Genomic DNA, 52,473 nt, shown 5'->3' with positions numbered 1-52,473 from the left:
TCGACGATGTAGGTGTCGTCGCCGCCACCGCCATAGAGCGTGTCGGCCCCGCCAGCACCGTTGAGCGTGTTCGCAGCGCTATTGCCGTGAATGACATTGGCGCCGGCATTGCCGGTGCCGTCGATCGCCAGACCGCCGGTCAGGGTCAGATTCTCGACATTGGCGCCCAAAGTATAGCTGATCGAGGCCTCGACCGTGTCGGTGCCCTCATTGGCGTTCTCGATCACCTGGTCGCCACCATTGTCGACGACATAGGTATCGTTGCCAATGCCCCCGGTCATCTGGTCGACGCCCTGGCCGCCAACCAGCCGGTCGTCGCCGGCATAGCCGAACAGGCTGTCATTGCCGGTGCCGCCGGTCAGGACGTTCACGCCGGCATTGCCCTGGATCAGGTGCGACCAGGCATTGCCGGTCAGGTTGAGCGCGGTCGTCGCGTTGGAGTCCGATGCCGCCAGCCGCTCGACATACCCGTTCAGGTCAGCAAGCGTATAGCTCACAGTTGCCAGCACCGTGTCAGCCGCGCCCTCGCCAGCACCTTCAACGATCAAATCGAGGGCGCTGCGCACGTAATAAACGTCGTTGCCCGCACCGCCGGCCAGCAGATCGCCACCGCCAGCGCCGTCAAGTATATCGGAGCCGTCACCGCCATTAAGGTAGTCGCTTCCAATGCCTCCGATCAGACGATCGTTGCCCGCGCCACCGAAAACGGTTGTGGACGTGCCCAAGCTCGTGGCCGTAATGACGTCATCGAAGTTCGAGCCGAAGATCGTGCCGATCTGCTCGATATTCTTGATCGTGCCGCCCGCGAACGTAACCGTCCCGCCGCTGATGATCGAGGCTGTGTTCAGCGTTACGCCTGCCGTCGCGCCGAGAAGCGAGATTGACAAAATGTCGGTGCCGGTGCCGCCGTCGGCATCGTCGCCATAGCCGATCGAGAGTTGGTCGTCGCCGGCGTCGCCAAATAGCTGATCGTGCTCAAGGCCAGTGTCGCGGACACCTACGTACGAGCCGTCAGCCTCCGCATTTCCCGACCAGATAACGTCGTTGCCAAGATCACCATGAATGACATCTGCGCCGTCCCCGCCGAACAGATAATCATCGTTCGACGACGGGCTGAGCGCGTTGCCAGATCCGATCAGGCTATAATCACCGTAGAGCGTGTCGTTGCCGCTGCCGCCGTAAATGTTGTCGGCATCGCCGGCCCCGTAGAGCGTGTCGTTACCATCGCCGCCGTATAGGCTATCGCCGAACGACCCCCCGTCGATCGTGTCGTTGCCCTCGTCGCCCCAGAGATAGTCATACCCGTAATTACCGTCGATGATGTCGTCGCCGGTGCCGCCATGCATCGTTTCATAGCTGCTTCCACCGAGCAGCGTGTCGTTGCCGGCATCGCCGTACAGGCTTGGGCTATATTGCGAACCGGTCGCGTCGATCACGTCATCGCCGTCGCCGCCATATAGGCCGGAGCCACCCCATCCGGAGTAATAATCCCCAATGATATGGTCATTGCCACCGCGCCCGTAAACGTTCGCGCCGGTTGGGTAGTAAGTATCTATCGGTGCAAGAAGGTCATCATAATTGCTGCCTTCCAGATAGCCCACGGTCTGAATATTGGTGATCACGCCACCGCCGATCGTTATCGATGGCTGGGTGTGAAGCAACCGGAAGTCGGCGACGACCCCGCTGGTTGCGCCTTGGAAGCTGATATAAAGGCGATTGCCATAGAGGCCCTGAGCACCGCCATCGACATTGTCGCCATACCCGGCCAGAATATAATCGTCACCGTTACCGCCGATCAGCGTGTCGACCTCGGTTCCGAAATCGGTCGAAATTCCTCGATAGCTGGTGAAGGTGAAAGCATTCGGGTCAGGATCTTGCGAGGACAGGATATCGTCGCCATCGCCGCCGTTGATCGCATCGCCGCCGCCGCCGCCCGATAGCACGTCGTTACCGCCATTGCCGTTGATCGTGTCCGAGGCATCGCCACCCGTATAGGTGTCCGCGCCGGCAGTACCGTCGTAATTTGCCATGAAGCCCCCTCTCGCGGGGCATGTACGCACCCCAGCGCGTATTTAACCAGTACACCCTAACGGGCCAAGATCATTTATCAGGCTATTCCAGCCGGTCCGGTTGGATTTGGCCGCCGCCTTTTTTTATTCGTAGACTTGGGCTTAGTCTCCAGTCTACCTGGTCAATATAGCACTACCTTACCGCATGAACTGCGATCCGCGTTCGCGAGATGGCGCGCATGACGTCACGGCGCCCACGCGACACATCGCGTGAACGCAACTAGCGTTCTGCGCTCTCCGACTCGACGAGAATTCCTTCGCCGCTCGATACACGCCAGCGCGGGTTGCGGATGCCCCGCGCCCGCTCTCAATGCTTGAACAGCGTCTTCGCCATATGCATCACCGGCGCCGCCTCGCCCCACCCTCGGTCGCCGCCACTTCGGCATCGCGCGCGGCTTGGTCGCGTTCGGCGGGGAGCTGTTTGATCAGTGCCTCGCGTTCGCCCTCGAGCCTGGTGTCGACCGGCGCTTCGATGCCGTGCGCCTTGGCCGCCTTGGTCACCGCCGTATCGAGCTCGCGCTGTGTCGTCAGGCCGAGCGTCACCGGATCCTTCGGCGCGATATTGGCGACGTTCCAATGCGTGCGGTCGTGGATCGCCGCGATCCTCGTGCGCGTGGTGCCGATTAAATTGGAGATAATGTCGCCCCTCAACCGGCCGACCGACCCAAATCTGCGTCAACACGATCGCAACTTGCCTCCGCGCGCCGCACTTCCCATCTCTCCCCGGTCGCGAGGCGCTTGCCTGACGCGAACAAATCTGGAACAAATACCTACATGCTGACTCACATTCAGGTGCGCGGCGCGCGCGAGCACAATCTCAAGGGCGTCGATATCGACATCCCGCGCGACACGCTGACGGTGATCACCGGGCTGTCGGGATCGGGCAAGTCGAGCCTCGCCTTCGACACCATCTATGCCGAGGGGCAGCGGCGGTACGTCGAGAGCCTGTCGGCTTATGCACGCCAGTTCCTCGAGCTGATGCAGAAGCCCGATGTCGATCATATCGAAGGGCTCAGCCCGGCGATCTCGATCGAGCAGAAGACCACCAGCCGCAATCCGCGCTCGACCGTCGCGACGGTGACCGAGATCTACGATTATATGCGCCTGTTATGGGCGCGCGTCGGCGTGCCTTATTCGCCCGCCACCGGCCTGCCGATCGCGGCGCAGACGGTCAGCCAGATGGTCGACCGCGTGATGGCGCTGCCCGAGGGCACGCGGCTCTATTTGCTCGCGCCGGTCGTGCGCGGGCGCAAGGGCGAGTATCGCAAGGAACTCGCCGAATGGCAGAAAGCGGGCTTCACCCGCGTCCGCATCGACGGCGAATTGTACGAGATCGACGAGGCGCCGGCGCTCGACAAGAAGTACAAGCACGACATCGAGGTGGTGGTCGACCGGCTGGTGGTCGGGCCCGACATGGCGACGCGGCTGGCCGACAGTTTCGAGACCGCGCTGAAGCTGGCCGAGGGGCTGGCTTATGTGGATTTGGTGGATACGACTGTCGCGGAGATCAACGCGGCCGCTACGTCGAATCGCGTGAAGGAAGTGTCAGCCACTTTCGTCGCCCCGGCGCAGGCCGGGGCCGCCGGCGAAGGCGCGATACGGCCAGCGGCCAGTGACGGGTTGGGCATGCCCCGCATGCCCAAGGATCGTCCGGGGGACGATCCGACCCGTCACTCCTCCGCCGGGGCGACGGATGGCGGCGCGATGAAGGGCGCGGGTGTCCCCGACAACCGCATCGTGTTCAGCGAGAAATTCGCCTGCCCGGTGTCCGGCTTCACCATCGCCGAGATCGAACCCCGCCTGTTCTCGTTCAACGCCCCGCAGGGCGCCTGCCCGGCGTGCGATGGCCTCGGCGAGAAGCTGATCTTCGACGAGGATCTGGTCGTCCCCAATCACGACCTCAGCCTGAAGAAGGGCGCGGTGGTGCCCTGGGCCAAGTCCAATCCGCCCAGCCCCTATTACATGCAGGTGCTGGGCAGCCTGGCGCGCGAATTCGGGTTCAGCCTGGAGACGCCGTGGAAGGACCTGCCCGGCGAGGTCCGGCTGGTCATCCTCTACGGCACCGCGGGCAAGCCGGTGACCTTGACCTTCGTCGACGGCAAGAAATCGTACGACGTGCGCAAGCCGTTCGAGGGCGTGATCGGCAACCTCAACCGCCGCATGCTCCAGACCGAGAGCGCGTGGATGCGCGAGGAGCTGAGCAAGTACCAGTCATCGCAACCGTGCGAGACGTGCCACGGTGCGCGCCTCAAGCCCGAGGCACTGGCGGTCAAGGTCGCGATGCAGGACATCAGCTACGCGACGCATCTGTCGGTGGTCGACGCGCTCGCCTGGTTCCAGGACCTGCCGCGCCACCTCAACGGCCAGCAGAAGGAAATCGCCGAGCGCATCCTCAAGGAGATCGTCGAGCGGCTCGGCTTCCTCAACAATGTCGGGCTCGATTACCTCAACCTCGACCGCACCAGCGGCACCCTGTCGGGCGGCGAGAGCCAGCGCATCCGCCTCGCCAGCCAGATCGGCAGCGGGCTGTCGGGCGTGCTCTACGTGCTCGACGAGCCGTCGATCGGGCTGCACCAGCGCGACAACGAGATGCTGCTGGTGACGCTCCGCCGGCTGCGCGATCTCGGCAACACCGTGCTGGTGGTCGAGCATGACGAGGACGCGATCCGCTCGGCCGATTATATCGTCGACATGGGCCCCGGCGCCGGCGTGCATGGCGGCGAGATCGTCGCCAAGGGGACGCTGCCCGAGGTGCTCGCGCATACCGATTCGATCACCGCCGATTACCTCAACGGCACGCGCGCGGTGCCGGTGCCGCTGATCCGCCGCTCGGGCACCGGCAAGCAGCTCACCGTGCACAATGCCACCGCCAACAATCTGCGCGGGGTGACCGCGTCGATCCCGATCGGTACGTTCACCTGCATCACCGGCGTGTCGGGATCGGGCAAGTCGAGCTTCACGATCGACACGCTCTATGCCGCCGCCGCGCGTCAGCTCAACGGCGCGCGCCTGCTCGCGGGCAAGCACGACAACATCACCGGGCTGCAATATCTCGACAAGGTCATCGACATCGACCAGTCGCCGATCGGCCGCACGCCGCGGTCCAACCCGGCGACCTATACCGGCGCCTTCACCCAGATCCGCGACTGGTTCGCCGGCCTGCCCGAAAGCCAGGCGCGCGGCTACAAGCCCGGACGGTTCAGCTTCAACGTCAAGGGCGGCCGGTGCGAGGCATGCCAGGGCGACGGCGTGCTCAAGATCGAGATGCACTTCCTGCCCGACGTCTATGTGACGTGCGACGTGTGCCACGGCGCGCGCTACAATCGCGAGACGCTGGAAGTGAAGTTCAAGGGGCATTCGATCGCCGACGTGCTCGACATGACGGTCGAGGACGCCGCCGAATTCTTCAAAGCGGTGCCGCCGATCCGCGACAAGATGGAAATGCTGGTCGAGGTCGGGCTTGGCTATATCAAGGTCGGGCAGCAGGCGACGACCCTGTCGGGCGGCGAGGCGCAGCGCGTGAAGCTGTCGAAGGAACTGTCCCGCCGCGCGACCGGCAACACGCTCTACATCCTGGACGAGCCGACCACCGGCCTGCATTTCGAGGACGTGCGCAAACTGCTCGAGGTGCTCCATGCCTTGGTCGAGCAAGGCAATACGGTGGTGGTGATCGAGCACAATCTCGACGTCATCAAGACCGCGGACTGGATCATCGACCTGGGACCCGAAGGCGGCGTCAAGGGCGGGGAGATCGTTGCCGAGGGCACGCCCGAGGATGTGGTGAAGGTCGAGCGGAGCTTTACCGGGCAGTATCTCGCGCCGTTGCTGCGGGGGAGGGACGGGAAGGTTTCGGGCAAGCGGGAGGCTGTGGCGGCGGAGTGAGCCTCTATCGCCCCGAGTTCGAGGCGGCACTGCGCCTGCTCGCGCGCATCAGCGAGGCAATGGCCGCGCGAGGATTGCCGCGACCGGTGCTGGTCGGCGGTGCCGCCGTGGAATATTATTCGGGCAGCGCCATCGCGACCGGCGATTTCGACCTCTGCTCGCTGGCGCAGGACGAATTGCACGAGGAGATGCGCCGCCACGGCTTCGTCAAGCCATCGGGCCCGGGCAAGTCGACGCGTGGCTGGGTTCATCCCGATTTTCGGCTCGGCTTCGAAATCGTCGGCGATATGCCGATGGATGGCAGCGTCGACGAGATCATATCCTGCTCGTCGAGGATGTCGCGCCCGGCCTGTCGTTCGCCATCATCTCGGTCGAGGATCTGATTGCCGACCGGATGGGGCAATATGCCTCGGGCACCGCGCGCGACCGGATCGACCAGGCGCGGCTGTTGCTGCGACTTCACCCGGAAACCGATCCGGAGTATCTGATCGTCGCATTCGCGAGGAAAGTTCCGGCGACCATGGCATCGACGACATCAAAGATTGACGGCAAGAAAGGCTGGGCCGGCCCGCGCGTCACGCATGCCGAAGCCGCCGCGCGCCTTGCCGCGCGGCGAGCCGAACTGGGCGAGCCCGATCTCCCCCGCAACGCCGGCAAGAACCGCACCCCCAGCAAACGCTCGCTGCTCAAAGCGATCGAGGATGTTGGGGGGAAGTGGTAGCAAGGCGCGGGGCATAAGGCGAAGCGGGAGGCCGTGGCGGCGGAGTGAGCCCCGCTCGACGCGAATGCGAAACCCCACTCCCGTTGCTCGCGCGGGTCAGCGAGGCCGATGCATTTTCGTCGAAGACTTGATTGCTGACCCGCATGGGCATGCGCGTGCGTGATGGGTTTGCTATGCGGGGTGTGATTTCCATTCTCGCGCCGCTGTAAGCGACTGATATCCCTACGGGTTTTTGGTCGAAAGGCGGTATCCGCTCGTTTCGCGCGAAACCCATCAAGGCGATCTTTTTTCAGGAAAAGCGCTGACTTTTCAGTGCGATAATCTTCATTTGGCAGCGTCGCGTGGTGCGCAAAAGATGCCACTTTTGCGCGCGACGCCCTGGTGCGATCGCTGGGGGACCTCAGTGCACCGCGACCCCGGCGCCGTCGCCCACCGGTGCACGAGATTCGCGCAGCGCGTCGCTCCACCCGGCGACACCTTTCCTTGACGTCCACTTACCCTCTCCTGCGCAAGGGAGCATTGTGGTTGGGGTGGTGAGCAGCTGCGCGACAGGCGATCCTGAACGTTCAAGGGGGTTGGCACCGTAACTCCCCTTGCGGGCTGCTTGCCAACCTTTCGGCCCACCTTCATTGTTATAGCGAAAAAGGGGAGGGGAATTCGTGCGTCCTATATTGACATTGGGGGCGGTGCTGCTGGTCTGCTTGACAGCTGCCAGCTTCTTCCTCTGGCCAGCCATTGCGACCCCACAGGCGGGGGCTGACGATGAAATACTGGTCGATTTCGTCCTGCCGAGGGCAATGGAAACCGGGGTCAGGTTTCAATGTCGATACCGGCTCGGCGAAATGATCAGAAAGGAGCCGGCTTATGCGGGAATGGAAGACAAACTGCCCGGCATTCTCGACCGCATGGCCGTAGCCGCCAGTAAATATTGCGACGACCATGTCGAACCGCTGCTCGCCGGAGATCGGCTTTATATCAGGGCGCAAATACCGGGCGTCTTTAATCCATCGGAAAGGGCCCGACTGGTCACATTCGTCAGGCCGTTCATCACGGACTTGCGCGCCTATCGGTTCGACTTTCGCGACGAGAGCATCGACTCCGCGCTTGCCCGACTGAAAGCAGACGAACCGGCATGGAGCGTTGACCTTACCCGTGCCGAGGCGAGGCTGCGCGCAGAGCCCGGCGGCGCTGCATTGGGCCGAAAGCTCGACGCCTTTCGAAGGCAGATCGAGACACGGATGATCGACGAGCAACGCCACGTTGTTCGAGACGGCGCCGTCGCCGCCGCAACAGACGCCGCCAATCACATGGCGAAAGAAAAAGGCTTACCCCTTCCGTTCCCTCCTGTGCCCGATATCTGAACTTATCTGATTCTAGGGGGAAACATGGAATTACGGTGACTGCTCGAGGTGCTGCATGCCTTGGTCGAGCAGGGCAATACGGTGGTGGTGATCGAGCACAATCTCGACGTCATCAAGACCGCGGCCTGGATCATCGACCTGGGGCCGGAGGGCGGCGTCAAGGGCGGAGAGATCGTGGCCGAGGGCACGCCCGAGGATGTGGCGAAGGTCGAGCGGAGCTTTACGGGCGAGTACCTCGCGCCGTTGCTGCGGGGGCGGGACGGGAAGGTTGCCGGGAAGCGGGAGGCTGTGGCGGCGGAGTGAAGCGCCAATGCATATCTAGGAGAGTATATCCAGCTTATTTCGTTCATTGACTCGGCGCTCTACGATCGGTCTCAGTCGAAAAATCGCGCCCCTAAGTCGGGGCACCATCTTGGTAATCTCTGTTTCGAGCAACCACTCCTTTACGCCGGGTTCAGATAGTCTTATTTCCCAGACATTGATCTTATATTGGCTCATCGAGCGTCGGTCTCTATTTGCACGCTCCATCTGGAGTCTCTCCTCCGATAATTGCTGCTTGAACATAGGTGGAGCCTTGTCGCTTTTCTCGACGTAATCTCTGAACGAGTGGTAGCCTTCGGGGTACATACGCACCCCATTAAAGTTCCAATTAAGAGAAGGAAATTCATCTTCCCCATATATGCTTGAGAGTGCCGACGCTTTGGCAGCAGTCACCTGCGCCTCCCCACGGACCGCTCCTGTCAATTTCCCGTTGCTATCTTGAACTTGGACTATTGAGACCATGGCCTTCAGAGCATCAAAGGGTGACGTCGATTCGTCGAGTTCTGCTACCAAATCATTGAGTGCTGGCAAAACCCACACGCGCTCGACGAGCTGACGATTTAAATCGAACAGCAGCGGCGGCAGTTTTGACGCCAACATATCCGACATCAACCGATCAAAAACCTCGAATTCGCTAGGCCCGCGATAATTAGACAAAAAACTCGCCGCAAAGAACTCTTGGAACGATCTATGAATAAAATGAAATTTTCCTCCATCCCTTTGCAAGAGACACACACTTTCTAATAGATCCCTAATCAAATCATCGATATCTACCGAAATCTCCTCTAACTCAGCCGATCTTCTTAGGTGACTATTTAACTCTATATTATCAAAGGATATAAGGTGTTCAGCCAGCGTACGGTAGCAGAATAAACTGAAAATCTTTTTAAATTCATCTTTCTGTAGTCCACTTCGATGAATTCTTCGGAATGGCCCTTTCGAGGTATCATGTCGGCTATAAAGAGTGTCAAATGCTTGTTCATAAAATAGCGCCGCCCTAACAGGTATTTCTCCCGCATCGGCATATGTCATAAACATGAGCAGACACAAAAGAGGTATCTCTAGAAAAGTAGAGCTCTCTTCAAACTCACCTTCCTTAAGTTTCGATATAAAGGATGCCTTCTTTTCTTCGTCGTGGAATTCTGTTTTCTCTATTATTTCCACCGCTTGCTCCCTTGAAAGCTTCTCCATTCTGAGTTCTGTAAATACCGAGAAGCTTGAAGTCTCCGTTTCCGGACGAGACGATATGGTCACGCGGGTTTTGGGGAAATCTACAGGAAATCGGTGCATCTGCTGAAAAATTTCTGCTTGATAGGCCGGATTTATTTCGTCAAGGCCATCGAAGAAAAACGAAAATAGTCCAGCGTGAAGGGCAGCGTTAAATAATCCATAGTTCGCGCCACGATCCGGCGTACAGAGTTCATATATAGACCTTATAAAGCTCTTCTCGCGGGGAGAGGCTAGCTCTCTCAGATTGATGAAAATCGGTATCCGCTCGCTGTTCCCGAATGTTTCTAGCGCGAGATACTTCATCAGCATGGTTTTCCCGGCGCCCGCAGTTCCTTTTATCACTAATCGCGCGATTGCCCCTTCTCGAGTGGCTAGTGTGTAATCTTTATACAGCCTACCACTCGATAAAAGATCAAGATTTACATAAATTTCTCTTAGATTTATGGGTTTTTCATCTGAAGCTATAGTCTTTACTATAGAACACATCTCCATAGTCATTCTGATGTGATCGCCGAATACGCTTGCTATTCTCACGGTTACGTCGGCTACTGGCTGAGACAGTGCAGAGGCAATTCTGTTGAGAACTGAGGTTGGGACCTTCCCCACAGCGCCGATAATTGCCGCGTGATCCATCATCGCCCTCTCCTGAAACGAAATTATGCAATATTGGAGTTACAGTGATTACCGTACCACTTTGCTGGACGCTCCAAAATTCCCTAGTTGGCGTGCCAGTTTACTAGATGCACCAAACTCCAATTATTGGGGCTGCCTTCCGAAGGCAGTGAGAATATTGTTTGTAACGCCAATCGTTCGAACACGATCGCGCTCCAGGTTTCCGCCTGTGGCCCGATCTATCAGCGCAACAGCATCCTGAAATAGCTTATCTGCCTTTGCAGAATCCCAGAGAACGGACGAAAGCGCATCGGCTCTACGAGCCATCTCCCGCGAGTTCATCTGCGCGGGACGCTCAGGATCAACAAGAAGCCGCAGCGCGAGCAGGATATGATAGCGCGCTGGCTTGTATTCCACCGGAGTGCTTTTCGCCCTAAATCGGCTTTCTAGCAGATAATATGCATACGATGCGGCATAGTACGGTTCTGGCCGATGTTCTTTTCCGTAGATGTCAGCCCCAACGCGTTCGCGTAAATTTGCGTAGCCGCGCGTGGTTTGCTGCGGCAGTTCAAGATACATGGCCGCGAATGCTCGAATAACGTTGGTCTGCGAGATCACCCGCGTCTTTTTTTCCTCGCCTCGATCATATTGGCCATCTCGGCGCTCGAAATAGATCCTCTGCTCTTCGGGAATCGCGTCGAAAAATCGTTCTAGCTGTCTCGTGAACTCCATGCGAGCAAAATACTGCTCGGGCTTCACGCTTGTCTGGCTGTTAGTCGCCTCGATGATATCGTTCATTACGTCCTGATCACGTGTTTCAATCAGGCGAAGCGGGACGTAAACACTATCATCAATCACGTCGCGCTGGTCAAAGAGCACGTTGCTTGTCTGGCAACCGTTCACGATCTGATAATCCGAGATCGTAAACCTAGATTGGACCGGCTTCACAGAGCGCGCGATGATTGTTACACCATTGTTCATAAACACAAATCGCCCCCTGCTTGGGGAATTTAACGTCTCTCTCATACTGTCGTTGACGAGATTGTACTCCTGCCAATCACGTACGTTATCGTAAAATATACTGCCAAGTATCTCAGCGCCACTTTCGTCGCTAATTAGCTTACGGAACTCGCTAAAGGGCACATATCCGATGAAAGCCTGGTTGATCCCTTCGGCGTTAGGGAGGTCGTTGCGCTCCTTGAACTCAAATGTTCGCGTAATAGCGTTCTTTGTCTGTTGATAAGCATTATGGAGTTCTTCAGCCCCAACGCAGTTCAGCTTGACGACGCCAAACAGGTTCAGTTCAGTTAAATCGCCAATCGCCGCGTCCCGTCGCGCGACTAGATCGGGATCGCTGGTCCAACGTCCGGTGGTAACGTAGTAGAGGGTGCAGGTCGGCCGCCGAGTCAGGATTGCCGAATAAGTATAAAGATGGTCGGCAATCTCGGCTGCAGCCTGTACTCGCTCGTTACGAACGATCTTAGGCGAAGTCTCAAAAAAGTCCTTCACACCAAAAGAAAAGTCGCCAATCTTAGAGCCATCGAATCCCGCTCCGCGATCAGCCTGCACAAAGATAAACGATGCGTCGATCTGGCCATTGGTTTCCGCCAGTTCATCAATTGTATCGGTGTCCGTGACGAGCACATTGTTCACGACGATCGCCACCGCGTCTATCGACGTATCGCCGCTGCCGCCGACAATGATGTCATCTATATCGAAGGTCCGACTATAATGCCGGCGCATCATCGCAAACGCAGCAAAGCGTTCGAACTGATCCTGCTCCGAAAGGTCTGCAAGATCGTATTCGTCCACGAAGCTCTTGAGTAGATTTGTGGTAATTCGATCCACGGTACTTTCCCCGCCCCGAGTCAAAAAACGCTGAGCCACGTATATCGAAAGGTCGGGGCGGGCGCACGTCGATTAGAACTTGAGTAACGATTTACTCAATGCACTAAACGGCCCTCAGCCTAGCGGCGCCACGTCCCATCTGGCCCTCAACTCGGCATCCCCTCAAACTGCGGCAAATCCAGCGGCGCCACCCACTTCAGCCGCCGCTTGACGAACATCTCCAGCTTCGGCTCGATCTTCCCAGGATTGTCGAGACTCCCAAGCGTCACGAAGACCGCGCCGGGGAAGCTTTCCAGGTTGCTCGAGAACACGCGCGCGCCGCACTCCGGACAGTAGTTGCGGTCCAGGCCTTTGCCGGATTCGGCGACATAGTGGAACGGCACGGGCGATCCGCTGGTCAGCGTGAAATCGTCCTGGGGCACGCCGAAGAACGTCGCCGCCTCGCCGCCCGATGCTTTCTTGCAGTCCAGGCAATGGCACACCGCGACGAAACTGGGGTCGGTATCGAACTCGAACTTGACGCTGCCGCACGCGCATTGCGCCGTGTATTTCTTCGCCATGGTGCCGGTCTCCTCCGTCGTCTGCTGTCCTTTGAGTGGCTGCGGTGACAGTCTACCGAATAGAGCGGCCCGCTCCAACTGTGCGTCGGGCCCAAATCGGCTAAAGATTCCCGTGACCTACCGGCCGCGATCGTGATATCGGGCTCGTAAAGGGAGAAGTCGCTTGCGTCTGATCATCGCATTATTGCTGCCGTGGTTGCTGTTCTTCACGATCGGACGGCCCCTCGCCGGGATCGTCTGTCTCGCGCTGCAGGTTACGCTGGTCGGTTGGCTGCCGGCGGCGATCTGGGCGGTCTATTCGCTCAGCCAGTACAAGACCGACCAGAAGATCGACGCCTTCCGCCGCGAGCAGCTCCGCTGATCGCCGGGTAGAACGCGCGATCGGCGCCCGGCCGCCGCGGGCCGGGCGCGCCCGCACCCCTAGAAATTCTTCGCGATCAGCTTCTCGCACATAGCAACGCTCGGGAAATCCATCAGCAGCGTGCCGTAGCGCGCCAGCTTCGGGTTCTTCGCCGCATTGTCCAGCCAGGTCTCCACGCGCGGGTTGACGTCGTTCGCGACCCCGCGCGGCGGCACGCCGAGCGCGGCGCTGGAGAAATTGAGGTACCAGGAATCGGGCATCACCCCGTTCGCCGCATCGTCGAGCACGCCGATCACGATGTTGGCCTTGATCGGCGCAATCTCGTTATACTTGTCCTGCAGCCGGAACGACACGCCCTGGAGCGTGCGGTAATCGACATTGCCCTTGCCGGGATCGACCCATTCGAATTCGTTGGTGCCGAATTCGGACACCCATGCGGGCGTGCCCCAATATTTCTCGAACACGTCGAGCGAGACGAAATATTTGACCGGCGTGCCCCCGCCCTGATGCGGCCTGCCCTCGAGCCGGCGCAGCACGACCAGCCGGCCCTTCAGGTCGTTCATGACCGGGGCATATTGCCCGATCGGATCGAGATAGGGTTGCTTGGCGGCCCCGGCAAAGGCCTGATTGACGCAGGCGATGATCGCATTGGCCCAGGCCAGATCATCGGGACCGTCATCGACCTTGAGCTGGACGACGATCGTCTCGTCGGTCGCATTGACGTTGAGCGAGCCGTCGAGGAATTTGCGAAAGGTCGTCGCCACCTCCGCCAGCGTGTAATAAGTGGCATAGCCGGCATGCACCACTTGCAGCGCCGCCGACTTGGTGCTGACGCGAATGTCGAAATAGCGCACGCCGACATAGAGTTGCTCGAGGATCGTCATGTCCTGGCAGCAATTATACGCACCCATGCCGAACGTGCCGCTGTCATGCGTGCCGGGCATGGTGACCTGATGGAGCTGGAGGGTACCGGCGAGCTTGCCGGTCCAGGGCGCGAAGACATGGTCGATCGTCACCGTCAGCGTGTCGCCATCGAGCGAGACGCGCGTGCCCGCCATCGTATCGGTGCCGCGCGCCGACGTGTCGCCGTTCAGCCTGACGCCGTAGTCGCGGAGCTTGCCCAACGTTCCCGTCAGGAAGATTTCCATGTCCGAGACATGCGCGTTGACCGTGCGCAGCGCGAAAAAGGCGAACCACGGGCCCCCGGCAACCGCTTGGCCGATCCGGACCGGCTTGCCATCGTTCGCAACCACGATTGGCGGGACACCGGGAGCGACGATCGCTCCCTGACTGTTGTTGACCAGATAGATGGTGATGATCGTTCCCATGTCCGACGACTCCCAAGCCCGTTGGTTTCGTACGCGTCATGATGGCGGGTTGATAGGTTCTGGCAGGCGCGTAACCGGATAAATTACGGCCAAATTGGATGAGTTAGCGCGTGCGGGATGACAATGTGGCGCGCCCCAACTGCCGGGTCAGGCTAGTGTGGTGGATTTGAAATTCGCCACATTAAGCGGCTAGGTACGGAGCGAATTTCAAATCCTTAAACCACACTAGAATCAATGGTTTCTAGTGACCCTCTTGGATCTGAAGTTCGCACCCACCTAGCCAAATCGTTGAGCGAACTTCAGATTCGGGTCACTGGCGCTCACGGCTATCGAAGGCGAACACCCGCGCATAAGCGACGTCGTCGGCATCAGCGAGGCCCTCTCGCGGCCGCACGGAAGCACACCGCCGAGATCAGCCACAACCCCGAAAACACGCCGCTGAACATCAGCGCCCTGAACGGGCCATCCGGCACGCTCGCGGTCACCGGCGCGGTGGCGACGGCGATGCCGAGCAATGCCTGCATCACCGCCACGCCAAGCATCGCCCGCGCCATGCCCGCGGGCCGGAACCAGGCGGCGAACGCGCCCACTGCTGCCGTTACGGCCAGCAGCAGGAAGCCGATGCCGTTGCCGTCGTCGCGGACGATCGTCGTCCATACCGTCAGGAACGACGTCACCAGCGCGATGGCGACGCCCGCGCGATAGGCGCGGCTGCCGCTCGCCTTTTCGGCGAGTTCGTAGAGCAGCCCGACCCCGCCGATCATGACGCCGGCAACGACGAAGCTGCCGATGCCCCAATGCCAGTCGCTGCTGACCCGCATCATCACCGCCGGGACGAGCAGCAACACCAGGGCCGCGGTCCAGCGGGCGATCCGCCAAGGAGTCCACAGACGCGCCGCTCGTTCGATCGATCCAGCCATGTGTTCGTCTCCGGTTCTTAGACAGACCCTCACCCTTCCGGCGCTTTCGCGCCTCCCTCCCTCTCCCGCATGCGGGAGAGGGAAGGGGCCCGCCGCCGAAGGCGGTGGGAAGGGTGAGGGTCTGTTCACCTCCATTGCGGCCTTCTCATCGCACATGCGGCGATAAGCGGCATGAGCGGGAGGTGAGAAAACGCTGAATAACGATCCCGGGCCGCGGCCGGCCGGCGGCGCGGGAACGCCGTCGCTCGCTGTCCGTTGACCTCGCATCGTTTCACTTCGGGAGAGGAAACATGCCAAACAGCAAGCAAGCCCGCGACAGCCATGGCCGCTTCAAGACCGACAACCGCTCGCGCAACCGCTCGATCGCGGCGGGCGCGGTGCTGGCGGTCGGCGCGGGCCTGGCCGCCGCCCTGTGGCGCGGATGGGTGAAGATGCCGCGCGCGCCATGGATGGACGATGCCGAGGGGCAAGAGGCGCCCGACCTCGCGCTCGACGCCGCCAAGCCCGACACCGACCGCGCCCCCGAGGATTTCCGGCCCGATCCGGAAGCGATCCCGAGCGAGGCCGAGCGCGAGGCGTTGAAGCCGGCGTCGGTGCACTAAGAGTCGCGGACTCCCCTCCCTGAAAGTGCGTCGGGTGAACAGCGCCCCGCGCTGTTCAGGTCATGCCGGGGGCATGACCGACCCGACGCAGGGCCGGGGGTGGGTGCGCGCGTCTGCGCGCCCAAAAGACTCATCAACCGACCGCAAGGACAGCGTCGAACGAGGCATCGAGCCTCGTCCGACGCTCAACCCACCCCTTAATCCCCTCCCTGCAAGCAGGGAGGGGAGATATATTGGACACATTCCCCACTATTCTTACGCCTCCGCAACTATTCGCGCCGCGACGCATTGATACGCTAGTGCGGGGCTACAGGAGGAGAGTAGAATGCGTATCCTAACCCTTGCGTTGATTGCCGCCACCGCGGCGACGACCGCCGGCTGCGCCGAGACCTATGACTCGCCCGGCTATGCGAGCGACTATCGGTCCTATCGCCAATACGATTATAACCGGCCCGATCCGCGCTATAACGGCTATTATGCCGACCAATATTATGTCGACAATCCGCGTTATCGCGAACGCCGGCTGAGCCGCAACGACCGCGTCTATGTCGGCCGCGACGGCCGCTATTATTGCCGCCGCTCGGACGGCACGACCGGACTGATCGTCGGCGGAATCGCCGGCGGCGCGCTGGGCGCGGCGGTGACGTCGGGCCGCTCGGAGCCGTTGGGCATCATCCTGGGCGCGGCGGCGGGTGCTGTTGCCGGCCAAGCGATCGACAAGGACAATGTCCGCTGCCGGTGAGGTGACGCGGATGGCAAAAAACCATGTGCTCCTGCGAAAGCAGGAGCCCAGGGCACCAGGCGAGGGACAGAGTAACCCTGGGTTCCTGCTTTCGCAGGAACACGGGAACTAGGTCGATGCGGGCGGTTGTTTCTTCGGGAACAGCCGCCTGAAGGCGTGGCGAAGCACGAGCAGCATCGCGACCGCCGCGGCCAGCACCAGCACCGCGATCACCACCGCCGCCCAGGGGCTGGCGATCGCCGCCACGAGCAAACCAGTCGTCGCGACATCCTCGCCGGCCGACACCGCGATATTGCTGAACGGCTCGGGACTGGCGTTGACGGCCGCGCGTGTCCCGGCCTTGGCACCATGCGTCAGCAACGCCGCGCCGCCGCCGAGCAGCAAGGCGATCACCTGCCATTTGGCGTCGTGCGGATCGACGATCGCCAGCGCGAGCAACGCGCCGCCGATCGGACGGACCAAGGTGTGGACCGCGTCCCAGGCGCTATCGACCCACATCACCTTGTCGGCGAAGAATTCGGCCAGCGCGCCAACGCCCGCGGCGCCGATCACCCACCAATTGGCCAGCACGTCGAGGCTGTGGAGTTGGTGCGGCAGCGCGATCCAGCCGAAATGCATCGCGAGCCCGGTGGCGAACACGCAGAGATACAACCGCCATCCACTCAACAGGCTGATGCTGGCTGCGAGCCCGATAATGCCCACCGCGTCCATGGCAGCGACGCTATCAGCAAGCCGCGCTCACGTCACGCGAGAGCAGGGATCAGGCCTTCACCCCCATCTTGACCAACGCGGTACGTGCCTTGGTGAACCCGGGATCGGCTTTCAGCGCGCGGCGCAGCAGCGCAATGATCGCGTCGCGATCGGTGGTCAGCGTTGACGCGTTGAAACAAGCATCCGCCAGGCCAGCGGCGCAGGCCCGATCGTACAGTGCGTTCGCCTCCACCGTGCTTCGCGTGACCCCCTCGCCATTCTGATAGATGATGCCGAGATTATAGCAGCTGTGCATCTCGCCATTATTGCAGGCCTTGACGAACAGGTCGGCCGCTCTTTTCCAGTCGATCGCGACACCCAGACCTTTCGCATAGGCTACGCCGAGATTGTAGCAGCCCAGCGTCACGCCGCCGTCACAGGCGCGCGTATACAGCGTCGCGGCGCGGGCCGGATCGCGCGGGACCGTGGTGCCCGCGGCATAGAAAACGGCCTGGTTCACGCATCCCTGAAGCTCGCCGCCGTCGCATGCCTTGGCATAGAGAGCGAGGGCGCGCGACTTGTCCTGGGGAACGCCCTGGCCCATCGAATATAAACGCCCGAGAAGGACACAGCCATAAGCGGCGCTGGTGTCACAGGCCTTGGTGCCCAATTCCACCGCGCGAGCATAATCGCGGGGGAGTCCGCTACCGTCGGCATAGGCCTTGCCGAGATTGGCGCAGGCGGTCTGCTCGCCCAGATCGCAAGCCTTGCGGAACAGATCGACGGCGCGCGCCTGGTCGTGGGCCAGACCGTTACCCTCGGCGTTGAGCACACCGAGATCGGAACAAGCCATGGCAAGGCCGCCATCGCACGCCTTGGTGTAGAATTGGGCGGCCAAGGCGTCATCGCGAATGACGCCGAGGCCCCGGCCATAAAGCTGGCCGATCGCGTAACAGCCCGCGAATTGCCCGCTGTCACAGGCCTGCACATAAAGGGTCTTAGCCTTTACGATATCAGACGGCACGTCCTTACCGATGACGAGCAGGCCGGCGAGGGGGAGACACCCCATCTTGGGGTCGTGCGCGCAAGTCTTGTCATAGAGCTTGGCGGCGCGTTTCTGATCCTGCGACACGCCGCGCCCGTCCATATAGAGACCGGCAAGATTGTAGCAGCCCTGCATTTCATTGGCATCGCACGCCTTGGTGTAGAGGTCCGATGCGCGGGTTTCGTCCTTCGCGGTTCCTACGCCGCTCTCGTTCGCCCAGCCGGCATTGGTGCAGCCGAGCGCCAGGCCGAGATCACATGCCTTGCTGAACAGCGTGGCGGAACGTGTGTCGTCCTTCTGGACGCCGCTGCCGTCATGATAGAGTACTCCGAGCTCTCCACAGGCGGCGGCCGACCCCATGTCGCAGCCCTTTTCGAGCAGAGGCGCCGCCTTGGCATAATCCTTGGCCTGCAACGCGTCCGCCGCGCGTAGTAATACATTGTCCCTGCCGCCATGTCCTTCCGCGACCGCCGGCATTGTCGTCAGCGCGGCCAGAGCGAAAAGTGCGGCCAGTCCTCTGCGAATCAACCCCATACCATCCCCCCAATGGACCCGAGCAGCATAGCGGGTCGGGTGGCGCGGCCAATAGGTAGGAATTGCACCCGACTATATCGTGGGGAGCGGCAGGAAGATGATTTCGTGATAGCGCTGCGCCCGACACGCGCCGGGTCGACTTCGCTCATGTGGCCCCGCTTACGATGGAAACGGCTCAAAGCCATCATGCGAAGGGGACCCTGCCGGTGCGTCGGCGGGCCCCCTCCACCATCGCTTCGCGATGCCCCCGAGGCAAGCTGGGGGAGATTTAGCTAGGCCTACTCCGCTGCCTGCTGCTCCAACGCCGGGTAATCGATATATCCCTCCGGCCCCGGCGTGTACCAGGTCTTGAAGTCGTCGGCGTTGAGTTCCGCGCCGCGGCGGAAGCGGTCGACCAGGTCAGGGTTGGCGATGAACTTGCGCCCGAACGAGATGCCGTCGGCGAGACCCGAGGCGACATCGGCCTGCGCACCCTCGACCGTATAATCCTGGTTGAGGATCAGCGGCCGCGCGAACACCTCGCGGATCTTCGGGCTCAGCTTGGGCACTTCCGACGCGCCGAACGTCCCCGCCGGCGACAGCTCGCGCAGTTCGAGGAAGGCGATGCCGAGGTCGTTGAGCACTTTCGCCGCCGGCACGAACACCGCTTCCGGATTGCTGTCGTCGGCGCCCTGCGTCTCGCCATTGGGCGACAGGCGGATCGCGGTGCGACCGGCGCCGACTTCGGCGATCACCGCCTGGACCGCTTCCTTCATGAAGCGGATGCGGTTTTCCGGGCTGCCGCCATAATCGTCGTCGCGGAAGTTGGTGTTGTCGCGCAGGAACTGGTCGATCAGATAGCCGTTCGCGCCGTGCAGCTGGACCCCGTCGAACCCGGCGGCGATCGCGTTGCGCGCCGCGGTGGCATATTCGTCCTGGGCGCGCTTGATGTCGTCGAGCGTCGCGGCGCGCGCTTCCTGATAGGGGTTGTCCTCCTTGTGATAGGGCGCGCGCGTCACCGAGGACGACAACGGCTGCAGGCCCGTCACGTCGGGCCGCGCGAGCCGGCCCATATGCCAGATCTGCGCGACGATCTTGCCGCCCGCCTCATGCACTGCGGCGGTCACCGGCTTCCACGCCTCGACCTGCGCATCAGTCCACAAGCCTGGCGCGTTGGGCCAGCCCAGGCCGAGCCGGCTGACGCCGGTGCCTTCGGTGATGATCACGCCGGCGCCGGCGCGCTGGCGATAATAGTCGATCATGATGTCGGTCGGCACATGCTCGGCGGTCGAGCGGCCGCGCGTCAGCGGCGACATCAGGATGCGGTTGCTGGCGGCGATATCGCCAAGCTGGATAGGATCGAACAACGTCGGCATATGCGGATAACCTCCCGAAAGGACTTCTTTGCGGACGCGGCGCAGATAGGTGTTATGGGGCCGCATGCACCGGGAAAGCGCAACAAGAAAAGCTTCGGACGGCAAAAGCGTCGCTGCCCATCCTTTTGCTTTCGCGGCACTGATCCTCGCCAATATCCTGTTGAGCGTCGGCCCGGTTTTCGTGCGGATGAGCGATGTCGGGCCGGTCGCCGCCGCGTTCTGGCGTATCGCGCTGGCGGCGCCAGTGTTGCTCGGGGCGGCGTTCGCTACCGGCTGGCGGCCGACCGGGATCAGCCGCGGCGTGTGGTGGGCGATCGGGGCCGGCGGACTGTGCTTTGCCGGCGACCTCGCGGCCTGGCATGTCGGCATCCTCAAGACCCAACTCGCCAATGCGACCCTGTTCGGCAATTCGACGACTCTGTTCTATCCGGTCTATGGCTTCCTGATCGCCCGCGCCTGGCCGTCCAGGACGCAGGGGTTCGCGCTGCTTCTCGCGCTGGCTGGGGCGGGGCTGCTGATGGGGCGGTCGATGCAGATCGCGCCAACGCATCTGGCCGGCGACCTGCTCTGCCTGCTCGCGGGGATTCTCTACACGATCTATTTCGCGATCATGGCGAAGGTGCGCGACACGATGGCGCCGATCCCCGCGCTCACCTTGTCGACCCTGGCCAGCCTGTTGCCGCTGCTGGTCTTCGCCAATCTGCTCGGCGAGCAAGTGATGCCGCACAATTGGACGCCGCTGGTGCTGATGGCGCTGTCGAGCCAGATCATCGGCCAGGGGCTGATGATCTTCGCGCTCGGCCAGATGTCGCCGATGGTGATCGGCATCGCCTTGCTGACGCAGCCGGTGATGGCGGCGACGATCGGCTGGATCGGCTATGGCGAGCGGCTCGACGGGGTCGACATGATCGGCGCGGTCGCCGTCGCGGTGGCGCTGGTGCTGGTCCGCGGCGAGCGCAAGGACGCCGCCGAGCTTGCCCCCGAGGGTACGGCAGGAGCATAAGCGCGCCATGACCCTTTCTGCAGATCCGACGCTCGACGAAATCCGCGAGGCGCTCGCCCCGCTCGTCGCCGACAATGCCGCGTTCGACGGCTGGAAAGCGGCGGCGCGCGACATGGCGGCCGACCAGCTCAGCGTCGATCGCGACGTGGCGCTACTGGCGCTGCCCGATGCCACCGCGATGATCGACGCCTGGTTCGCGAGTATCGACCGGGGAATGGTCGAGACGCTGCCGCCCGAAACGTTGGCCAAGATGAAAGTGCGCGAGAAGATCGCCGCGCTGGTCGAGGCGCGGCTCGATTTGCTCGCCGCGCATCGCGAGACGTTGCGCCGCGCGCTCGCGATCCTGGCGATGCCGACCAATGTCGCGCATGGCGCGAAGCTCGGCTGGCGCGCCGCCGACCTGATGTGGCGCGCCGCCGGCGACACCGCGACCGATTACAATCACTATACCAAGCGCGCGATGCTGGGCGGCGTCTATGCCGCGACGATCACCGTGTTCCTCGACGACGAGAGCGAAGGCCAGGCCGATACGCGCGCTTTCCTGGCGCGGCGGATCGAGGGAATCATGCGGTTCGAGAAAGCCAAGGCGCAGTTCCTCGGGCGGATCGAGCATCGGCCCAGTCTCTCGCGCTTCCTCGGGCGGCTGCGGTATCCGGCGGTTTGATTGATTCACGCGGAGGCGCGGAGGCGCGAAGAGCGATTGAATGTGGTTCGCGCAGAGGCGCTAAGGACGCGAAAATTCCTTCTCCCCTTGTGGGCGCATCAGGTCGGTCATGCCCCCGGCATGACCTAAACAGCGCGGGGCGCTGTTTACCTGATGCGGGAGGGAGGCGCGAAGCGCCGGAAGGATGAGGGGGAGTCACGAGCGATATCGCCTGTGAGTCCCCCTCACCCTTCCCACGCGCTGCGCGCGCGGGCCCCTTCCCTCTCCCACAAGGGGAGAGGGAATCCAGCGCAATACGTAAAGAACGTTATTGATAATCACTCGCAGTACCTCTAGGTGAGTCGCCATGGCGACGATTCCGCTCAGCCTTGAACAACTTCCCCAGCGCCAGCGCGCCACCGTCGCGGGTATTGCCTGGGATCGGCTGACCGCGCCCGAGGGCCGGCGGCTGCGCGAACTCGGCTTCGATGAAGGCGTCGGGATCGAAGTGCTGCACCGCGCGCGGATCGGCGGCGGGCCGATCGCGTGCCGGATCGGACGCATGACCGTGGCGCTGCGCCGCCGCGTCGCCGGCGCAATCCACGTCGATCCGCTGACCAGCTAGCCACCAGGATGAACCCCGCGCCGCTGGTCGCGTTGGTCGGCAACCCCAATGCCGGCAAGAGCGCGCTGTTCAACGCGCTGACCGGCGCGCGGCAAAAGGTCGGCAATTATCCCGGCGTGACCGTCGAGCGCCACGCCGGCCGGATGGCGCTGCCCGATGGCCGTCCGGTCGAATTGCTCGATTTGCCCGGCACCTACAGCCTCGAACCGTCGAGCCCCGACGAGCGCGTCACCCGCGACGTCGTCACCGGCACGCAGGCGGGCGAGCGGTTGCCCGATGCGATCATCGTGGTGGTCGATGCTTCCAACCTCGACAACCATCTGCGCTTCACGCTCCAGTTGATCGCGCTCGGCTTGCCGGTGGTGGTCGCGCTCAACATGTTCGACCTCGCCGAGCGCGACGGCCTCAAGCTCGATCCGCAAGCGCTGGCGCGCGAGCTCGGCGTTCCCGTCATTCCCACGGTCGCGGTGCGCAAGCGCGGGATCGACGAGCTCAAGGAAGCGCTGGCCGATCTCGCCACGCCGGGGGCGACGGCATTGCGCCCGAGCGACCCGGTGCTCCATGCCGACATCGCCACCTTGCAGCGCCGCGCGCGTCAGATCGCGATGGCGGCGACGATCTCGGAAACCCCGGTGCGGCGCTGGACGCACATGCTCGATTCGGTCGCGCTGCATCCGGTGTTCGGCGTGCTGCTGTTGTTCGTCGTGCTGTTCGTGATGTTCCAGGCGGTGTTCTTCGCCGGCGCGGCACCGGCCGAAGCGATCGCCAGCGGATTCGACTGGCTCGCCGGGCTGGTCAAGCAAGTCATGCCCGATTCGATCCTGCGGTCGCTGATCACCGATGGCGCGATCGCGGGCGTGGGCGCCGTCATCAAGTTCCTGCCCCAGATCCTGATCATGTTCTTCTTCATCCTGGTGCTGGAAGCGAGCGGCTATATGGTCCGCGCCGCGTTCCTGATGGACCGGATCATGGCGAGCGTCGGGCTGTCGGGGCGCGCCTTCATTCCCCTCCTCTCCAGCTTCGCCTGTGCCGTCCCCGGGATCATGTCGACGCGCACGATCGAGGACGAGAAGGACCGCCTGACCACGATCCTGATCGCGCCGCTGATGACCTGTTCGGCGCGGCTGCCGGTCTATACGTTGGTGATCGGGGCGATGATCCCCAATGTCCGCGTGCTGCCGTTCGTCGGGCTGCAGGGGCTGGTCATGCTCGGCCTGTACATCATGGGGGTAGCCGGCGCGTTCGTCGTCGCTTTGGTCCTGCGCCGCACGGTGACCAAGGGCGCCTCGTCGGGCTTCATGATGGAGATGCCCAAATACCAGTTGCCGAGCGTGCGCGACCTCGCGATCGGGCTATGGAGCCGCGCCGAGATCTTCCTCAAGCGCGCCGGCACGACGATCGCCTTCACCACGATCGTGCTGTGGGCGATGCTGTCCTTCCCGCAAGTGCCCAAGGACAGCCAAGTCAGCCAGGTCAATTATTCGGTCGCCGGCCGCATCGCCAATGCGATCGAGCCGGCGTTCCGCCCGATCGGCTTCAATCGCGACATCGTGCTGGCGCTGATACCGGCCATGGCGGCGCGCGAAGTATCGGTCGCCGCGCTGGGCACCGTTTATGCCATCGACACGTCGGGCGGCGACGATGAAACCAAAATGGCGCAGACTCTCCACAAGCGCTGGAGCCTGGCCACCGCCCTCGCGTTCCTCATGTGGTTCGTGTTCGCGCCGCAATGCATCTCGACCATCGCGGTCACCAGACGAGAGACAAACGGGTGGCGATGGCCCGCTTTCATGGTTGGCTATTTGTTCCTGCTTGCCTACATCATGGCCGGAATCACATACTGGCTGGCGACACTCGCCGGCCTCTAGGCTAGGGCGAATTTCATGGCGGGCAGCGTCAACAAGGTCATTCTCGTCGGCAATCTCGGGCGCGATCCCGAGAGCCGTACTTTCCAGAACGGCGGCAAGGTCGTCGAGCTGCGCATCGCGACGTCGGAACAGTGGAAGGACCGCAATTCGGGCGAGCGCAAGGAGCGCACCGAATGGCATACGGTCAAGGTCTTCAGCGAAGGCCTGGCCAATGTCGCCGAGCGCTATCTGCGCAAGGGCTCGAAAGTCTATATCGAGGGCGCGCTGCAGACCCGCAAATGGCAGGACCAGGACGGTAAGGACCGTTATTCGACCGAGATCGTGCTGCAGGGCTTCAATAGTGTCCTGACGATGCTCGACGGCGCGCCGGGCGGCGGCGGTGGTTCCGGTGGCAGTGGCGGCGGTGGCTTCTCGAGCGGCCGCGACGAATTCGCCGACGCGCCGAGCGGTGGCGGTAGCGCCTTCGGCGGCGGCGGCGGCAGCAGCGGCGCTCGTGGCGGCTTCTCGGACGATCTTGACGACGACGTACCGTTCTAGGATCGGAACGCATCGATATTCGTGCTTCTGCGCGAGCAGGAGCACGGGTTCGATCCGGCAACCGCCGCTACCTTTTCAGCAAGAACACCGCATGCTCGGCGAGCAGGTTCGCCATCGTGGCACTCGTGCGCTGATCGCCTGACAGGAACCACGCGCCCTCGACGGTGATGCCGCGCTCATTCAATAGCGCGCGGAAATCGTCGATCGTGACGTGGTGGATGTTGGGCGTCGCGTACCAGGCGACCGGCAGCAGCCGCGTCACCGGCATCCGTCCGCCCCAAAGGAGCGACGCGCGTACCCGCCAATGCGCGAAATTGGGGAAGGACACGAAAGCGTGCCGCCCGATCCGCAGTAGATGTTCGAGCACGACATCGGGCGCGCGCGTCGTCTGCAGGGTCTGGCTGAGGATGGCGTAATCGAAACTGTCGTCGGGATAATCGGCAAGGTCGGTATCGGCATCGCCCTGCACTACCGACAGCCCGCGCGCGACCGCGCCCGCCACATCGCCGGCGTCGAGTTCGAGCCCGCGCGCATCGACCTGCTTCTCGTCGCGCAACGCCGCCATCAGTTCGCCGTCGCCGCAGCCGATATCGAGCACGCGGCTGCCCGGCGCGACATTGGCGGCGATCACCGCGAGGTCGGGACGCAAGCTCATTCGGGCGTCGCCCGCAACGCGTCGGCAAACCCCGGCGCCAGCCGCTCCATATAGCGGCCCGGCCGTATCAAGGCGTGGAAGCCCAGCGCCTCGTACACGCCATGCGCATCGGCGGTGACGAGCGCCATCCGCCGGATACCGGCAAAGTCGGGATGATCGACGAACCACTTGACCATCGCGCGCGCCACACCCTGCCCGCGCGCGCGCTCATCGACCCAGACATCGGCCAGCCAGGCGAAAGTCGCGTGGTCGGTGATCATCCGCGCATAGCCGACCTGCTCGCCCTGGCTGTAGGCGCCGAGGCAATGCGACCCGGCGATCGCGCGTTCGACCAGCGCGCGCTCAATCCCGGGCGACCAATAGCTCGAGGCGAGCCATGCATGCACCCGCGCCACATCGAGCCGCGCCTTGTCGTCGGAAAGTTCGATCACAGTGCCGCCCTCAGGAAGCCGTCGACCACGCGGTTGAGTTCGGGCGCGTCGAGCAAAAAGGCGTCGTGCCCGAACGGACTGCTCAACTCGACGAAGCTCACCGCCGCGCCGGCCGCGTTGAGGGCGTGGACGATCGCGCGCGATTCGGGAGTCGGATAGAGCCAGTCGGTGTCGAAGCTGACCAAGGCGAACCGCGTCCGGCTCCCCTTGAAGGCATTCGCCAGCAGACCGCCATGCTCCTCGGCCAGGTCGAAATAATCCATCGCCCGGGTGATATAGAGATAGGAATTGGCGTCGAACCGGTCGGTGAAGCTCAGCCCCTGGTGGCGCAGATAGCTTTCGACCTGGAAGTCGGCGTCGAAGCCGAACGACTTGGCTTCGCGCGCCTGCAGCCGCCGGCCGAACTTCTCGGTCAGCCCGGCTTCGGACAGATAGGTGATGTGCGCCGCCATCCGCGCCACCGCGAGCCCGGCCGCGGGCGGATCGCCTTCGCCGTAATAATCGCCACCGCGCCAATTGGGGTCGGCCATGATCGCCTGACGGCCGACTTCGTGAAACGCGATATTCTGCGCGGTGTGGCGCGCGGTCGAGGCGATCACCACGGCCTTGGTCACGCGATCGGGGTAGGTCGCCGCCCAGCTTAGCGCCTGCATCCCGCCCATCGACCCACCGACCAGGGTGACGGTGCCGACCCCGAGATGGTCGAGCAGCATCGCCTGCGCGCGGACCATGTCGCGAATCGTGATGACCGGGAAGCTCATCGCCGCGGGACAGCCCGTCGCGAGATTGACCGTCGCCGGGCCCGACGACCCCATGCAGCTGCCGAGCACATTGGCGCAGACGATGAAGTGGCGCGCGGGGTCGATCGGCTTGCCGGGCCCGACCATCCGCGTCCACCAGCCCGGCTTGCCGGTGATCGGATGGTCGCTCGCGACATATTGGTCGCCGGTCAGCGCGTGGCAGATCAGGACCGCGTTCGACCCGTCGGGGGCCAGCGTGCCGTACGTCTCATAGGCGATATCGACCGGCGACAGCAGCACGCCCCCGTCGAGGCGGAGCGGCCCCGGCAAGGTCACGTGGCGCGACAGGCCGAAGCGCTGATCGTCGGTCATGGAGATGCGGTTAGTGGGAAAAGGGCGCCTGTCCAAGCCTTACGGGCGCAAATCCTCCCCATCGCAGGCGGGGGAGGGGAACAGCCCAAGGCTGGTGGAGGGGAAGATTCACCCGTCATCCCAGCGAAAGCTGGGATCTCAGGCAATATCGCGATACGGCTGGAGACCCCAGCTTTCGCTGGGGTGACGATCAGGCTTTCATCCCAATAGCCCGTCACTCAGCAAAGCTTGGAAGGATTTAACTACCCCATTCTTCTCGCAGGCGCCCGGGCGGCGATCACCGATTGCGCCGCCAGCCGTCCGGTCTGCGCGCCGCCGTTCATGTAACCGGGATAGGCATCCGACAGATGCTCGCCCGCGAAATGCACCGGTCCGGCCCCCATCGGGGTCGAGGCGATGCCGTCGGTTTCGGTCCAGATCAAATCGGCGAACTTGGTCAATTGCCCCGGGCGGAAATTGACATACGCGCCCATCGAGAAGGGATCGAGATGCCAGTTGGTGCGGCGGACAATCGTGCCGGTCGCAGCCCCCATCCCCTTCACGCCGCTTTCCGTCAGCCGCGCGAGCTTGAGCGCCAGCGCGCGCGGATCGGCCTGGTCGGCGGCGAGCACTTCGTCGCCCCCGGTGAACCACGTCCACACGCTGCCCGGCCCCGCGGCCGGACGCACGCCACCGTCCCAGCCGAGCGATGCGCCGGCGTCGTGGTCGGTCTGCCAGATTTCACCGCCCCGCCCGATCGACTTTTCCCATGGCCGCGCAATGGTCACGGCCTGGACCTTGCCGTTCTTGCCCAGCCCGACCTCGCCAATGAACTGGCGCCACAAAGGCGGCAGCGGCACGCCATAGGCAATCCGGCTCATGATCGAGGCAGGCGTGGTGACGATCACTGCCGACGCGTCGATCCTTTCGCCATTGGAGAAGACCACGCGCGCGCCGCTTGCCGACGGGTCGATCCGCACCGCGCGACGATAGGTGGTGATGCGGCTCGCCAGTCGCGCCGCCATCGCCTCGATCAAGGACGAACTGCCCCCCGCCATCAGATAGCGTTCGTCGCTGCGCGACAGCACGTCGATCCGCCGCCCGTCGATCGTCGGCAGGTTGAACACCAATTCGATCGCCGAGGCCTGGGCCGGCTCGCAGCCATATTCGGTGCGCGCGGTCGCTTCCATCAGGCGGCGCACCCAGGGCTCGGGGATCAGCCGGGCATATTTGTCGAGATAGGAGGTGAACGACATCCGATCGAGTTCGGCCGCCACCTTGGCGTAATTCTGGTCGAGCCGCACCGAATCGGCATCGATCTGGCCGGCAATGCCGCGCAGGCCAGCGACCAATTTGCCTTCGGGCACTTCACGCGCGCCGTCGAGGATCATCGCGCGATGCTGGCCGGCCTTGCGGTCGATCAGCGGCACGCCGAATTCGCGGCAGAGCGCGTGCATGTCGGCATGGTCGGTATTGACCAATTGCCCGCCAATCTCGATCGACGGCACGCCTTTGGCCCTGGCGGTGTACATCCGCCCGCCGAGCCGGGTGCGCGCTTCGTAAAGCCGCGCATCGACTCCCGATTTGGTCAAATGCCACAAAGCGGTCAGCCCGGCGATGCCGCCGCCGATGATGACCACCGGCGCGCTGCTCGCAGCCGCGCGGGCGGGGCGCGGCAAAGCCGCAGCCGCCGCCGTCGCCGCCAGCGCGAGCAGCACTTGCCGTCGGGTCTGCCCGTCGCTGCCAGGCACGGGTGTCGCCTCGCCGCGCTCGCGCAGAGTCTCCCGCCGCGCCGCCTCGAGCGCCTGCCAGAATGCCGTCGGTCCCCGCATCCGCCTTCCCCCTGGTCCTGCTGCATAGCGGCTGGGGACTGATCTTGCCAAGGCGACAGGGCCCTGCGCATAGGCCAGTCATCATGAGCGCTCCTGAACCCAAGCCCTGGATCATGGCGATCGCGCCTTATATCCCCGGGCGATCGACCACCGATGACGGCCGCAAGGTCGCCAAGCTTTCGTCGAACGAGAACCCCTTGGGCACCTCGCCCAAGGCGCGTGAAGCGTTCCTGTCGGCGGCGAGCCGTCTCGAACGCTATCCCGATGCCAGCGGAACCGAATTGCGCGACGTGCTTGCCGACAAATACGGGCTCGATCCGGCGCGGATCATCTATGGCAACGGCTCGGACGAAGTGCTCCACCTCGCCGCCGGTGCGTTCGCCGGGCCGGGCGACGAGGTCATCTTCGTGCATTACGGCTTCGCGGTGTATGAAATCGCGGCGCGGCGCGTCGGCGCGGTGCCGGTGATCGCGCCCGATCGCGATTATGCCACCGATGTCGACGCGATCCTGGCCTGCGTCACCGAGCGCACCAAGATCGTCTATATCGCCAATCCCAACAACCCGACCGGCACCTACGCGACCAAGGAAGAGATCGCCCGGCTGCACGCCGGCCTGCGCCCCGATATCCTGCTCGTGCTCGACCACGCTTATGCCGAATATATCGAGGGCGATGCCGAGGATGGCGGGATGGCGCTGGCCGAGACCGCGCCCAACGTTCTCGTCACGCGCACCTTCTCCAAGATGTACGGGCTCGCCGCCGAGCGGATCGGCTGGGGCTATGCCTCGCCTGCGATCATCGAGGCGATGCACCGTATCCGCCTGCCTTTCTCGATCACCATCGCCGGCACCGCGGCTGCGATCGCGGCGTTGGGCGACACCGAGTTCGTCGAGCACACCCGGGCGCACAATGCCAAATGGCGCGCCTGGTTCTCGCAGGAGATCGCTCAGCTCGGCAATGCGGGGCTGCGCGCCGTACCGAGCCAAGCCAATTTCGTGCTGGTGCTGTTCGAGGGCAAATTGACCGCCGAGGCCGCCTATAAGGGCCTGATGGACGCCGGCTATATCGTCCGCTGGCTGCCCGGCCAGGGACTGCCGCATGGATTGCGCATTACGGTGGGGACCGAAGACGAGACGCGGGGTGTCGCTACGGCATTGCGCGCGATGGTCGGGAAGGCCGGCTGATGCCGAATGTACGACAGACCCTCACCCTTCCCACCGCCTTCGGCGGCGGGCCCCTTCCCTCTCCCGCATGCGGGAGAGGGAGGGAGGCGCGAAGCGCCGGAAGGGTGAGGGTCTGATTGCCATGCTGCCTTTCTCCCGCGTCACCATCATCGGATTGGGCCTGATCGGCTCGTCGATCGCACGCGCGATCAAGGCCGACATGCCGACCGTGCGCGTCACCGGGCACGATATGGATCCGCAAGTCCGCGAAACGTCGCGCGCGCTCGGTTTCTGCGACGATGTCGCCGACACTGCCGGCGCCGCGGTGACCGATGCCGACCTGGTGATCTTCTGCGTCCCGGTCGGCGCGATGGCCGCGGCGGCGGAAGCGATCGCCGATGACCTTCCCGCCGATGCGATCGTCAGCGACGTCGGCTCGTCCAAGGGGACCGTGCTCGCGGCACTGAGCGCCGCGCTCCCCGGCGCGACCATCGTTCCCGCTCACCCCGTAGCGGGCACCGAGCGATCGGGCCCCGAGGCCGGTTTCGCGACCCTGTTCCACGGCCGCTGGTGCATCCTGACCCCGCCCGAGGGCGCCGATCCCGCAGCGGTCGAGCGCGTCGCCGAATTCTGGCGACGGCTGGGCGCCGAGATCGAGATGATGGATGCGCAGCACCATGACCGCGTGCTGGCGATCACCAGCCATTTGCCGCATCTGATCGCTTATACGATCGTCGGCACCGCGTCGGACATGGAGGAAGTCACCCGGTCCGAAGTGATCAAATATTCGGCCGGCGGTTTTCGCGACTTCACCCGTATCGCGGCGTCGGACCCGACGATGTGGCGCGACGTGTTCCTGAGCAACCGCGAGGCGGTGCTCGACATGCTGCAGCGCTTCACCGAGGATCTGACCTCGCTCCAGCGCGCGATCCGCTGGGGCAAGGGCGACGAATTGTTCGACCTGTTCACGCGTACCCGCGCGATCCGCCGCTCGATCATCGACCAGGGCCAGGACGACGCCGCGCCGGACTTCGGGCGGCAGCACGATTGATCCTCTTCGTCACCCCGGCCTTGTGCCGGGGTCCAAGGTGCCTGCAGCGCGGAATTTCAACCTCTTGCTTTACGCCTGCCTCCCGTTGGACCCCGGAACAAGTCCGGGGTGACGATTGGGGTTCAGGCGGGTTCGTCCAGCGTGTTGATTGCCGCATGCACGCGCTTCTCGATCTCCGCGCGCGGCAAGCCCGGCGGGATCGCCTCACCGAAGCGGAACGTCGCCAGCCCGGCGCGCTTCAGCCCGCCCTTCGGCCACAATTTCCCGACATCAGTCGCGATCGGCACCACCGGCAGGCCAAGCATCTTGTAGAGCCCGGCGAACCCCGATTTCAGCTCGGGCTGCTCGCCCGGCTTCACCCTGGTGCCTTCGGGAAAGATCATCACCGACCGCCCGCTCGCCCGCGCCGCCTCGGCCTCCCGCATCAATTGGCGCAGCGCCTTGGAGGATGCAGCGCGATCGACCAGGATCACGCCGTAGCGCTTCGTCGCCCAGCCCCAGATCGGGATGCGCGCGAATTCGCGCCGCATGATCGGTGCCGGCGCGCCGAGTTCGGCCACCAGCTCGAGCGGCTCCATCAGCGACTGGTGCTTGCCGGCATAGAAGACCTGGCCCGACGGCCGTGGCCCTTCGTAACGGACGCGGATGCCGAGCAGCCAGCGCACGCACCAGCGGTGGAATCGCATCCAGGCCAGGGAGTAAGCGATCAGCACGCGCTGCCCGAACAGCGCAGAGAACGGCACCAGCAGCACGATCGGCAGCGACACGCCGTAAAAAACGATCGCGAACGCCACGTTGCGCAACAGAGTCACCGGCGCGCGCTCATTGCCCGAACCCGAGCCACAAGGCGACGCGGCGCAACAGCAGCTTGTTATATTCGACCAGCAGCACGCCCAGTTCGGCATCGCCCTGCACGCCGTCATCGACCACCGTCACGTCGCTGGCCAGCGCCGCATCGAGTTCCATCCGCGCGCGCGCCACATGCCAGTCCGAGGTGACCAGCCGCACCGATTTATAGCCGTGATCGCCCACCCATTTGGCGGTTTCCGCGCCGTTCGAACGCGTGTCGACCGCCTCGTGCCCAAGATCGACGCAACACGCGAAGACGCCCAACGGGACCTTGTACTTGATCGACAAATCGATTGGCCGGACGCCGGGGGCGGCACCGCTGATCAATAGCCTTTTGGCCTGATGTGCGGCGATCAGCGCCAACCCGCGATCGATCCGGCCGGGCGCCCCGGTCGGGACGACGATCGCGTCGGTCTTCATATCCTCCAGCGGCCGCGGCAGGGTCAGCGTGTAAAGGACGAAGCCGAGCAGATAGACCAACGCGACGATGGCGATCAGGCGGCGGATCACTGCACTTGCCTCAGCCGACCGAGCACCGCGATCCGCGCGGCGAGCGTCGCCACTATCGCGAAGATCAGCGGCAACAGCGCGATCAGCACCCAATCGCCCCGCGTCAGCACGCCGCCCGACAGCAATTGCGAGCCGAGGCCGGCCATCTGCCCGGTAACCGCCCAGATCGCCAGCATCGCCGCCAGCGTCCCGATCACGCCGCCGACCATGGTGTCGAGCGCGATTCGCCGCTGGAACAGCCGCGCGACCTGCACGTCGGTCGACCCCAGCATATGGAGGATGGCGATCGTGTCGCGATGCGTCTCCAGCCCCGCGCGCGCCGCGAGCAGCACCACCGCGGTCGTCGCCGCCGCCATCAGCAGGACGAGCACCGCCGCGGCATAGATCATCGTCCGCATGAAATCTGCGACCGGCGACAGCCAGCGCGACTGGCTGTCGACACGCGCGCTCGCCGCAGTGCCACGAACCGCCGCGGCGACGCGCGCCGCGGCCTCTTCGCTCGGTACGCTCAGCGTGACGTCGATCAGCGATGGCAGCGGCACATCGGCGTCGGTCGAGGCATCCCCCAGCCAGGGGCGCAGCAATTCCGTCAATCGTGCCGGGTCGACCGGATCGGCCCGCGATACCGCCGGCATCCCGCGCAACGCCGCCAGCACAATCTGGGTATCGCGATCGCGCACCGCTGGATCGGCTGCGACGACCTGCACCGTCAGGCGCCCGGCAAGCTCGCGATCGAGTGCGCCCGCCGCGTTGATCGTGCCCAGCCCCAGCGCCGCCGCGAGCACGGTCAGGAACAGCATGATCGCCATGATCCAGGTCATCGCGCGCGTGCCGCGGCGGTCGTCGAGCACGCGGCGGTCGGCGGCGGTCGAGAACATCGCCACGCTCATGCGGCGGGTGCCTTGGGCGGGTTGCGCAAGGCGCCGGTCGGATCGAGCAGCCGCCCGGCCTCGATCCGCATCATGTGCGCGTTCTGGATTCGCCCGAGCAGGTGGAAATCGTGCGTCGCCACCACCACTGTCGTGCCGAGCCGGTTGAGCGATTCGAACAGATGCAGCAGCCGCGCCGCCATATCGGGATCGACGTTGCCGGTGGGCTCGTCGGCGACCAGGATTTCGGGCCGCCCGATCACCGCGCGCGCGATCGCGATACGCTGTTGCTCGCCGCCGGAGAGGGTCGGCGGCGGCGCATGGCTGCGTTCCGACAGGCCGACCCAGGCCAGCATCTCGCGCACCGGCGCCTCGACATCGCTCTCGGGCACTCCCGAGAGCCGCAGCGGCAAGGCGATATTGTCGAACGCCGACAGATGCGGGACCAGCCGGAAATCCTGGAACACGACGCCGATCCGCCGCCTGAAGCCCGGCAGGCGCTTGCGCGGCAAGGCGCCGGCATCCTCACCGAACAAGCGGATCACGCCATGGGAGGGGCGCTGGGCGAGGTAGATCAGCTTGAGCAGGGAGGTCTTGCCCGCCCCCGATTGGCCGGTCAGGAAATAGAAGCCGCCCGAGGCAAGCGTGAAGTTGATCGCCGACAAGGTATCGACGTCGCTGGCGGGATAGCGCAGCCCCACATCCTCGAACTGCACGATATTCGCCATGCCGGCGTTTGCTACCCGCTTGTACGCTGCCCCGCCAGCGCCATCGCACGTAACCTGTTCTCGCTTCAAGCCGGGGCGTGCGTATCGGCAGGCTTGCCGCACTGTCCTTGCCCGCTTAGGGTTTGCGACGGGGGCATTTGTGTTGGCCCTTTGCGGACGCCGATATGATCCTCGAATGCAGCGAATGCCATACGCGCTATCTCGTCCCCGACACCGCGATCGGGCCCGAAGGTCGCACCGTGCGCTGCGCCAAATGCAAGCATAGCTGGTTCCAGCAGCCGGAGACGCTCGACCTTTCGGGTGCGGCGGTGGTGGCGCCAGAGCCGGTGCCCCCCGCTCCGCAGCCGATCGCCGCGCCGTCGCCTGCCGAGGCGGCTCCGGGCGCCGACATCGCCCCGGATTATGACGCTTTCGCGCACGAGCCGCCGTTCCGGCCGCGCCGCAACCCTGCCCGATTGTGGACGATCGCCGCGGTGACCGCCGGCGTCGCGATGCTCGCCGCCGCCGTCGCCTTGCTGTTCCTCAACGTCCCCAGCTTCGCGACCTGGCTGGGCATGCCGGCAGGCGGGGGCCAGACGCCGCTGACCTTCGTCAACGTCAAGCAGCCCGACCGGCGCGATCTGCCGACCGGCAGCGAGTTGTTCGCGGTCGGCGGCCAGATCCACAATCCAACCGCCGAGCGCCAGCCGATCCCCGACATCCGGGTCGAATTGTACGACGCGCCCAAGGATGGCCGGATGGTCTATAGCTGGGTGATCAAGCCCGACCAGCCGACCATCGCACCGGGCGGCACAATCGACTTCTACAGCGGCAAGCTCGACGTCCCCGCCAATTCCAAGAACATGAAGCTGAGCTTTTCGAGCAGCGCGACCGGCGGCTGAGAGGCCGTTTGAAAACTCGCGGTAGAGCGAGTTTTAAGACGGTGCCGGCCCGCTCCCCCACCCGGCCTCCCATAGAATACCCTGATTGGGAGGCCGGGTCGGGGCGCATTGGGTCGGCCATGCCCCCGGCATGGCCTGAACAGCGCGGGGCGCTGTTCACCCAATGCGGGCCGGCACCGCGAAATGCGCCCGTGGCGCATTTCCAAATAGATTCTGAAGCGCCTGCGGGTCAGGCGCTGGACGCGCCGCCCGATAAACTCCGGTTGCGTCGCACAGATCGCTTTGCTAGGGGCGCTCGCCTGCCAGCCAGCGGCCCCGTCCGATGGCATCTAACACGTGCGGCCGTGGCGGAACTGGTAGACGCGCAACGTTGAGGTCGTTGTGTCCGAAAGGACGTGGAAGTTCGAGTCTTCTCGGCCGCACCATTCTCCCTCGCAAGAGGTTGAGACTAAAGAGAAAGCCTAGCGCTCTTGGCTGGCTTGACGCTTTCGCTCAGCTGAGCATTACGTTCTCGTTCACCGATATGATTGGCTGGAAGAACTCGGCGACGGCGCGGCCGCGCTTGCGCTGTGACGCGCTATCGAGCGCCACATCGTTTGACACGCCCTCTAATTATGATAGCGCTACCTAAAATGTAGCGCGATTGTTACAAGCTGCGCGCCGCAGGCCATCGAGCGGAGAGGGTCGGAACGAATTGCGGTATCCTTCACCGGCGCGGGGATGGCCCCAGGCAGCGGAATCCACACATTCCGGTCTGTCACGACCACCAGCAACAGCTGCCAGATCGCACAGCCGGCGTTGGATGACCGCGGGCCAGGACTCGTCGCGATGGACGAGCTTCTTTCTTGTCCCCCGGCACTCAAAAAAGGGATTTTCTCATGAGGCTTTCCAGACGCGATCTCGTGGCATCGTCCTTGGCGCTCGCAGGTGCATCCGCGATGGCGTCCGCGAGGGCCGACACGGGAAGCGGACTCCCCGCGACGGGATCAGGCGAGATCATCGAGCTATGGCCGCGTCCGCCCGCCGGCGCTCTGCATTCGGGTATGACCGAAATTGTCGAACAGAGCTCGTCGGACCCGGCCTATAGCAGCCGGCGTATCAAGGGCGTCTCCAGGCCTCGCGTCATCGCTTTCCCGGCGGCCCAACCGAACGGTTCGGCCATGCTGCTCATTCCCGGCGGCGGCTTCGCCTGGAACTATTTCGAGCATGAAGGCTATCGTGTCGCCGACATCCTCAATCGTGCCGGCATTACGTGTTTCGTGCTGATCTATCGCCTGGCTCAGGACGGGTGGAGCAATCCGGCGAGCGTTGGTCCAGCCGACGCTCAGCGCGCGATGCGCGTCATCCGCGCCCGCGCCACGCATTTCCATGTCGACCCCGACCGGGTCGGCGTCATGGGGTTCAGCGCAGGCGGCTTCCTGACCGCCACCCTGACCACGCGGCATTCCGCATCATTCTACGCTCCCGTCGATGCCGCCGACCAATTGAGCGCGCGGCCCTTCCTCACGGCACCGATCTATGCGGTCCAGACGGTCGACCCGGCTTACGCTTATGACGGAGTGGCTCCGTCGCTTTTTGGTGGGTCGCCGACTGCGGCACAAATTCGCGAATGGTCGCCTGATCTGAACGTCACGCCGGCGGCCACACCCGCTTTCCTGGTACATGCCGAAGACGACGGCACCGTGCCCGTGGCCAACTCCGTACGACTGCGCGACGCGATGGTCGCGTCCAAGATTACGGTGGAGACCCATTTGTTCGCCCATGGCGGTCACGGCTTCGGCGTTGGCGGGCGACCGGGCGCACCCGACGGCCTGTGGCTCCCGCTTTTCCTCAATTTCGCACGGCAACAGAAACTCTTTTCGTGAATCCGCCGCGGCAATATCCGTCTAATTACCTATTATAATTTCAAAAAAATCGACAGTGGAGGTGTCATGAAGCGGTTTGTTCGTTGGACGTCCTTCGGCGTTCTGTCGGTATCGCTACTGAACGGAGCAGCTTATGCTTCACCCGATCCACTGGCACCGACCGCTCGCTGGACCGCCGTTACCAACGGACAAGCGGCAACCCCGCCAATGGGTTGGAACTCGTGGAATGCCTTTCACACAGGCGTCACCGAGGCGGGCGTCCTGGATTCCGCCAAGGTAATCGTTGACAGTGGCTTGGCCAGAAAGGGCTATCGCTACATCAACCTCGACGATGGCTGGTGGCTGAAACGGCGCGCGACGGACGGCCGCATGATGGTGCGCACCTCGACCTTTCCCTCCGCGGCCGTTGGCGGACCCGGACAAGGCAGTTTCAAGCCTTTCACCGATCATCTTCACGCCATGGGCCTGAAGGCCGGCATCTATTCGGATATCGGCGCCAACACCTGCTCGCAGGCCTTCGCACCCAATGCACCGAACATGCCCGAGGGTAACGTCGCCGAGCGCGAGGTCGGTCTATACGGTCATATCGATCAGGACATTAAGCTCTATTTCGGCGATTGGGGCTTCGATTACATCAAGGTCGACGGCTGCGGCATCCGTGCCTTCGGCCCCGACAGCCAAGGCGTCAAATCCGGCCAATATCGCGCGCTCGGACCATTGGTCGACATAATGGAAATTCGCCGCACCGACATCTCAGCGGTTCGCGATCTCTACCAGCGGGTTGCCGACGCCCTGCATCGTACCAACCCCGATGGCGACTATGTTTTCTCGATCTGTGCGTGGGGGGCGGCCGACGTGCGCGCCTGGGGCAAAAACGTGGGCAACCTTTCGCGAACCAGCGATGACCTGACACCCAGCTGGACGCGGATGCTGGCCAATTTCGACAGCACGGCCAACCGCGCGCTTTATGCGCATCCCGGTTCGTGGAACGATCCCGACATGCTCTTTGTCGGCCAGGGCGACTTTGACGAGCATCATCTGACCGAAGCGAAATCGCATTTCGCGCTATGGTCGATGCTGTCGGCGCCGCTTTTGATCGGATACGACCTGAGGCACGCGCCGCAATCGCTGATGGATATTTTCGGCAATAACGACATCATCGCGATCGATCAGGATGCCGCGGGAAATCAGGCGGTACTGGCCTATGACACCGATGACGTGCAGATCCTGGTCAAAGTGCTCGGCAATGGCCACAAGGCGGTGGCCGTCTTCAACCGTGGACTCGCGCCCGCTGATGTGACCTTGACGGCCGAGCACATGAAGTTCGCCGGGACCTCCCCGGTTACGCTCAGGAATCTGTGGAGCGGCGCCACGCTTCCCGCCTTTTCCGGCGAATTGAAGCTCCATCTCGACCCGCGTGAGACACTCATCTTCGATGCGGCGGGCACGCGGGCCCTGGCGGATGGCGTCTATCTTTCGGAAATGCCGGGACGGGTGAACCCAGCCGTTGATGGCGTGGTCGTCCCGCAACCGGACCCCACGATCCATCGCATGATCACTCCATGGGGTAGCACCGCCGATACCGGCGAACCGCCCGCTTATACCGGATGGGGCGGTGCGCAGGCCGATGCCACACCCTATCGTCAGGCATTACGTGTCCATGGCGCGATGTACCGAACGGGCCTGGGCGCCCTTTCCAACTCCCGGTTCGAGATCAAGGCGAATGGCGAATTCCGCAGCTTCGTCGCTGATGTCGGCGTCGATGATTCGACATTCGATACCGACGATGTCGTGACCTTCTCCGTCTATGGCGACGGGAAACTGCTGGCGACCTCAACACCGGCGCGTTTTGGCCAAGCCGTGCAGACATTGCGCGCCAAGATTGCCGGCGTGAAGATCGTCGAACTGGTAGCGCGCGGCAAATCCACCAGGAACAAGATGCCGACGGTCGTCACATGGGGCAATGCGGCGATGCTCAGGAACTAGGCGCCCGTCCGAGTAATCGGCTCGAACCGGATTGGAGCGCCCGCTATTGAGCGCGCCCACCCCCTCGTTGGCGGGGGAGGATATGCGTGTCGCGGCCGGTCAAGTGCTCTGGATGCGGCTTCTGGCTTACGGCGCCAAATTGGACCCAGCAACTCCCGCAGCTGGTGTTGATCCAGTCCTTCCAGGGCCGGCACGTGCCGGCCGCGACGGGGTCAGGCCGGCACGTCGACCCGCGCCAGCTTCGGGCTGAGCAGATGCACCACGCCGATCGCGATCAGATAGACGCTGCCGGCGACCGCGAAGATCAGGGTATAACTGTGCGTCGTCTGCAGGATATAGCCGGTGAACTTCGCCATCCCCATGCCGCCGATTGCGCCGACCGTGCCGCCGATCCCGATCACCGACCCCACCGCGGCCCGCGGGAACATGTCCGACGGGATGGTGTAGAGATTGGCCGAGAATGCCTGGTGCGCCGCCGTCGCCAGCCCGACGATCCCGACCGCCAGCCACACGCTGGCGGCATATTGCGCGAAGAAGATCGGCATCACCAGGAAGGCGCAGACCAGCATGGTGAGCTTGCGTGCCGCGTTCGCGCTATAGCCGCGCTTCATCAGGGTCGAGGACGACCAGCCGCCGGCGACGCTGCCGATATCGGAAATCAGGTAAATCGCGACCAGCGGCGGACCGAAGTTCTTGAGATCGAGATGATAGGTCTTGGCGAGGAAATCGGGCGTCCAGAACAGGAACAGCCACCAGATCGGATCGATCAGGAACTTGCCCAAGGCATAGGCCCAGGTTTCGCGATAGCCGAGCAGCTTGAGCCAGCCGATCTTTTGCGGCGGGTCGGCGGGGTCGCTCTCGATATAGGCAAGCTCGGCCGCCGACACGCGTGGCTGCTCGCGTGGACGGCGATAGATCGCGATCCAGGCGACCAGCCAGATCAGGCTGAACACGCCGGTCGAGATAAACGCCATCCGCCAACCGTAGGCCAGCGTGATCATGGGCACGATCAGCGGCGTGATGATCGCGCCGACATTCGATCCGGCATTGAACACACCGGTAGCGAAGGCGCGCTCCTTGGCGGGAAACCATTCGCTGACCGCCTTGAGGCCGGCGGGGAAATTGCCCGATTCACCGACGCCGAGCACGAACCGCGCGCCGTTGAATTGCATCGCCGGCGAAATCATCGTGCCGAACAGCTTGAACGGCCCGGTGATGAGGCCGCACAAGGTGTGGCCGGCGGTCCAGATCACGAACGCGATCGAGTAGCCGATCCGCGCGCCGACCATATCGACGATCTTGCCGAAGCTCAGATAGCCGATCGCATAAGCGACCTGGAACCAGAAGACGATGTCGGCATAGGTGGTTTCGTTCCAGCCCAGTTCGGCTGAAATCGTCGGCTTGAGCACGCCGATCATCTGGCGATCGACATAGTTGATCGCGGTCGCCGCGAAGAGCAGCCCGCAAATCACCCAGCGATAGCGGCCGACCCGCATATCCACCCGTTCGGCGTCCGGCATCCCGGTCGTCGCCATCGTCTCTCTCTCCCTCGAAAGTGACCTCTTAACGGGCCTTGATCGTGCACTCGACCGTCAACCGGTCATCGAATCTCGCCTCGACGCGGTCGCCGATGCGTACCGGGTGTACCCCAGTTACCGCGCCGGTCGATATCCATTGTCCGGCCTCCAGCGCGATACCGCGCGCGGCCATCAGCTCGAACAGGAAACGCGCCGCCCCGAATGGCCCGTCGAGCATCGTCGCGGTCGTGGCCGCGCCGGCACGCTCGCCCTCGATCCATGTTTCGACCGGCCAGGCGTCGAGGTCGATGTCGCGCCAGCCCTCGACCGCCGCGCCGACGATCAGGCCGTTATTGTTGCCAAAATCGGAAATGGTGACTGGCGCGCCGTGATCGTTGATCCCGGGAAACGGCGAACTGGCAATCTCGATCCCGACATGGACCGCATCGATCAGCGCCCGCGCGTCGTCGATCGTATAATGGTGTTTGGCCGGATCGGGCGCGGTGCCGATGCGCAGCAGGAATTCGGCCTCTGCGGCAGCGAAACCGTCCGCGAACACCGGCATCGCGATCGGTGACCCGTCCGCGATGACGACTTGGTCGGTGAAGATCGGACCCGCCAGACGGTCGACCGTGCCGATCGGCGGATTGATCCGCCCGACTTTCCATCCGGCAACCTTGCCCTCGGTCAGCGCCAGCGCGGCGTCCTGCACGGCATAGGCATCGTCGAGCTCGGCCGGCATGTCACCGGGATAATCGGGCAGGGCGTGGCCGTCGCGGCGCGCGCCGACGAACGAGCGCGCAATACGCGTGATATTGTCGACGTTATCGTCTGGCTGCACCGCCGAACCCCTCCTCGCCCTGATGGCTTTCTTCCTGGTCGACTGCGTATGGGAAACCGGTGTCAATGACAAGCCCGGCAACGTGTCAGGCGTGCATCTCGGCTGGAATTTCGCCGCGAAAGGCGGCGTTCGCGGCGGTTTTCAGCAGTGCGACTAGCTCTGCGTCGCCTTCGATCGCGGGCGGAAAGCCCAACCCCTCGTCGATCAGCCCTTCGACCACGCGAGCAGGCGTTTCGGCCAAGGCCAGCGCGGCAAGACGGTCACCCGCCGGATCGATGATTCTGGTACCCGCCCGCGCCCGCTGCATGAGAAAAGCGACCCAGCCGCCCAGCGCCGCGACGACATGGCGCGGCATGCGCCCGGCCGCGCGATTGGCGAGCAAGGTATCGCCGAGCCGATACGGCAGCTTTTGCGACCCGTCCTGCGCGATCTGATCGAGCCGGTGGACGATCGCCGGATTGGCGAAGCGCCGCAGCACCGCATCGGCATAGGTCTGGAGGTCCAGCCCCGGCACCGGGGGCAGCATCGGAATGATATCCTCGCGGATCATCGCATCGACGAAGCGCGCCAGCAGGGGATCGCCGATCGCCTCGGCAACGCTGACATGACCGCGCAGCAACCCGGCATAAGCGAGCGTCGAATGCGCGCCGTTGAGGATCCTGAGCTTGGCGCGCTCATAGCCGCCGACATCGGCGGTGAGGGTCGCGCCGACCGCGCCAAGATCGGGCAGCGCGCCGACATCCTCGATCACCCATTGCGCGAACGCTTCGCGCTGGACCGCGGCGCGATCCTCGACGCCCAACGCCGCCGCGACATCGGCATAGAGCGCGTCGTCGGACGCCGGGGTGATCGAATCGACCATGGTCGACGGCACGGAGATTTCGCCCGCCACCCAATCGCCCAGCGCCGGGTCGAGCCGCCCGGCGAACGCCACCAGCGCAGCATGGAGCTTGGCGCCGTTCGCGGCGAGATTGTCGCACGGCATCGGCACGAATGGCGCGATGCCGCCGGCATGCCGCGCCGCCAGCCCGGCGACGATCCAGCCGATCACGCTCCTCGGCACGGCCGGCCGCGCCAGATCGTGGACGATATCGGGATGGCCGAAATCGAGCGTTCCGTCCGCCGCCAGGCAATAGCCTTTCTCGGTCACCGTGGTGGTGACCAGCCGCGTGTCGGGCGCGGCGAGCAAGGCCAAGGTCCGCGCCGCGTCCTCCGGCCCCAGGAACTCTTTGTGCGCGCCGATCACGCGCAGGCTCGACTCCAGGTCGCGAATGGCGAGCGTGTAAAGCCCGTCCTGCTCCGCCAACGCCTCGATCGTGCCGCGGCTGCGCAGCGACACCGCGGCGATTCCCCAGCGCGGATCCTGGTCGAGCAAGCGGTCGACATACGCGGCCTGGTGCGCGCGATGAAAGGCACCCGGACCGAAATGGACGATCCCCGTCGCGATCGGACCGCGCGTGCGCGGCGCGGATATCCCCATCGGCAGCCCGGCCAGGGCAGCGCGCGACAACCGGGTCACAGGGTCACTCCGCGCTTCCAGATCGCGATTTCGCGCTCGCCATTGCGTTCGGCCGCGGTCGGCTCGCCCGAGGCGATCGCGCAGAGCCGCTCGGTCAGCGCCGCCTCCATCGTCTCGAACCCTCGATCGAGCACCATCCCCGCATCGAAGTCGATCCAGGCCGGCTTGCGCGCGGCGAGATCGCTGTTCGACGATATCTTGATCGTCGGCACCGGAAAGCCGAGCGGCGTGCCGCGCCCCGTCGTGAACAGGATCGCGGTCGCCCCCGCCGCCGCCAAGGCAGTCGACGACACCGCGTCATTGCCCGGCGCTTCGAGCAAAGTAAGCCCGTCCTTGGCGACGCGCTCGCCATAATGGATAACGTCGGCGATCGGCGCGCGGCCCGCTTTCTGCACCGCGCCGAGCGATTTTTCCTCGAGCGTGGTGATGCCGCCGGCAATGTTTCCGGGCGAGGGATTTTCCGACACCGGCTCGCCGTGATCGATGAAATATTGCTTGAAGTCGTTGACCACGCCGACGACGCGGCCAAACACGTCTTCGTCGGCGGCGCGGTTCATCAACATCTGCTCGGCCCCGAATATCTCGGGGATTTCGGTCACGACGACGCGCCCGCCCGACGCCGTGACGCGATCGCTCATCCGGCCGACCAGCGGGTTCGCGGTCAGCCCCGACAAACCGTCCGACCCACCGCATTTGACCCCAAGCACCAGGTCGGCGAGCGTCGCTTCGGTCCGTTCGCATTGTGCCTGCGCGGCCAGTTCCTCGACCAAGGCGACGCCTTCCGCGACCTCGTCGCCGGCCAATTGCGTCGCCAGCGTGCGGATCGCCGGGCGGCGCCATTCGGGAATGGTCTCGACCAGCTTGGCGATCTGGTTGTTCTCGCAGCCCAGGCCGAGGATCAGCACGCCGCCGGCATTGGGATGGCAGGCGAGCGAGGCCAGGATCGCCCGCGTCCCGTCGAGATCCTCGCCGAGCTGCGAACAGCCGAACGGGTGCATGAAGGCGTGGACGCCATCGACTTTGCCGGCCAGCGCCGCCTCCGCCCGCGCGGCGATCCGCTCGGCGGTCCGCGCGACGCAGCCGACCGTCGGCAGCACCCAGATTTCGTTGCGCGTGCCGACCCGCCCGTCGCCGCGGCGATAGCCCTGGAAGGTGGCGTCCCCGGACGCGAGATTGGCGCGCGGCGTCGGCGCATAGGTATAGGCTTGTTGTCCGGCGAGGGCCGTCGCGACATTGTCCGAATGGACGTGTTCACCTGCCGCGATCGACGCAGTCGCGCGCCCGATCGGAAAGCCGTATTTGATCACCGCATCGCCCGCCGCGATCGACGCCAGCGCGATCTTGTGCCCGCGCGGAATCGCCATCGCGGCGGTTACCGGCGCACCATCGGCGACCACCGCCTCACCCGCCGCCGCATCGGCCAGCAAGGTCGCCACATTGTCGTTCGGATCGATCCGAACCGCGTTCGCCGTCATCTTTCGCCTTCTTGAGTAACCGGTGTCAGCTCTGCCCGCCCGGCGGGCCGGAAGCAAGGCTAGCCCAGTAGCGCGCGGCTCGCTATGCCTGTGACGATGGAAAAGACCGGCCAGCCGACGATCAACGATGTCGCGCGCATCGCGGGGGTGTCGAAGAAAACCGTCAGCCGCGTCATCAACCGATCCCCGCTGCTCAACGACGATACGCGCAAGAAGGTCGAGGACGTCATCGGCCAGCTCGGCTACGTCCCCAATCCGCAGGCGCGCGCGCTGGCACTGCGGCGCAATTTCCTGGTCGGGCTGGTCCATGACAATCCCAATGCCCAGACGGTGATGAACGTCCAGCAAGGCATGCTGGAAGCGATCCACGACAGCGAATTCGAAATGGTCGTGCGTCCGGTCGATCGCGGGTCGGCGACGATGCTCGAGGATCTGCGCCTCTTCCTCGAGCGTCAGCGATTGTTCGGCGTGCTGCTGATGCCGCCGATCAGCGAGAATGACGCGGTTGCCAAATTGTGCAGCAATCTCGGCTGCCGCTACGTCCGCATGGGCTCGGCCGAACTCGACACGCCCGAACATATGGTCGCGTCCAACGACCGTGAGGCGGTGCACGAGGCGACGCAATATCTCATCGCCCAGGGCCATCGCCGCATCGGGCTGGTCGCCGGCCCGCACGGCTTCCGCTCGGCACGCGAGCGCCGGCTGGGGTTCGAGGACGCGATGTGCGACGCCGGCATCTCGCTCCCGCGCAGCATGATCGCCGAGGGCAATTATACCTTCGAATCGGGGCTGATCGCGGCCGAGCGCCTGCTCGACGTCGTCCCGCGCCCGACCGCGATCTTCTCGAGCAACGACGAAATGGCGGCGGGCGTGATCCACGCCGCGTGCCAGCGCGGGCTGGTCGTGCCGCGCGATCTGTCGGTGATCGGGTTCGACGACACGCCGATCGCCGCGCATATGTGGCCGCCGCTGACCACCGTGCGCTGGCCGATCGCCTCGATGGCGCGGTCCGCCGCGCTCAAACTGATCACCGGGATCGCCGACAATGACGACGATACGAGCGTCCCGGAACCGTCGATGTTCCTGTCGACCCTGATCCGCCGCGGGTCGGTGTCGCCACCGGTCGATTGAACGCGTCGGGAGCGGTTGAACTATTAGGTGACACCGGTTACCAGAGCCCCGCTCGACAGAAGCGGGGAGGATGGAGAAGGCTGATGGCTGGCACGCTGGAATTACACCCCGATCGTCTGTTTCCCGCCGATCCGGGCACGCGGTCGATCGCCCGCAATCTCTATGCCGCCGTCGCCGATTCGCCGATCGTCAGCCCGCACGGCCATACCGACCCGGCCTGGTTCGCGACTAACGACAAATGGACCGACGCGACCACCTTGTTGCTGTCCCCCGACCATTATCTCTATCGCATGCTCTACAGCCAGGGCGTCGATCTCGACACGCTGGCGATCCCATCGCGCGCCGGCGTGCCCGCGACCGATCCGCGTGCCGCCTGGCGGCTGTTCGCATCGCATTACCATCTATTCCGCGGCACGCCGTCGCGGCTGTGGCTCGATCATGTCTTTTCGGTGGTGTTCGGGATCGACCGGGAACTCGACGCCTCGACCGCCGACACCTATTTCGACGCGATCGGGGAGAAGCTGGCGAGCGACGCCTTCCGTCCGCGCGCGCTGTTCGACCGTTTCCGGATCGATTTCCTGGCGACGACCGAGGGTGCGCAGGACGATCTGTCGCACCATCATGCCATCCGCCGCTCGGGCTGGGGCGGGCGCGTCGTTACCACCTATCGCCCCGACGGCGTGATCGACGTCGAGCATGAGGCATTCAAGCCGGCAATGGCGCGCTTCGCCGAGCTGACCGGCGAGGACGTCTATGACTGGCAGGGCTATCTCGCCGCGCATCGCAAGCGCCGCGCCGATTTTCGTGCGGCCGGGGCCACCGCGACCGACCATGGCCACCCGACCGCGGCGACCGCCAATCTGTCGCCAAGCGAGGCCGAGCGCCTGTTCCGCACCATCGTCACCGGCACCTGGACCCCGGCCGATGCCGAGCTGTTCCGCGCACAGATGCTGACCGAAATGGCGGCGATGTCGGTCGAGGACGGGATGGTGATGCAGATCCACCCCGGCTCCTGCCGCAACCACAATGCCGGGCTGTTCGCCAGCCATGGCCGCGACAAGGGCGCCGACATCCCGACGCGCACCGATTACGTCCATGCGCTGAAGCCGTTGCTCGACCGGTTCGGCAATGAGCGCGATCTGTCGATCATCCTCTTCACGCTCGACGAATCGACCTATGCCCGCGAATTGGCGCCGCTCGCGGGCCATTATCCGTGCCTCAAGCTCGGCCCGAGCTGGTGGTTCCACGACAGCCCCGAAGGGATGCGGCGGTTCCGCGAGATGACCACCGAGACCGCCGGTTTCTACAATACGGTCGGGTTCAACGACGACACCCGCGCTTTCCTGTCGATCCCGGCGCGCCACGATGTCGCGCGCCGCGTCGATTGCGCCTTCCTCGCCCGGCTGGTTGCCGAACATCGCCTCCACGATTGGGAAGCGGCCGAGCTGATCCAGGACCTCACGACCGGCCTGGTGCGCCGGGCTTACAAGATTGACGACCCCCAATTCGCCGCGCGTGCGGCCTGATCCCCGACGGAGAGTTTCATGTTCGACCGTACCTATTACGCCACCCATCCCGATATGATGGAGTGCGTCTCCAATGAGGAATTGCGCGACCGCTATCTGATCCAGGGCCTGTTCCGCGAGGGCGAGTGCGTGCTCAATTACACGCATGCCGACCGCTTCGTGATCGGCGGCGTCGCGGTAGGCGGCGCACCGGTCAAGCTGCCCGCGCAGACCGAGCCGCCCTCGGCCGTCGGTCATCCGTTCCTCGAGCGGCGCGAACTCGCGATCGTCAATGTCGGCACGGTCGACGGCAAGGTCATTGTCGACGGCGAGGAATTCACGCTCGGTAACAAGGACTGCCTGTACGTCACGATGGGCGCGACCGACGTCGAATTCTCCGGCCAGGGCGCGCGTTTCTATCTCGCCTCCTGCCCCGCGCATAAAGCCTTCCAGACGCGCAAGCTCGGGATCGCCGACGCCAATGCGCTCGAGCGCGGCAGCCTGCAGGAATCGAACGAACGCACGATCTTTCAGCTCGTCATCCCGGGTGTGTGCGACAGCGCGCAGCTGGTGATGGGCCTGACCGTGCTCAAGCCGGGCAGCGTGTGGAACACGATGCCGCCGCACATCCATGAGCGCCGCAGCGAGATCTATTTCTATTTCGAGCTCGACAATCTCGACACCGACCGCGTCATGCACTTCATGGGCGAAGGCGAGGCGACCCGGCACATCGTGATGCAGAACGAGGAAGCGGTGATCAGCCCGCCCTGGTCGATCCATATGGGCGCGGGCACCAAGGCCTATGCCTTCATCTGGGCGATGGCCGGCGAGAACCAGGATTATACCGACATGAACGTGCTGGATATCTGCCAGCTGGCGTAACGTGACTTCCCTCCCTGCAAGGGAGGGGCTGGGGGTGGGTGCCGAGCCGCAAGGCTCGGCGTCATCGCCAGCGAGCCGCGCGACGCTCCGCGCCGCGCACCCACCCATTGTCGGGTGGATCATGCTCCCAGCATGATCCAGAAATGTCCGGGGGACATTTCGACCCGATCAATCCCTCCCTTGCAGGGAGGGGAATGGATATGACAATGACCAATCCCTTCGACCTTTCCGGCAAAGTCGCGATCGTCACCGGCGCCAATACCGGCATCGGCCAGGCGATCGCGCTGGCGCTGGCCGAGGCCGGCGCCGATATCGCCGCCGTCGGCCGTACCCCTGCTCAAGAAACGGTCGAGAAAGCGCGCGCATTGGGCCGCCGCGCCGAGATCGTCTCGGCCGATCTGACGACGATCGAACCTGTGCAAAGAATTGTGGACGAAACGGTGGACAAGCTCGGCGGGCTGGACATCCTGGTCAACAATGCCGGCATCATCCGCCGCGCCGACGCGGTCGATTTCACCGAGGAGGATTGGGACGCGGTGGTCGACACCAACCTCAAATCGGTGTTCTTCCTGTGCCAGGCGGCGGGCAGGCACATGATCGCCAATGGCGGCGGCAAGATCATCAACATCGCGTCGATGCTGACCTTTCAGGGCGGCATCCGGGTGCCGAGCTATACCGCGTCGAAGAGCGGGATCGGCGGGCTGACCAAGTTGTTGGCCAACGAATGGGCGTCGAAAGGCATCAACGTCAACGCGATCGCGCCGGGCTATATCGCCACCAACAATACGGCGGCGCTGCAGGCCGACGAAGTGCGCAACAAGTCGATCCTCGACCGCATCCCGGCGGGGCGCTGGGGCGATGCGAGCGACCTGGGCGGGGCGGCCGTATTCCTGGCGAGCCGCGCGGCGGATTATGTCCAGGGGCATATCCTGGCGGTCGACGGCGGGTGGCTGGCGCGGTGATGGTGCTGTGACCGCGTTTCGGTGTCATCGTCACCCCGGGCTTGTCCCGGGGTCCACCGAGCCCCAAACCCTTGCGCCTGCGGCTCCGTGGATGCCGGCACAAGGCCGGCATGACGGTTGGGTTAGAGGGGCAAAGTAATGGGCAAATTCCTGGCCTTCGGCGAAATCATGCTGCGGCTCTCGCCACCGGGCCGCGAACTCCTCCTGCAAACACCCAAGTTCGACGTCTGGGTGGCGGGCGCCGAGGCCAATGTCGCGACCGCGCTCGCCCGGCTCGGTCACGAGGTCGGCTTCGTCAGCGCCGTCCCCGCCAACGATCTCGGCGATTCCGCCATCGCCACCTTGCGCAGCCACGGCATCGACACCAGCGGCATCCAGCGCCGCGGCGACCGGATGGGGCTCTATTTCGTCACCTCGGGCGCCGGCATGCGCGCGACCGAAGTGATCTACGACCGCGCGCATTCGAGCTTCGCCGAGGCGCCCACCGATGCCTGGGATTGGGACGCGCTGCTCGAGGGCGTCGATCGTCTCCATCTGTCAGGCATCACCCCCGCGCTCGGCCCGGTGCCGGCGCAGGCCGCGATCGCCGCGGCCGAGGCCGCCGCGGCGCACGGCATCCCGGTTTCGTTCGACGGCAATTGGCGCGGCAAATTGTGGGAGCGCTGGGACGGCAAGCCGCGCGAGATCCTGTCGCGGCTGGTCGCGCAGGCCGATTTGATGTTCGGTAACCATCGCGACATCGCCTTGCTGCTCGACAAGCCGTTTTCGGGCGATGGCGAGGACCGCCGGCGCGAAGCAGCCGACGCCGCCTTCGCCGCTTTCCCCAAGCTCCAGACGATCGCCTCGACCGCACGGCACACCGAGGATGTCGATCGCCATTTGTTGTCGGCGCGGATCGATACGCGCGACGCGCATGCACAATCGGCCGAGATCACGCTGGCCGGCATCGTCGACCGGATCGGCGGGGGCGATGCGTTCGCGGCGGGCGTCCTCCATGCGCTGCGCAACGGCGGAACCATCGACGATGCCGCGCGCACCGGCTTGGCGCTCACAGCGCTCAAACATTCGCTGCCGGGCGATGCCAGTCTGTTCCGCCAGGCCGATATCGACGCGTACCTAGCAGGGGGTCTGGATGTCCGACGCTGAAGGCTGGAGCCGTCGCACTCTGATCGGCGCCGGCGCCAGCGCCGGGGCGACGATGTTGTTGTCAAGCGCGGCGCGCGCGGTCGCGGCGCCCTATGTGCGCGCGCCGTCGGGCGATTTCGTCGGCGAAAGCGACCGCGGCGTCATTGCCTATCGCGGCATCCGCTACGGCGTCGCGCAACGCTTCCGCGCCCCGGTGCCCTATGCCGCGCGCGGCCAAATGCGGCAGGTGCAGAAATTCGGGCCGGTCTGTCCGCAATCGGGCAAATATCAGCCGCAATCCGAGGATTGCCTCTACCTCAACGTCTGGACCGCCGAGCCAAATCCGGCGGCGAAGAAGCCGGTGATGCTCTATATCCATGGCGGCGCCTATTCGAACGGCAGCGTCACCGATCCGCTCAACGACGGGCACAATCTCGCCGCGCGCGGCGATGTCGTGGTGGTGACGGTCAATCACCGCCTCAACGCATTCGGCTATCTCTATCTCGCGCGGCTCGATCCGCGCTTCGCCGATAGCGGCAATTGCGGCCAGCTCGATCTGATCCTCGCGCTCAAATGGGTGCGCGACAATATCGCGGCGTTCGGCGGCGACCCCAATCGCGTGATGCTGTTCGGCCAGTCGGGCGGTGGCGCCAAGATCGCCACCTTGACCGGCATGCCGGCGGCCAAGGGACTGTTCCATCGCGGGGTGACGATGTCGGGCCAGCAGGTCACCGCCTCCGGCCCGCTCCATGCCACCGACCGCGCGCGCGCCTATCTGCGCAAGCTCGGGGCGAGCGAGCGCGATCTCGGCCCGTTGCTGTCGGCACCGACCGAGAAACTGGTCGAGGCGCTGTCGGCTGACGATCCAGTCCTTGGCGGCGGGATCTATTTCGGCCCGGTGCTCGACATGAAATGGCTCACGCGCCATCCCTTCTGGCCCGACGCCAATCCGCAGGGCCTGTCGATCCCGCTGATCCTGGGCAATGTCCATGACGAAGCGCGCGCGTTCATCGCGCCCGATTCGGACAAGGTGAAGGGCCTGACCTGGGGCAATATGCCCGATCGCCTCGCGCCCGAATTGCGCATCGATGCTTTGCCCGAATGGGTCGTGGCCGAATATCGCAGGCAATTCCCGACCTGGTCGCCGACCGACGTCTTCTACGCCGCAGTCACTGCCGGACGGAGCTGGCGCGGCCAGGTGATCGAGGCGGAGGAGCGCACCCGCGCCGGTGCCCCGGCCTGGGTCTATCAAGTCAATTTCGGCTCGCGCACCGATCCGCGTCGTGGGGCCTTCCATACGATGGATATCCCGCTGGCGTTCGGCACGCTCGGCGCGGCGGGATCGCAGACCGGCACCGGGCTCGACGCGCGCGCGGCGTCGAAAGCGGTGCAGGACAGTTTCGTCGCCTTTGCCAAGACCGGCAATCCCAACCATCCGGGCCTGCCGGTCTGGCCGAAATACGACCTGGCGCGCCGCGCGACGATGGTGTTCGACGTCGACAGCCATATCGAGAACGATCCGCGCAAATGGCAGCGCGAGCTGTTCGCGCGCATTCCCTATATCCAGCCGGGCACCTGACATGACCGAGTTCGACCGCCGCACCGCCTTGTTCGCGACATTGGGCGCGGCGGTGGCGGCGAGCGGCGCAGCAGCGCAGACCGCGCTCCCGGCCGCTCCGGGCAACCTGCCGCTGACTCTGTCGCAGCCCGACGAGACGATCGACCTCTGGCCCAAAGGCGTGCCTGGCATGCCGGCCAAACCGCCGGTCGAGGTCACCACCGAACGCAGCAAGGACACCGCCAAGCTCAACGACCGCGCGGTCGCCGGCGTATCGACGCCGCGCATGGCGGTCTTCCGTCCCGCCAAGCCGAACGGCGCGTCGCTGCTCGTCTTTCCCGGCGGCGGGTACGTGCGGATGGCGATGGACAAGGAAGGCTATGAGATCGGCCGCCTGCTGGCCGCGCGCGGCGTCACCGTGTTCGTCCTGTTCTACCGCCTGCCCGGCGAGGGTTGGGCGAACCGCGCCGACGTGCCGCTGCAGGACGCGCAGCGGGCGATGCGGCTGATCCGGTCGCGCGCCACGAGATACCGGCTCGACCCCGACCGCATTGGCGCGATGGGGTTTTCGGCCGGCGGGCATTTGTGCGCCGACCTCGTGGCGCGGTTCGCGGCGAAGACGTACGAGCCCGTCGACGCCGCCGACGCGCTATCGGCGCGACCGATGATCGCGGCACCGATCTATCCGGTGGTGTCGATGGACCTGTCGGTCGCGCACGCCGGATCGCGCCAGGCGCTGCTCGGTCCCGATCCCTCGCCTGCGCTGATCGCGGCGCACTCGCCCGACCGCAACATCACGTCCGCCTGCCCGCCCTGCTTCCTCTGCGCGGCGGAGGACGACGCGACCGTGCCGGTCGAGAACAGCCTGTTGCTCCACGCAGCATTGCGCGCGGCCAAAGTGCCGGTCGAACTGCATCTGTTCGGCGAAGGCGGACATGGCTTCGGCCTGCGGGGCGTGGTCAGCAAGCCGGCTGCCGCCTGGCCCGAATTGTTCGTCGCATGGGCGAAGAGCCGCGGATGGCTGGGCGCTATTTAGAGCGCGATGACGTGAGTTTGACCCGCCGTGACGGAGCGGATTTTGGCGCAGGGCGAGGAACGAGGAGCGGAGCGATGCAGAATGCATCGTGACCGACGAGAGACGCTGCCCTGCGTCAAAAGGCGCCCGCCGCTTTGCGGTTGCCCGGGCGCGC

The 52,473-nt window shown here is 64.3% G+C and carries 44 protein-coding genes, 1 tRNA gene and 3 pseudogenes; 26 read left to right on the top strand and 22 right to left on the bottom strand.

Annotated features, from left to right (window positions below):
* Nucleotides 1–2,030, bottom strand: a pseudogene (locus AC1DSD_RS21075) (hypothetical protein); the annotation flags it as partial.
* Between the two features lie 378 nt (nt 2,031–2,408).
* Nucleotides 2,409–2,705, bottom strand: a pseudogene (locus AC1DSD_RS21070) (cell cycle transcriptional regulator TrcR); the annotation flags it as partial.
* Nucleotides 2,706–2,843: 138 nt separating this feature from the next.
* Here AC1DSD_RS21070 and uvrA point away from each other — a divergent pair.
* The 5 genes and pseudogenes from uvrA to AC1DSD_RS21045 all read left to right on the top strand — a co-directional run.
* A complete protein-coding gene (gene uvrA / locus AC1DSD_RS21065) occupies nt 2,844–5,951 on the top strand; it encodes an excinuclease ABC subunit UvrA (protein ID WP_478032851.1) in 3,108 nt (1,035 codons plus the stop codon).
* A complete protein-coding gene (locus AC1DSD_RS21060) occupies nt 5,948–6,334 on the top strand; it encodes a hypothetical protein (RefSeq protein ID WP_478032850.1) in 387 nt (128 codons plus the stop codon). Before uvrA ends, AC1DSD_RS21060 begins: the two co-directional genes overlap by 4 nt.
* Before the next feature lie 11 nt (nt 6,335–6,345).
* Complete coding sequence (locus AC1DSD_RS21055) at nt 6,346–6,672, top strand: hypothetical protein (RefSeq protein WP_478032848.1); 327 nt, start codon at nt 6,346–6,348, stop codon at nt 6,670–6,672.
* A 659-nt stretch (nt 6,673–7,331) separates the two neighbouring features.
* The gene (locus AC1DSD_RS21050) at nt 7,332–8,033 is read left to right on the top strand and encodes a hypothetical protein (protein WP_478032847.1); all 702 of its coding nucleotides are present in this window, start codon (nt 7,332–7,334) and stop codon (nt 8,031–8,033) included.
* Nucleotides 8,034–8,072: 39 nt separating this feature from the next.
* Nucleotides 8,073–8,336: pseudogene (locus tag AC1DSD_RS21045) on the top strand (hypothetical protein); the annotation flags it as partial.
* A gap of 15 nt (nt 8,337–8,351) precedes the next feature.
* Here AC1DSD_RS21045 and AC1DSD_RS21040 read toward each other — a convergent pair.
* From AC1DSD_RS21040 to AC1DSD_RS21030, 3 genes are all read right to left on the bottom strand, one after another.
* Nucleotides 8,352–10,220, bottom strand: coding sequence for an NACHT domain-containing protein (locus AC1DSD_RS21040; protein ID WP_478032845.1), 1,869 nt, complete (start codon nt 10,218–10,220; stop codon nt 8,352–8,354).
* A gap of 120 nt (nt 10,221–10,340) precedes the next feature.
* Nucleotides 10,341–12,044 (bottom strand): AIPR family protein, encoded by a 1,704-nt coding sequence (locus tag AC1DSD_RS21035; protein ID WP_478032844.1) that lies wholly within the window; start codon nt 12,042–12,044, stop codon nt 10,341–10,343.
* 146 nt (nt 12,045–12,190) lie between these two features.
* Nucleotides 12,191–12,604 (bottom strand): GFA family protein, encoded by a 414-nt coding sequence (locus AC1DSD_RS21030; protein WP_478032842.1) that lies wholly within the window; start codon nt 12,602–12,604, stop codon nt 12,191–12,193.
* A gap of 163 nt (nt 12,605–12,767) precedes the next feature.
* Between AC1DSD_RS21030 and AC1DSD_RS21025 the strand changes: the two genes are divergently transcribed.
* Nucleotides 12,768–12,965: a YqaE/Pmp3 family membrane protein gene (locus AC1DSD_RS21025; protein ID WP_478032840.1), complete on the top strand. Its 198-nt coding sequence runs from the start codon at nt 12,768–12,770 to the stop codon at nt 12,963–12,965.
* Between the two features lie 59 nt (nt 12,966–13,024).
* Here the strand turns inward: AC1DSD_RS21025 and AC1DSD_RS21020 are convergent, their stop codons facing one another.
* Nucleotides 13,025–14,293, bottom strand: a complete 1,269-nt coding sequence (locus tag AC1DSD_RS21020; RefSeq protein ID WP_478032836.1) for a PI-PLC domain-containing protein — start codon at nt 14,291–14,293, stop codon at nt 13,025–13,027.
* Nucleotides 14,294–14,661: 368 nt separating this feature from the next.
* Nucleotides 14,662–15,213, bottom strand: a complete 552-nt coding sequence (locus tag AC1DSD_RS21015) for a hypothetical protein (RefSeq protein WP_478032832.1) — start codon at nt 15,211–15,213, stop codon at nt 14,662–14,664.
* A 290-nt stretch (nt 15,214–15,503) separates the two neighbouring features.
* Between AC1DSD_RS21015 and AC1DSD_RS21010 the strand changes: the two genes are divergently transcribed.
* On the top strand, nt 15,504–15,815 hold the full coding sequence (locus AC1DSD_RS21010) for a hypothetical protein (RefSeq protein WP_478032830.1): 312 nt from the start codon (nt 15,504–15,506) through the stop codon (nt 15,813–15,815).
* Between the two features lie 325 nt (nt 15,816–16,140).
* Nucleotides 16,141–16,557: a glycine zipper 2TM domain-containing protein gene (locus AC1DSD_RS21005; RefSeq protein ID WP_478032828.1), complete on the top strand. Its 417-nt coding sequence runs from the start codon at nt 16,141–16,143 to the stop codon at nt 16,555–16,557.
* A gap of 108 nt (nt 16,558–16,665) precedes the next feature.
* Here AC1DSD_RS21005 and AC1DSD_RS21000 read toward each other — a convergent pair whose 3' ends face one another.
* From AC1DSD_RS21000 to AC1DSD_RS20990, 3 genes are all read right to left on the bottom strand, one after another.
* On the bottom strand, nt 16,666–17,268 hold the full coding sequence (locus AC1DSD_RS21000; protein WP_478032826.1) for a DUF4126 domain-containing protein: 603 nt from the start codon (nt 17,266–17,268) through the stop codon (nt 16,666–16,668).
* A 49-nt stretch (nt 17,269–17,317) separates the two neighbouring features.
* Entirely contained in the window at nt 17,318–18,826 is a 1,509-nt protein-coding gene (locus AC1DSD_RS20995; protein WP_478032824.1) for a tetratricopeptide repeat protein, read from the bottom strand.
* Nucleotides 18,827–19,104: 278 nt separating this feature from the next.
* Entirely contained in the window at nt 19,105–20,181 is a 1,077-nt protein-coding gene (locus tag AC1DSD_RS20990; protein ID WP_478032822.1) for an alkene reductase, read from the bottom strand.
* Between the two features lie 64 nt (nt 20,182–20,245).
* On the opposite strand from AC1DSD_RS20990, the gene AC1DSD_RS20985 reads away from it, so the two are divergent.
* The 5 genes from AC1DSD_RS20985 to ssb all read left to right on the top strand — a co-directional run bounded on the left by AC1DSD_RS20985 (nt 20,246) and on the right by ssb (nt 24,857).
* A complete protein-coding gene (locus tag AC1DSD_RS20985; RefSeq protein ID WP_478032820.1) occupies nt 20,246–21,184 on the top strand; it encodes a DMT family transporter in 939 nt (312 codons plus the stop codon).
* 7 nt (nt 21,185–21,191) lie between these two features.
* A complete protein-coding gene (locus AC1DSD_RS20980; protein WP_478032818.1) occupies nt 21,192–21,848 on the top strand; it encodes a COQ9 family protein in 657 nt (218 codons plus the stop codon).
* 346 nt (nt 21,849–22,194) lie between these two features.
* Nucleotides 22,195–22,452 (top strand): FeoA family protein, encoded by a 258-nt coding sequence (locus AC1DSD_RS20975; RefSeq protein WP_478032817.1) that lies wholly within the window; start codon nt 22,195–22,197, stop codon nt 22,450–22,452.
* 8 nt (nt 22,453–22,460) lie between these two features.
* A complete protein-coding gene (feoB, locus tag AC1DSD_RS20970) occupies nt 22,461–24,320 on the top strand; it encodes a ferrous iron transporter B (protein ID WP_478032815.1) in 1,860 nt (619 codons plus the stop codon).
* 15 nt (nt 24,321–24,335) lie between these two features.
* Nucleotides 24,336–24,857 (top strand): single-stranded DNA-binding protein, encoded by a 522-nt coding sequence (gene ssb / locus AC1DSD_RS20965; RefSeq protein WP_478032813.1) that lies wholly within the window; start codon nt 24,336–24,338, stop codon nt 24,855–24,857.
* 67 nt (nt 24,858–24,924) lie between these two features.
* Here the strand turns inward: ssb and metW are convergent, their stop codons facing one another.
* From metW to AC1DSD_RS20945, 4 genes are all read right to left on the bottom strand, one after another.
* Entirely contained in the window at nt 24,925–25,512 is a 588-nt protein-coding gene (metW, locus tag AC1DSD_RS20960) for a methionine biosynthesis protein MetW (RefSeq protein WP_478032812.1), read from the bottom strand.
* On the bottom strand, nt 25,509–25,943 hold the full coding sequence (locus AC1DSD_RS20955) for a GNAT family N-acetyltransferase (protein WP_478032811.1): 435 nt from the start codon (nt 25,941–25,943) through the stop codon (nt 25,509–25,511). Before AC1DSD_RS20955 ends, metW begins: the two co-directional genes overlap by 4 nt.
* Entirely contained in the window at nt 25,940–27,055 is a 1,116-nt protein-coding gene (gene metX, locus AC1DSD_RS20950) for a homoserine O-acetyltransferase MetX (protein ID WP_478032810.1), read from the bottom strand. The genes AC1DSD_RS20955 and metX overlap by 4 nt, the downstream gene beginning before the upstream one ends.
* A gap of 242 nt (nt 27,056–27,297) precedes the next feature.
* Complete coding sequence (locus tag AC1DSD_RS20945) at nt 27,298–28,866, bottom strand: flavin monoamine oxidase family protein (protein WP_478032808.1); 1,569 nt, start codon at nt 28,864–28,866, stop codon at nt 27,298–27,300.
* Between the two features lie 83 nt (nt 28,867–28,949).
* Here AC1DSD_RS20945 and hisC point away from each other — a divergent pair, with 83 nt between their 5' ends.
* Together hisC and AC1DSD_RS20935 are read left to right on the top strand one after the other, a co-directional pair.
* The gene (gene hisC, locus AC1DSD_RS20940) at nt 28,950–30,050 is read left to right on the top strand and encodes a histidinol-phosphate transaminase (RefSeq protein WP_478032806.1); all 1,101 of its coding nucleotides are present in this window, start codon (nt 28,950–28,952) and stop codon (nt 30,048–30,050) included.
* Between the two features lie 121 nt (nt 30,051–30,171).
* The gene (locus AC1DSD_RS20935; protein WP_478032804.1) at nt 30,172–31,080 is read left to right on the top strand and encodes a prephenate/arogenate dehydrogenase family protein; all 909 of its coding nucleotides are present in this window, start codon (nt 30,172–30,174) and stop codon (nt 31,078–31,080) included.
* A gap of 122 nt (nt 31,081–31,202) precedes the next feature.
* Here the strand turns inward: AC1DSD_RS20935 and AC1DSD_RS20930 are convergent, their stop codons facing one another.
* Genes AC1DSD_RS20930 through ftsE form a run of 4 tightly spaced genes read right to left on the bottom strand, consistent with a single transcriptional unit; the run spans nt 31,203 to nt 34,036 of the window.
* Nucleotides 31,203–31,892: a lysophospholipid acyltransferase family protein gene (locus AC1DSD_RS20930; protein ID WP_478032802.1), complete on the bottom strand. Its 690-nt coding sequence runs from the start codon at nt 31,890–31,892 to the stop codon at nt 31,203–31,205.
* A 10-nt stretch (nt 31,893–31,902) separates the two neighbouring features.
* Nucleotides 31,903–32,439, bottom strand: a complete 537-nt coding sequence (locus AC1DSD_RS20925; RefSeq protein ID WP_478032800.1) for a YdcF family protein — start codon at nt 32,437–32,439, stop codon at nt 31,903–31,905.
* Nucleotides 32,436–33,329, bottom strand: a complete 894-nt coding sequence (locus tag AC1DSD_RS20920) for a cell division protein FtsX (RefSeq protein WP_478032799.1) — start codon at nt 33,327–33,329, stop codon at nt 32,436–32,438. The genes AC1DSD_RS20925 and AC1DSD_RS20920 overlap by 4 nt, the downstream gene beginning before the upstream one ends.
* Complete coding sequence (gene ftsE, locus AC1DSD_RS20915) at nt 33,326–34,036, bottom strand: cell division ATP-binding protein FtsE (protein WP_478032797.1); 711 nt, start codon at nt 34,034–34,036, stop codon at nt 33,326–33,328. Before ftsE ends, AC1DSD_RS20920 begins: the two co-directional genes overlap by 4 nt.
* A gap of 164 nt (nt 34,037–34,200) precedes the next feature.
* On the opposite strand from ftsE, the gene AC1DSD_RS20910 reads away from it, so the two are divergent.
* From AC1DSD_RS20910 to AC1DSD_RS20895, 4 genes are all read left to right on the top strand, one after another.
* Nucleotides 34,201–34,917, top strand: a complete 717-nt coding sequence (locus AC1DSD_RS20910; RefSeq protein ID WP_478032796.1) for a zinc-ribbon domain-containing protein — start codon at nt 34,201–34,203, stop codon at nt 34,915–34,917.
* 338 nt (nt 34,918–35,255) lie between these two features.
* Nucleotides 35,256–35,342: transfer RNA gene (locus tag AC1DSD_RS20905), tRNA-Leu, on the top strand.
* A gap of 618 nt (nt 35,343–35,960) precedes the next feature.
* Nucleotides 35,961–36,782 (top strand): alpha/beta hydrolase, encoded by an 822-nt coding sequence (locus tag AC1DSD_RS20900; protein WP_478032794.1) that lies wholly within the window; start codon nt 35,961–35,963, stop codon nt 36,780–36,782.
* A gap of 66 nt (nt 36,783–36,848) precedes the next feature.
* Entirely contained in the window at nt 36,849–38,768 is a 1,920-nt protein-coding gene (locus AC1DSD_RS20895) for an NPCBM/NEW2 domain-containing protein (protein ID WP_478032792.1), read from the top strand.
* Between the two features lie 212 nt (nt 38,769–38,980).
* On the opposite strand, the gene AC1DSD_RS20890 is transcribed toward AC1DSD_RS20895, so the two are convergent.
* From AC1DSD_RS20890 to AC1DSD_RS20875, 4 genes are all read right to left on the bottom strand, one after another.
* Nucleotides 38,981–40,303, bottom strand: a complete 1,323-nt coding sequence (locus tag AC1DSD_RS20890) for an MFS transporter (RefSeq protein ID WP_478032791.1) — start codon at nt 40,301–40,303, stop codon at nt 38,981–38,983.
* Between the two features lie 28 nt (nt 40,304–40,331).
* Entirely contained in the window at nt 40,332–41,126 is a 795-nt protein-coding gene (locus AC1DSD_RS20885) for a 2-keto-4-pentenoate hydratase (protein WP_478032789.1), read from the bottom strand.
* 85 nt (nt 41,127–41,211) lie between these two features.
* Nucleotides 41,212–42,645 (bottom strand): mannitol dehydrogenase family protein, encoded by a 1,434-nt coding sequence (locus tag AC1DSD_RS20880; protein WP_478032787.1) that lies wholly within the window; start codon nt 42,643–42,645, stop codon nt 41,212–41,214.
* Nucleotides 42,642–44,120 (bottom strand): UxaA family hydrolase, encoded by a 1,479-nt coding sequence (locus tag AC1DSD_RS20875; RefSeq protein ID WP_478032785.1) that lies wholly within the window; start codon nt 44,118–44,120, stop codon nt 42,642–42,644. The genes AC1DSD_RS20880 and AC1DSD_RS20875 overlap by 4 nt, the downstream gene beginning before the upstream one ends.
* Nucleotides 44,121–44,216: 96 nt before the next feature.
* Here AC1DSD_RS20875 and AC1DSD_RS20870 point away from each other — a divergent pair, with 96 nt between their 5' ends.
* The 7 genes from AC1DSD_RS20870 (at nt 44,217) to AC1DSD_RS20840 (ending at nt 52,319) form a co-directional block, all read left to right on the top strand.
* Complete coding sequence (locus tag AC1DSD_RS20870; protein WP_478032853.1) at nt 44,217–45,251, top strand: LacI family DNA-binding transcriptional regulator; 1,035 nt, start codon at nt 44,217–44,219, stop codon at nt 45,249–45,251.
* A gap of 83 nt (nt 45,252–45,334) precedes the next feature.
* Nucleotides 45,335–46,777, top strand: a complete 1,443-nt coding sequence (uxaC, locus tag AC1DSD_RS20865; protein ID WP_478032783.1) for a glucuronate isomerase — start codon at nt 45,335–45,337, stop codon at nt 46,775–46,777.
* 18 nt (nt 46,778–46,795) lie between these two features.
* Nucleotides 46,796–47,638: a 5-dehydro-4-deoxy-D-glucuronate isomerase gene (kduI, locus tag AC1DSD_RS20860; protein WP_478032781.1), complete on the top strand. Its 843-nt coding sequence runs from the start codon at nt 46,796–46,798 to the stop codon at nt 47,636–47,638.
* Between the two features lie 206 nt (nt 47,639–47,844).
* Complete coding sequence (kduD, locus tag AC1DSD_RS20855) at nt 47,845–48,600, top strand: 2-dehydro-3-deoxy-D-gluconate 5-dehydrogenase KduD (RefSeq protein ID WP_478032779.1); 756 nt, start codon at nt 47,845–47,847, stop codon at nt 48,598–48,600.
* A gap of 138 nt (nt 48,601–48,738) precedes the next feature.
* Nucleotides 48,739–49,746 carry a sugar kinase gene (locus tag AC1DSD_RS20850; RefSeq protein ID WP_478032778.1) on the top strand — a complete coding sequence of 336 codons (1,008 nt, stop codon included), beginning with the start codon at nt 48,739–48,741 and terminating at the stop codon, nt 49,744–49,746.
* Complete coding sequence (locus AC1DSD_RS20845) at nt 49,733–51,304, top strand: carboxylesterase/lipase family protein (RefSeq protein WP_478032777.1); 1,572 nt, start codon at nt 49,733–49,735, stop codon at nt 51,302–51,304. The genes AC1DSD_RS20850 and AC1DSD_RS20845 overlap by 14 nt, the downstream gene beginning before the upstream one ends.
* A 1-nt stretch (nt 51,305) precedes the next feature.
* Nucleotides 51,306–52,319, top strand: coding sequence for an alpha/beta hydrolase (locus tag AC1DSD_RS20840; protein WP_478032775.1), 1,014 nt, complete (start codon nt 51,306–51,308; stop codon nt 52,317–52,319).
* Nucleotides 52,320–52,473: the final 154 nt, after the last annotated feature.

The organism is Sphingomonas sp. P4_D12 (genome assembly GCF_056401895.1).
The sequence above is the reverse complement of the archived record's forward strand: the minus strand, read 5'-3'. Positions and strand labels throughout refer to the sequence as shown.

What these genes read in the sequence shown, in the direction of transcription:
- uvrA (WP_478032851.1), top strand. Translation starts at nt 2,844, where the DNA reads ATGCTGACTCACATTCAGGTGCGCGGCGCGCGCGAGCACAATCTCAAG.
- AC1DSD_RS21055 (WP_478032848.1), top strand. Translation starts at nt 6,346, where the DNA reads ATGGGGCAATATGCCTCGGGCACCGCGCGCGACCGGATCGACCAGGCG.
- AC1DSD_RS21040 (WP_478032845.1), bottom strand. Translation starts at nt 10,220, where the DNA reads ATGATGGATCACGCGGCAATTATCGGCGCTGTGGGGAAGGTCCCAACC.
- AC1DSD_RS21030 (WP_478032842.1), bottom strand. Translation starts at nt 12,604, where the DNA reads ATGGCGAAGAAATACACGGCGCAATGCGCGTGCGGCAGCGTCAAGTTC.
- AC1DSD_RS21020 (WP_478032836.1), bottom strand. Translation starts at nt 14,293, where the DNA reads ATGGGAACGATCATCACCATCTATCTGGTCAACAACAGTCAGGGAGCG.
- AC1DSD_RS21015 (WP_478032832.1), bottom strand. Translation starts at nt 15,213, where the DNA reads ATGGCTGGATCGATCGAACGAGCGGCGCGTCTGTGGACTCCTTGGCGG.
- AC1DSD_RS21010 (WP_478032830.1), top strand. Translation starts at nt 15,504, where the DNA reads ATGCCAAACAGCAAGCAAGCCCGCGACAGCCATGGCCGCTTCAAGACC.
- AC1DSD_RS21005 (WP_478032828.1), top strand. Translation starts at nt 16,141, where the DNA reads ATGCGTATCCTAACCCTTGCGTTGATTGCCGCCACCGCGGCGACGACC.
- AC1DSD_RS21000 (WP_478032826.1), bottom strand. Translation starts at nt 17,268, where the DNA reads ATGGACGCGGTGGGCATTATCGGGCTCGCAGCCAGCATCAGCCTGTTG.
- AC1DSD_RS20995 (WP_478032824.1), bottom strand. Translation starts at nt 18,826, where the DNA reads ATGGGGTTGATTCGCAGAGGACTGGCCGCACTTTTCGCTCTGGCCGCG.
- AC1DSD_RS20990 (WP_478032822.1), bottom strand. Translation starts at nt 20,181, where the DNA reads ATGCCGACGTTGTTCGATCCTATCCAGCTTGGCGATATCGCCGCCAGC.
- AC1DSD_RS20985 (WP_478032820.1), top strand. Translation starts at nt 20,246, where the DNA reads ATGCACCGGGAAAGCGCAACAAGAAAAGCTTCGGACGGCAAAAGCGTC.
- AC1DSD_RS20980 (WP_478032818.1), top strand. Translation starts at nt 21,192, where the DNA reads ATGACCCTTTCTGCAGATCCGACGCTCGACGAAATCCGCGAGGCGCTC.
- AC1DSD_RS20975 (WP_478032817.1), top strand. Translation starts at nt 22,195, where the DNA reads ATGGCGACGATTCCGCTCAGCCTTGAACAACTTCCCCAGCGCCAGCGC.
- feoB (WP_478032815.1), top strand. Translation starts at nt 22,461, where the DNA reads ATGAACCCCGCGCCGCTGGTCGCGTTGGTCGGCAACCCCAATGCCGGC.
- ssb (WP_478032813.1), top strand. Translation starts at nt 24,336, where the DNA reads ATGGCGGGCAGCGTCAACAAGGTCATTCTCGTCGGCAATCTCGGGCGC.
- metW (WP_478032812.1), bottom strand. Translation starts at nt 25,512, where the DNA reads ATGAGCTTGCGTCCCGACCTCGCGGTGATCGCCGCCAATGTCGCGCCG.
- metX (WP_478032810.1), bottom strand. Translation starts at nt 27,055, where the DNA reads ATGACCGACGATCAGCGCTTCGGCCTGTCGCGCCACGTGACCTTGCCG.
- AC1DSD_RS20945 (WP_478032808.1), bottom strand. Translation starts at nt 28,866, where the DNA reads ATGCGGGGACCGACGGCATTCTGGCAGGCGCTCGAGGCGGCGCGGCGG.
- hisC (WP_478032806.1), top strand. Translation starts at nt 28,950, where the DNA reads ATGAGCGCTCCTGAACCCAAGCCCTGGATCATGGCGATCGCGCCTTAT.
- AC1DSD_RS20935 (WP_478032804.1), top strand. Translation starts at nt 30,172, where the DNA reads ATGCTGCCTTTCTCCCGCGTCACCATCATCGGATTGGGCCTGATCGGC.
- AC1DSD_RS20920 (WP_478032799.1), bottom strand. Translation starts at nt 33,329, where the DNA reads ATGAGCGTGGCGATGTTCTCGACCGCCGCCGACCGCCGCGTGCTCGAC.
- ftsE (WP_478032797.1), bottom strand. Translation starts at nt 34,036, where the DNA reads ATGGCGAATATCGTGCAGTTCGAGGATGTGGGGCTGCGCTATCCCGCC.
- AC1DSD_RS20910 (WP_478032796.1), top strand. Translation starts at nt 34,201, where the DNA reads ATGATCCTCGAATGCAGCGAATGCCATACGCGCTATCTCGTCCCCGAC.
- AC1DSD_RS20900 (WP_478032794.1), top strand. Translation starts at nt 35,961, where the DNA reads ATGACCGAAATTGTCGAACAGAGCTCGTCGGACCCGGCCTATAGCAGC.
- AC1DSD_RS20895 (WP_478032792.1), top strand. Translation starts at nt 36,849, where the DNA reads ATGAAGCGGTTTGTTCGTTGGACGTCCTTCGGCGTTCTGTCGGTATCG.
- AC1DSD_RS20890 (WP_478032791.1), bottom strand. Translation starts at nt 40,303, where the DNA reads ATGGCGACGACCGGGATGCCGGACGCCGAACGGGTGGATATGCGGGTC.
- AC1DSD_RS20875 (WP_478032785.1), bottom strand. Translation starts at nt 44,120, where the DNA reads ATGACGGCGAACGCGGTTCGGATCGATCCGAACGACAATGTGGCGACC.
- AC1DSD_RS20870 (WP_478032853.1), top strand. Translation starts at nt 44,217, where the DNA reads ATGGAAAAGACCGGCCAGCCGACGATCAACGATGTCGCGCGCATCGCG.
- uxaC (WP_478032783.1), top strand. Translation starts at nt 45,335, where the DNA reads ATGGCTGGCACGCTGGAATTACACCCCGATCGTCTGTTTCCCGCCGAT.
- kduI (WP_478032781.1), top strand. Translation starts at nt 46,796, where the DNA reads ATGTTCGACCGTACCTATTACGCCACCCATCCCGATATGATGGAGTGC.
- kduD (WP_478032779.1), top strand. Translation starts at nt 47,845, where the DNA reads ATGACCAATCCCTTCGACCTTTCCGGCAAAGTCGCGATCGTCACCGGC.
- AC1DSD_RS20850 (WP_478032778.1), top strand. Translation starts at nt 48,739, where the DNA reads ATGGGCAAATTCCTGGCCTTCGGCGAAATCATGCTGCGGCTCTCGCCA.
- AC1DSD_RS20845 (WP_478032777.1), top strand. Translation starts at nt 49,733, where the DNA reads ATGTCCGACGCTGAAGGCTGGAGCCGTCGCACTCTGATCGGCGCCGGC.
- AC1DSD_RS20840 (WP_478032775.1), top strand. Translation starts at nt 51,306, where the DNA reads ATGACCGAGTTCGACCGCCGCACCGCCTTGTTCGCGACATTGGGCGCG.